Genomic DNA, 56308 nt, shown 5'->3' on the forward strand with positions numbered 1-56308 from the left:
ATTTTGATGCCGCCCGCCGTCCCGGCGCTGCCGCCTCCGATGAACATCAGGATGTTGGTGATCAACAGGGTCTCCGGTGCGGCGTCCCCGTAGTTGATGGTGTTGAAGCCGGCGGTCCGGGGGAAGACGCCACCGGCAATCGACGCCAGGATGCGGCCGCCGGTCGAGAGGGACCCCAGGGTTTCCGGACGGTCCCATTCAAACCAGGCAAAGAGTCCCGTTCCGACCGCGAGGAGGATCAGGGTGCCATATACGGTGAGCCGGACGTGGACGGTCCAGCTTTTGCGGGTCGGGTTCCCCCGCAACAATTCGATGAGCACGGGGAATCCTAGGCCGCCAAAGATGACGGCGACGCAGATCGGAAGGATGATCCAGGGGTCGGTGCCGAAAGGGATCAGGTTGTCGCTGAAGAGGGAGAATCCCGCGTTGTTGAAGGCTGAGATGGAGTGGAAGATGCCGTGCCAGGCGGCAGTGGGTAGGTCGTCCTCGTAGGCAATCCAGAACCTCGCGGTCAGCAGGATGGCGGTGATCGCCTCGAAGGCGAGCATGATGGTCGCCACCCGGATGAGTACCCCCTTCACATCACCGAGGTTCAGGGTGCGGCTTTCCGACTTCGCGACGAGTTGGGAGCGCAGCCCAAGGTTTTTGCGCACCAGGAGGGTCAGGAGCGTTGCGAAGGTCATGATGCCGAACCCGCCGATCTGGATGAGCGCCAGGATGACTGTCTGTCCAAAGGGGGTCCAGAAGGTGGAGGTGTCGACGTTTATCAGTCCTGTGACGCAAACCGCGGAGACGGCAGTGAAGAGCGCCGGCATGAAGACTTCATCGCTCCCCGGAGTCCGTGAGAGCGGGAGCATCAGCAAACCGGCCCCACCGAGAATCGCGGCCAGGAAGGCGAGCGGCACCAATCGGACGGGGCTGATCGCTGTCAGTTCCATCCGTCGTTTGAGCTTTGTTGTGGCCAACGACAGACAACCCCATCACCTCGACGCCCGCATCTATCGCGGCTTCCGTGGACAGGCTATTGCCCAGAGGAGGAGGAACCGCCGGGTCTTGATGGATCCTTTACGCCCCAGTTTCGCCGGGGTGGCGTCGTCGTCGGCGGTTCTGGTGAGCAACCTGGACATCGGATAGCGGAATCTCTCTCACCGATGTCCAGATTGATGCGTTCGGTCCGGGTTGCTCACCAAAATCGGAGCTATCAGTGGTTACTTCGCCGCGTTCGTCTTGGCCGGGACGCCCGACGGCGACTCGTCGCCTGCCCAACCGGTCCGGCGCTGCGGCCGGGCGAAGAACAGCGCTGCGCCGAGGCCGATGAGGATGGCCGTAGCCGGAAGGAAGAGGGACTGTCCCATCGCTGCGGCGTACCCCGCCTGCAGGGTCTCCGGGAGTTGTTGTCCGGGAACGGCTTCGGCTCCGCCGTCGCCAATGTTGGCGGTCAGGCGGGAGAGCATCATCGCGGCGATCGCCGAGCTGCCCAGCACTGCACCGACCTGTCGGGTGGTGTTGTAGACCCCCGATCCGGCGCCCGCCGAGGCGCGGGGCAGGTTCCGGGTAGCCGTCAGTGAGACGGGCGCCCAGATCCCGGCGCTCGCCAGACCCAACAGGGAGATCGGCAGGAGGAGCGCCCACACCGGTACGTCGGGGGTCAGGATTGCCCCCAGCCAGAACAGGGACACGGACATGGCCGAGAAACCGAAGATCGCCATGTACTTGGGGTTGCCGCGCTGGACCAACTTGCCCACCAACGGCGCCAGGGACCCGGAGATGATCGCCATCGGGGTGAGCAACAGTGCGCCCTCGGTGGGCGAGAAGCCGCGCACGTTCTGCGCGTACAGCATCAGCGGGATGGCGACGGTGGTGATTGCGAACCCCATCGCGAAGATCGAGGTGTTACCCAGGGAGAAGTTGCGGTCCTTGAAGAGGCCCAGCGGCACCAGAGGTTCCTTGCGGTTGTACCGCTGCCAGAGGATGAAGGCGGCCAGCAGGACCACGCCGGTGATGATCAGGGACCACACGGAGATGGGGCCGGCGATGGTTCCCCAGTTGTAGGTTTCGCCCTCCTGGATACCGAACACCAGGCAGAACATGCCACCGGCGCTCAGCACGACGCCCAGATAGTCGAAGCTGTGACTGTTGGTGGGGAGTTGCGGGACGAGCCGGTACGCGAGGATGAGCCCGACGACGCCGACCGGTGCGTTCACGAAGAAGATCCACTCCCAGCCAAGCGAGTCAACCAGGAGGCCGCCGAGCACCGGGCCGACGAGGGTCGCGACGCCGGCCACCGAGCCCCACAATCCCATGGCTGCCCCACGGCGTTCCGGCGGGAAGATCCGGGTGATGACCGCCATGGTCTGGGGTGTCATCATCGCAGCGCCGAGGCCCTGCAGGACCCGGGCAAGGATGAGCATTTCCACCGATCCGGCCAAGCCGCACAACACGCTGGCCAGGGTGAACACGGTCAGGCCAATCAGGTAGATGCGGCGCGGGCCGAACCGATCCCCGAGCCGGCCGGTGATCAGGAGTGGTACTGCGAATGCGAGAAGGTAGGCGCTGTTGACCCACACCACGCTGTCCAGGTCCGCGTTCAACCCGTTCATGATCGCCGGGATGGCGACTGAGACAATTGTGGAATCCACCAGGATCATGAAGAAGCCGATGACCAGCGCCCAGAGGGCTGGCCAGGCATTGATCTCGGTCTGCTCCTCAGCGGAGCGTTGTGTGGTCATTCTCTGAGGTTACTCCGGGTCTGGGCCGCGATTTGCTACAGTACTTTCTGCGGGGCTTTAGCTCAGTTGGTAGAGCGTTTCGTTCGCAATGAAAAGGTCAGGGGTTCGATTCCCCTAAGCTCCACTTGTCCCGCGGATGTGGGCTTCATTCAAGGAGCGCATGACGCATTGAACCGGTTTCTTTGGTGGCACCGGTGAAGACCGCTCCGCAGCTCACGCCGAGCGAACAAGTCCTTCCACCTGCACCGACCAGTCGGATGGGAATCCGGGCGCGGGTCCAACCGGCCCGTCATCCCATCCTCCGGCCATCAGAGCAACGGCAGCCAACAGGCCCCCGTTGCCCGGAAGATACAGTGGAAGCGAGTCTGTCTGACGATTGTGGCCGTTGGGAAGAAACGTGTTCTTGCCGGCTTCGAGCAAAAGGGATTCCACAGCGGTCTCTGGGAGGCCCAGCCGGGCCGCAGTCATTGCGAGAACCGGGTAATCCCAGCCCCATGTGCTGTCCCAGTCCCAATCTGCCAGAACATCGGACAGAGTGGCGCGCATGATCTCTGGGTTGATTAGATCCGTCTGAGGGACAAATCCGAGTGCGCACAGCATCGAGGGATGGTCCGACCGGAGGGTGAACGGCTCAACATCGATCGCGCTGTACACGCCGTCCGCCACATGCGGTGCGACCATGCCGGTGGCGACCTCATCCCATTCCGGCATCGGGTCGAGGCCTAGGCACTCGCGCCAGGCGGAGGCGGTCCGAAGTGCCCACTGCCAGTATGCGAGTTCAAACGTGGGATTCGACGTTCGGCTGCGCGTTGAGCCGTAGCTTTCCTGCGCGGGCACAAGGGGCGGACCGAGCTCAAAGCCTTTATCCGTTCGATGCGCAAAGCTCACCATGAATTGAGCCGTTTCGTAGATGATGTCTGAGAATTCCTCAAGGATTTCGCGCGACGGGGCGGCTCGGTAAATCAGTTCAGCAAGGTAAATGGGATGCGGCTGCTGCCAGATCAGGAACGTCCCGATAGTGCTTGGCGTTTCCCGCCCGTCGGGACCGACCTGTTTTGGCCAGCGGGCGCCGTCGTACCCCTGCCACTTTGCGGTCCCGCGAGCATCTTCGAGAATCCCGTGGTACCAGCGAAGACTCCGCAGCAGCAGTTCCGGGCGCCCCCACAGCGCAAAATGCGCGCTGTGCCACCAGTGCATCTCCAAATGGAACTTGCCACGCCACGAGTTACACACCAGTCCCGTTTCCTGCGATGGCATGGAACCGGCGCAGTTGACGGCAGTCAGGTACTGGGACAGGACGATGCGGCGCTCAAGCTCGTGGGCCCGCCGGTCGCGGGTGCGGTTGAGCTGAACGGCGCCTCCGGATTTCCAGAACCGCGGCCAGTGGTCAGCGGAGGCAAGGACGACGTCGGCAGCAGTGCTTGTTCCAAGGTCATCTTTCTGTGCGTCCGGCTCCGTGATGCCGCGTGTTGTGCACTCGCCTGCTCCGGTGCTGAGGAAGTGGACGGTCACGTCCATAGCCGTGTCCTTGGTGGTCAGCCACAGTTCATGGGGTCCGAGCTGTTCGATCTCAAGCTGCGCACCCGTAATCTGCACCTCGTACGCGGACCCATCGAGCGATCGGCGAACCCGCCAGCCGTCGTCGTTCTGTTCCACAGTGGTGTGATGAGCTTGGGGCGAGTTCCAGTCTGCGCCGTTGTGCCATGCGTTCGAGCCGTAGGGGAACGAGAGCGAGAGTCCAAGGCCTTCGGCCAGCGCTGCCGAGGCGACCTGAATTCCCAGCTGATCCCGATGAGGATGGCAGGACGTGGCTACCTGAACGGGGTTTCGGCCGAGGGCGAAGGCACTGGTGACGACCCCGGTCCAGAGGTCGAGGGTTTGCGTCGGATTCAAGATGTCAGTGCTGTGCAAGGGGCGAATACCCGAGGAGTCCGCTACAGCGAAGCCCAACCGCCCAAGGTCCAGCCGGTGTGGGTTGGAGCGCAACCACAGCTCGCGCTCCGGAACGCTGTCCTCGGCGTCGCCGGAGATCGACCCACTCATGTCGATGTACGGCACGGGTCCGCGAGGTGATTCGTAGGTAACGGCCGAATCCAGCAGACTGTGCTCTTCGGGTGTGGGGGTGGCGTGCCAACCCCACTGAGCCTGTGTACCCAACAGGGTGCCGCTGGGGAGGGCGGAGCGCGCTCCAACTGGGTACTCATCCGGAAAGCTTTGTAGCCCGGTGAGGTCCACGGTGAACGCAAATTCACCGTTTCCCACCGACACGGGACTCCGGGGGTCCACGGAAGTCTGCACCACGTTGTGGCGGCGGACCAGTTCCTGACGGTCGATCATGATGCAGCCTCCAAGGAGAGGCCATCGCCGTTCACGGCGAGCGGGCGAAGGACAGCGCGTTCATCCGGAGTGTGGTTTGGCTGGTGAAGCGCAAGGTACAGGTGGCCATCGAATGACCGAAAGATCATCCCGTGTCCGCCATCATGCCCCCAGATAGGATCCTCGTCCTGCGTCCACGGACCCAAGACGGTTCCCGATTCAGAGCGGGCTATTCCCATCGCGTAGCCGTTCGTGCCGATGCTTGACCACAGCATCAGGAGTGTTCCGGCCCTGGTGCGATGCAGGAACGGGCCGTCGGTGACAAATACCGGGAACTTCAACGGTTCGTTCCGCTTCAGTTGCCTCGCCCAGGGCGCCTCCGAGGCGTTGAAGAGAAAGATGGGGCGGCCAGCCGCTGAACGCAGATCCGGTGTCAGCTTCCTGGCATAGATTGCGCCGTCGTGGATTTGCGTCCACTCCTGACAGAACACGACCCACGCGGAACCCTCGCCGTCAATGTGGAGCGTTCCGTCGAGGCACTGCCAGTTGGAAGGAGTCACTGGTCCCTCCGACCAGGGTTCATAGGGGCCCTCCGGCTTGTCCGCTGCAAGGATCTGTGTTCCTCGAAATGTGCCTTCGCCGTGGAAGGTTGCAAACATGAAATACCTGCCGTCATGCTCGTGGACTTCGGGTGCCCAAAATTCTGTAGTGCCCCAAAACCCGTTGGAAGGACGGAAAGCTGGCAAAGGACCTTCCCAGGACTCGAGGTCGTTGCTTGTGTAGCAGTCGAATCCGGTTCCCGGCCCGGACCAGATATTGGCGTCAGTGCTGCCAAAGAGGTAGTACTTCCCTTCCCCGGGGACGGGAAGGACGTAGGGATCGCGGATCTGAATTTCATGTAGCTGCGGCATTTTTCCTTCCAAAGCGGCGCCCCGTCGCTTCGACGGGCCGCCGGGTCGATGTGCTGCTACTGGGTGATCGCGGCGTTTACTTGCTCGACAAACTGACTGGCGGCCTCGGAGGGACTGAGCCTGTTGAACAACACCTCTGAATTCAATCGGTCCAGGGTGAGGGGAGTCTCGGTGGAGCCAAGCGGCCCGACCACCAGGGGATCTCCGGCCACTTCACTCATTCGGCCCACAAACTGTGTCTCCACTTGCTGGGTTTCGCTGAGTTCAGGCTGAATTGCTTCCAGGACATCAGGGTTGGCAGGAACCCCGCGGTCCGTTTTGACGATTTCTGCCGCCCCCGGATCATTGACAAGGAAGTCCACCAGCTTCGCGGCTTCGACCGGGTGATCGGACCGGGCGCTGATTGAATAAATCTGTGAAGCCTGCAGCCACATTCCCGGGTTCTGCTGGGATTCGCCCGGAGCGCGCAGGAGCTCCAGCGGCTCACCGGCGGCCGTCTGATACGCGGCGTACTGATTGCTCCAGGCGAACTGCAGGCCTGCCAGGCCCCGACCCATCAGGCTTTGTTCCGGAGCGGCCTGACCGGCAAGTTCGGTAGTTATCGACGCTTCGGGAGCAGCGCCGGACTCGCTCAGGCTGGCGGTCATCTCCCACCATGATTCCAACGTATCTGTGCTGATGTTCAGCTCTCCCTCTTCGGTGTAGAGGGATTCACCCAATTGGCGCGAGTGCAAGTCCAGCGTGTCTGCCGCGGTCGGATCGGCGGTACCGTAGACGCCTTCCTCGCTGTTCTCCCCGATGGCCTCGGCGAGTTCGACGTAGTCCTCCCAGCTCCAGGTTTCGTCATCAGGCATCTCGACGCCCGCTTCTTCGAATACTCGAGGGTTCGCCAGAATTGCGTAGGTGTTGACCCCGGTGGGTACACCATATTGGGTCCCGCTGAATTCGCCGCTGCCGAGTGCCGAGTCGGGAAACGGGCTGAGGTCGAGGGTGTCAGAGACTTCATCGAGGTCAAGAAGCGCGCCCCTATCTCCGTACTCCCGCGGATATGCCCCGCCGAGAGTGATGACGTCCGGCGCATCCCCTCCAGCAACGGTTGTAGCCAGCCTGTCGAAGTACGCATCGAAGTCCGTGTACTCGGGCTGCACGGTGATTCCGGGGTTCTGCTCTTCGAAGAGGTCAATGGCCTGTTGCGTGATTTCCGCACGCTCAGTACTTCCCCACCATGAAAACCTGAGTTCGACGTCCCCGCCTTCCTCCCCTCCTGAGCTACCGCCGCAGGCCGAGACGCCTAGCATCAGGGCTGCGGTTGCGCTGGCAAGAGTCAGATAACGGCGGGTTGGCTTCTTCATGGCGATCTCCTCATTGAGCCGGTCTGCGTAGTTGTATCGTTTCATTTATTCAGAAAACGCTTTCTTCGTCAAGAGTCGTACGGGCGGCCGCACCGAAACCAAGGGGTCGAATGTAGATTTCGTCGTAGCCGGATGGTTCAGCAGCCCCTGCACCCGCGAGGTCCATACACCACCTCGAGATTGCGTGATCCTGTTCTAAAGAACGCCCAGACCGGTAAGAATGTGGGCCAGTGAACATGCCGAACAACCCGGTCCAAGTAGTCCCGATAGCGATATTCGCGGTACCGAGCTGGGCAGCGCGCTGCACCGGCTGGAACTAGTTTTCGTTTGGGTCTGGCCAGCCTGTCTGTGTTGCGCTGAGCTTCCCGTCTGGTGGCGTGGCCAGCACCGTGGACTCAGAAACTCTGGCTTCCCCGCCTAGCCCTCCGCGAGCTGGAGGGCCTTCTCCGTAAAGTAGGTCACTTCGCCGTCGGCATCCTCAACCCCGATAACGAACTTGCCGGAGGGGGTCGCCCTGACATCGATGACTGAGCCGCGTCCACGCGGGGTGACGACGGCGGCTCCGGGGGTCAAGACAGTTCTCTTCATACCCACACCCTACGGGCGTTAGGCAACGGTCCACCTCCCCCACGAGGTGGATCTTGCGACACCAGTACGCTGGGTTATCCAGCACGATCCAAAGGAGACCCATGGCAGCGAAGCCTCCCGCAATGTCACCGTCCGACCAGCCAGTCGCGGAAGTACTCGACCGGGCCACGGGACCCCGCCGCGCCGAGGCCGATGAACTGCTCGCCATCCTTGGTGAGATCAGCTGCGAGCAACCGATCGTCTGGGCTGGACGGATCATTGGGTTCGGCGAGTACGAATACCGCTACGAGAGCGGTCACGGGGGCCGGGCTCCTCTGCTGGCCTTCGCTCCGGGGTCCACCAAGCACACGATCTACCTCGTCAACGATTTTTCGGATCGCTGGCCCGATCTCATGGAACGCCTCGGGAAGCACCGGGCGAGCAAGGCATGCCTCTATCTCACACGGTTGACCGGGGTGGATCGCAGCGCACTCCGCGCGCTGCTGGAGCGCTCACTCGCCGAGACGCAGGCTCCCGCGCGCTGAACCGCACCTGGCCGCGGGATCAGACTTCTGGAGGACACAGATTTCTGAACTTTCTTCTTGCGACCTCCCATGTACGGGTTGAAAATGGTGCGGTGACGAAGAATACTGGCGCGGCTGAAGCAGACGCCCCGACTGGGCTGAAGCGGGCCGTTGGTGCGCCGTTGCTGTTTGCGTTCATCGTGGGAGACACGCTCGGAGCAGGCATCTATACACTCGTCGGCACCATGGCGACCGACGTCGGGGGCGTCATCTGGTTGCCTCTGCTGATCGCCCTCGTCGTTGCTCTCCTCACTGCTGGGACCTATGCCGAGCTCATCACCAAGTACCCTCATGCGGGAGGTGCAGCACGGTACGTTGACCGGGCCTTTGGCATCCCGTATCTCTCCTTTCTCATCGGTTTCCTGATGATGGCGTCGGGCATCACCACCGCCGCGGCCCTGGCTAACGCGTTTGCCGGCGATTATCTGGCAGCTCTGATCGACGTGCCAACCGCTCCGGCGGCAGTAGTGTTCATCGTTCTGTTGACCCTGATCAATCTCCGAGGCGTGAGGGAATCCCTTACCGCGAACCTCATTGCCTCGGTGATAGAGGTAACTGGCCTGGTGATCGTGATCTTCGTTGCCGCCGTCGTCCTGGGCAGCGGCAATGGGGAACCCACCCGGCTCCTTGAGTTTGCCCCGGATGTGCCCCCACTCCAAGGTGCATTCGCAGCATCGGTCATCGCCTTCTTCTCATTCCTCGGGTTCGAAGCGGCCGCCAACATGGCCGAGGAGGTACGTAACCCCTCCAAGGCTTACCCACGTGCCCTGTTCGGAGCGATTGCCACGGCGGCAGTCGTCTACCTTCTGATCGCTATCGGAGCGGTGATTGTCCTACCCCCAGCCGACCTCGCGGAGTCCACCGGCCCGCTACTCGACGTCGTCTTTGCGAGTGGTGTGGGAATACCTCCGTGGCTATTCAGCCTGATCGCGCTTGTCGCCATCGCCAACGGTGCGTTGCTCTTCATGGTGATGGCCAGCCGCGTCGGGTACGGGCTCGCAGAGGCAACGCTGCTTCCCCGTGTGTTCGCCAGGGTGCTGCCGAATCGGCGAACGCCCTGGGTGTCGATTGTCGTCGTCGCCGGCCTGACGGTAGCCCTGACTCTCATCGGTGATGTCTCCTCGCTTGCCGAGACCACTGTGCTGCTCCTGTTGCTGGTGTTCCTCTCGGCGAACGTCAGCGTTCTTGTGCTCAAGAAGGACAAGGTCGACCATCAGCATTTCTCGGTGCCCCGGTTTGTTCCGGTAGTTGGGATCATCGCCTGCATCGCGCTGCTGGCTCAACAAACGGGCATCATCTGGCTTGGTGCAATCGCCTATGTGGTGGTCGGCTCGGTCCTGTATCTTGCTGCTCGCGCTGGCCGCAAACGTGAGGATCGCCTCGCACGCTAGCTCCTGCCTGAGCGCAGTTGGCCAGCCGGACCCTATCTTTAGTGATGAAAGAACAGGCTCCTCCGTTTCTGGGCGGCGGTTAAGCAGAAATCCCCGTTGCCCCTGCCAGCAATCGACGGGAGCAACGGGGATTTAGGCGCTTATCTAGGCGTCGACGACGATCGCTGTCACCACTGGCGTCCGGTTGTAGAACCGGCGCATCCAGGACGCGGTAGCCCGCTCGATGACCTCTTCGGGATCGTTGTTGCCGCCGCCGCGGCGACCGCCCGGGTTAGCCAGCGACTTCTCGATCGCGTCCGACGCCTTATCCAGGTCCTCCTGGGTGCACTCGAAGCCCTTCGTGAAGAACTCGAGTGGCTCGGCCATTTCGCCGGTCTTCGCATCGATGATGGCGAGCACAGTGATCGCGCCCTCCTCGGCGAGCTGGCGCCGTTCCTCAAGGGTGTCCTCGGTGGTGTGGCCCACGCTGTCGCCGTCGACGAAGACCAGCCCGGCAGCGATCTTGCCCGAGATGGTTGCCTTGCCGTTGATCAGGTCAATGGTGGTGCCGTCTTCGGCCAGAATCACATTCTTGGGGTCGACGCCGGTAGCGACGGCGATGGCCTCGTTGGCCTTAAGGTGGCGCCATTCTCCGTGCACCGGCATCACGTTGCGTGGCTTGACGATGTTGTAGCAGTAAGCCAGCTCGCCGGCACTCGCGTGACCCGAGACGTGCACCTTCGCGTTGCCCTTGTGGACCACGTTGGCGCCCAGCTGGGTGAGGGAGTTGATGACACCGTAGATGGCGTTCTCGTTGCCCGGGATCAGTGAGCTGGCCAGCAGAACCGTGTCGCCCTCGCCGATGCGGATGGCGTGGTCGCCACCTGCCATGCGGGACAGTGCGGCCAGGGGCTCACCCTGCGAGCCGGTGCAGATGAGGACCACTTTGTGGTCGTCTGCCTGCTGCAGTTTCTTGAAGTCCACGAGGATGCCGCGGGGAATGGTCAGATAGCCCAGTTCCCGGGCAATGGTCATATTGCGGACCATCGAACGGCCTACGAAGGCCACCTTGCGGTGGTGGCGGTGCGCCGTATCGATGACCTGCTGGATCCGGTGGATGTGGCTGGCGAAGCTGGACACGATGATCCGGCGCGGGGCGGTACGGAAAACCGTATCGATAGCCGGCAACAGGTCCTTCTCCGAGGTGGTGAAGCCGGGGACGTCGGCGTTGGTGGAGTCGGTGAGGAACAGGTCTACGCCCTCGGTGCCCAGCCGGGCGAACCCCACCAGGTCAGTAATACGGCGGTCAAGGGGGAACTGGTCCATCTTGAAGTCGCCCGTGTGCAGCACCATTCCGGCGCTGGTCCGGATTGCGACGGCGAGGCTATCGGGGATGGAGTGGTTGACGGCGAGGAACTCCAGGTCAAAGGGGCCCATCGGTTTCCGGGCGCCTTCCTCAACCTGGATGGTCTTCGGAGTGATGCGGTGTTCCTTGAGCTTCGCCTTGATGAAGGCGAGCGTGAGGCGGGAACCGATCAGGGGGATGTCGGCCCGTTCCTTCAGGAGGTAGGGAATACCGCCAATGTGGTCCTCGTGGCCGTGGGTCAGCACGACGCCGACGATGTCCTGCAGGCGGTCCCGGATAGCCGAGAAGTCGGGGAGGATCAGGTTCACGCCCGGGTGGACCTCTTCGGGGAAGAGGACGCCGCAGTCGACGATGAGAAGTTTCCCGTTGAACTCGAACACGGTCATGTTGCGACCGATCTCACCAAGCCCGCCGAGGGCGACAATGCGCATCGCGCCCCGCGCGAGGGTAGGAGGGGTTTTCAGGGTGGTCTTGTTATTCACTGTATTAACTCGTTTTCAATGGGGTGTGCGAGCTGCGGGTTGCCGCAGGGTGGCCGTGACCGGCCGAAATCTGTCGTCTCTCATGGGCGCCGGCAACCAAGCCGCTTGCCCGGTAGCGGGAGACTGCCGCTAGATCGGAAGTGGTGGTTCGCTCGGATGACTGCAGCGTCGGCTGCGGGGTCATCGGGCAGGAATAGACGCGTCCTGCCGATAGGTCGAGGGAGAAGTCCACCTATTTACCTTACTGGAAGGTACGCTACCACGCCGTATTCCGGGCGGCCGGTGACCTGCACTGTTCCACCAGGATGCCTGGAAGCGTTAAACCCGCAAGGGCGGCAGGAGACCCTGCCGCCCTTGCGGAGTACTTCGATTCAACGTGTCAGAGCTTGCAGCCGCCCAGCTGCTTCTGCACACCGTCGACGCGGTACACGAATGCGGCCATTGCTTCGCGGGTGATGCCTTCCAGGGGGCGGAAGGTTTTGTCACCGTATCCGGTGGACACCCCGGAATGCTTCATCCAGGAGATCTCCTTGTAGAACTCAGCGCCGCGGGGCACATCCCTGAAAGGCGAGGTAGTGGGGGCAGTGAATCCGGCCGCTCCGCCCAGGTTGCAGGCGTCAGCGGTGTACCGGTACAAGAATGCGGCCATGGCGTCGCGGTTGATGGAGGTCAACGGCCGGTAGGTGCCGTCATCCCATCCGGTCGCGAGTCCCACGGACTCCATCCAGGCGATCTCCTTGTAGTACTGGCTGTTGGTCGGTACGTCCTTGAACGGGCTGCGTGTTGGGGGAGTGTAGCGGGGGCTACCGGCGTGCCGGTAGATGAACGCCGCCATCGCGTCGCGGTTCATGGTGGCCAGCGGGCGGTAGGTGCCATCGGTGTAGCCCGTGGTCAGTCCCTTGGAATAGAGCCACTCGATCTCACCGCGGAAGCCGGACGTTCCGATGTCCCAGAAGGGCCCACCCACCTCAACGGTCACGGTGGCGGCCGTGGTGGACACGGAGTTGATGGTCACCCGGGTGCCGGCGGCGGTGACGAAGGTGCTGCCCGCCTTCCAGGAGTGGTTGGCCGCGTAGTACCCGGCGAACGGCTTGGTGGAGGGCATCAGGATGAGCGAGGCGTTCGCTGCGGAGCCGCCGAGCTGGGTGATCTTGACCCCGAAGTTGCCGTTGACGGCCAGCGCCTTGTCGTAGCCGACCGGGGCCCGGTGTTCGAGGTAGTACACCTCGCGGCTCTTCGGGTCGGTGAACTTGATTGCCCGGTTGGCGGCTGTTCCCGCCCAGGGCCTCAGCGTGTAGGTTTTGCGTCCGGAGGCGACACCCGTGTTGCGGATCTCGTCCCCGCGACCGAACTTTCCGTAGTCCCAGAAGCTGGCGCTGATGACCGGGGTCTGGAACCACTGGGCCGAGCCCATCAGGTCCATCGTGTCGCCGTATTCGCGGATATAGCAGGTGGGGTCAGTGAACCGGCCGTTGGTGACGCCGGTGTCGGAGGCGCCGCTGCCGCACTGCAGCGCGTCAGCGTGCATGAGGCCGAGGACGTGCCCAAATTCGTGGGTCACCACGTTGGTGGTGAAGTTGCTCATCTGCGGCATCAGGATGCGGCCGCTGGTGCCGTTGCTGCTCCAGCCGTACCCGAGGATGCCGCCGGGGAGGGCTGACGGGATGAAGACCACGAGGGCCGAGTAAGGGCTGTAAGTCCAGCGCAGCTCGCTGGTGACCTGGTTCATGATCTCGTTATAGGACCAGGTGGAGCGCGCCTTCGTCTTGTGTCCCGCGACCTGGGAGGTGACCGACATCGAGAGCCGGTTGTTGGACATCGACTTCCAGTAACTGCTGGAAACGTTCACCGCGTTCACGGCGTTGGCCATGGAGATCTGGCTGGAGTTGTCAGCAAGCTGAACCGTCACCAGCTTCACCTTGATGGCGCCCTGGCGCTGCATCGGTTCGAGGCTGGCCGGAACGTCCTGGGGTTGGGCCCCACCCTCACCCAGTACTTCCTGGCCGAGCTTTTCCTCTGGGTGCCCACCGGTTTCGAAGTCGTAGCCGGGCTCGTACGTGTGAATGGAGCGCGGTGTACCGTCGGCCGGTTCAACAATCGCTTTGTCTTCTGGGGAGACCGGTGCCGCGACCGCTGGTGCGGCCGTCATGGTGGTAAAACTCGATGCCAGCAGAATCAGGCCGGTGAGGGCCGCCGCGGATCGCGTGAAGACGCGCATATGTTTATTCCCTTACTCAACCGGGGCGAGAGACTCGACCGCTTTGCGGCAGATCCCGGGAGGTCCTACACAAAACAAGGTTCGGCACCGATGGGTACCGAACCTCTAAAGGTCACCTCAAAAGCATAGATTTGTGTGTCTGGCGGGCACCGCCTAATTTCTCATAGCCTTTCCGAAATACCCGAAGGATTCCCGCAGGTTTTCCCTCGGTCAGGACGCTTTGTCTGAAATCCAGGATCCGGACTGGGGAGAGGGTGGCAGCGATGAGGTCCGTTTGGTGCGCAGGGAGGTGACGACGCCGGTGGTCCGGCGTGGGCGGTTAAGCAGCATCCGGGTGGCGGCGAGCAGGAAAATCGGGAAGGAGACAAGGATCGCAACGGCCAGCGCGTACAGGGCCAGGAGGGCGTAAACGGGCGACCCGAACAGGCTGGTGATGAAATAGCCGCTACCGAGCCAGGCCCATAGCCAGAACACGAGGACCGCGTAGACCAGCGCGCGGGCACGGCGGTACTGCAACGGATAATGCATCCGCCTGCTCCATTCGGTTGTCCCCAAGCGTGATTGAAATCCGCTTCAAAGGACGGATTCAAGATTGATACTAGACCCAAATCGGGCGTCCGCAAGTTTTGTGGTTGACAATAGAACGTGGCCAGAAATAAAGCGAAAAGAATTCGCGTCGATCGTGTGTATAGCGGGAATCTTTGGACCCGGGTTAGCTCTGTCGGCAACCGCGGGGACCGCCCGTTCGTCCTGGTCTGCGGCATCGGGGTGTCTTCCCACTATTTTGAGCAGCTCGCGCCCCATCTGGAGCAGTATGGGCCCGTGTATGCGCTGGATCTGCCGGGGTTCGGCGGCGTGCCCCACAACGGGAGCGGCCTATCGATGAGTGAGTATGCCGATCTTCTCGGCGACGTCATCGACTCACTCGATGCTCCGGATCCGATAGTGGTCGGCCACTCGATGGGAACCCAGGTGGTCGCTGATCTCGCTTCCCGGCGACCCGAACTAAGCACCATCGTCCTGATCAGCCCGGTGGTCGATGCCCAGCACCGGACCCTGCTGGCCCAGGCCTGGCGTTTCGCCACGTCCAGTTGGCGTGAACCGTTCCGCGTGAAAGTGCTGGCGGTGACCGCCTACCTGTTCTGCGGCTTCAACTGGTTCTTCCGGGTGCTGCCCAACATGTTGACCTACCGGATCGAGGATGCGGCGGCCAAGATTCAGGCCGACACGCTCCTGATCCGCGGGCAGCACGACGACGTCTGCCCGCCGGAGTGGATCGAGGCCCTCTCCGCCCGGCTCCCGACGTCGAGCGCGTTCGAGGTGGAGGGTGCAGCGCACTCAGTCATGCATGCCCACGCCCGGGAAGTGGCGCGTCTCTGCGTCGATCACGCCAGCCGTGGGTCAGCGTCCGACGACGGCCGCATCGCCCGGATCGCTGAACTCCCGGAAGAGGGGACGGAAGTCGATCCGAAAGAAGTCCTGGAGATCGTCACAGAGGAGATCAAGGGTGCGGCCACCGAGGTGAGCGGCAATGCGAGGGACAGCGACGCCCTGGTGGAAGAGGGGAAGAATAGGCAGGCCGAGGCCCGCCGCGCACTACGGGGAGACTGATGAGGCCGTGCTGCTAGAGCAGCCGGACGTGGTCAGGGTTCAGGTCCTCCACCCGGTTCACGCCCAGGAGCTGCATGGTCCGGGCGGTCTCCTTGCTGAGAATCTCGATGGTCCGGTCCACGCCGGCCCGCCCGCCGGCCATCAGCCCATACAGGTAGGCCCGTCCAATCAGGGTGAAATCTGCGCCGAGAGCCAGGGCCGCCACGATGTCGCCTCCGCTCATGATCCCGGTGTCCAGCATGATGGTGGTCTTGCCCTTCAACGCCGCAGCAACATCAGGAACCAGGTGCAGGGGAATCGGGGCGCGGTCGAGTTGCCGGCCGCCATGGTTGGACAGCACCAGCCCGTCCACCCCGTGGTCGACGGCCTTCTTGGCATCGTCGACCGTCTGGATGCCCTTCACCACTAAGTTGCCCTTCCAGACATCCCGGAGCCAATCAAGGTCCTCGTAGGTCAGGGTGGGGTCGAACATGGAATTGATCAGGTCGGCCACCGTGCCGGAGTACCGGGACAGCGAGGCGAAGGCCAGCGGCTCGTGCGTCAGGAAGTTGAACCACCAGGCCGGACGGTAGGACGCGTCCAGGACGGTTTTAGCGGTCAGCGCTGGCGGGATGGTGAGGCCGTTGCGTACATCCCGCAGCCGCGACCCGGCGACGGCGGTGTCGACAGTGACCATCAGGGTATCGTTGCCCGCCTTGGCCGCCCGGTCGATGAGCTCCATCGACCGGTCCCGGTCGGTCCAGAGATAGAGCTGGAACCAGTTCCGCCCGTTGGGGGCGGCCGCCGCGACATCTTCGATCGACGCGGTGCCCATCGTGGACAGCGTGTAGGGAATCCCCGCCGCCTCGGCCGCCTGTGACCCGGCGTACTCGCCCTCCGACTGCATCATCCGGGTGAACCCGGTGGGGGCAATCCCGAACGGCTGGGAGGATTGCTGGCCCAGCACCGACACGGAGGAGTCGACGGTCTCGACGTTGCGGAGGATTCCCGGACGGAACTCCAGGTCCAGGAAGGCGCCGCGGGCCCGGCGCAGCGTGATCTCGGCTTCGGCTGCGCCATCCGTGTAGTCGAAAGGTGCGGTGGGGGTGCGCCGCTTCGCCTGATCGCGCAGGTCCCAGATGGTGCTGGCCCGCCTCAGCCGCGCGGCGGAGCCCAGTTCCGGCTTCCTGAATTGCATGAGGGGCGCCAGGTCACCGACCTTCGGGATACGTCGCTTGAGTGCTGGAGGAATCTGGGACGGCATGCTGACCTCGCTTCGTTCCGGTGTGGTAGGACCACAGGGCGTGAGGTTGACCCTACCGTCCTCGGGATTGGCCGCGCAACCCTTGAACCCGTGTTTCCGATCCCTCCACGTGTGTGGTCGGACCACTGGCTACGATGGGGGGATGCGGAACCATGAGCTGGTCCTATCGTGGATCGAAGCGGAGCTGGCCGCCGGCCGCCTGGCCGTGGGTCAGCGCCTCCCCGGCGAGCGGGCCGTGGCCGAGCAGTTGAATGTCTCCCGCGCCTCGGCGAGGGAAGGTATCCGCGTCCTTGAGGCGATGGGGGTGGTCCGCGCGGGGGTGGGGTCCGGTCCGGGCGCGGGCACGGTGATCACCGCGAATCCTGCCGTGGCCCTCGGCTCGGCCCTGCGCTTCCACGTCGCCAGCTCGCATCTCCCGGTCGAGGACATTGTCCAGACCCGGCTCTTGCTTGAGACGTGGGCCGCTGGCCACGCCAGCGCCACAGCCCCGTCAATGGAAACCGCTGCGGCGCTGCTTGATGACATGGACGCTCCGGGCCTGGCGACCGCCGAGTTCCTGCGCCTCGACGCGCTCTTCCACGTGGCGCTCGCCGAGGCTGCCGGTAACGTGCTGATCGGCGCGATGATGTCCTCGCTTCGCGGGTCGATCGAGACCTACACTCAGCAACTCACCAGCCGACTCCCGGACTGGAATACCACTGCCGAGCGTCTCCGTGCCGAACACCGGGCCATCCACCGGGCGATCGGCGGCGACGGCGGCGACCCGGCCGTCCTGATCGCCGCTCACATCGAAGGCTTCTACCGCGAGGCTGGCTTATAGTCTGGATCGACCCGGACAACACACACAAAGGAGGCAGGAACCATGAGTTCAATCGAGATCCTCGAGGAGGCGTTCGGAAGGATGCCGGATGCCATCCGCCGAGCAGTCAGCGGTCTGGATACTGACCAGTTAGTGGTCCGTCCCACCGCCACCGGCAGCGGCAAGGGAAACTCGGTCGCCTGGCTGATCTGGCACCTTACCCGGGTCCAGGACAACCACATCGCCGACGCCGCCCACCTCCCGGAACTGTGGCTGGATCAGGGGTGGGAGGAGCGGTTCGGACTGGACCTGGATCCCACTGACACCGGGTACGGGCATACCTCGGCGCAGGTGGAGAAAGTCAGACCCGTCTCGGCTGACCTCCTGGTGGAGTACTACGACGCCGTCCACTCCCGGACCCTGGAGTTCATCGCTGGTCTTGGTGAGGTGGATCTGGACCGCATTGTCGATGCGTCCTGGGACCCGCCCGTCACCCTGCGGGTGCGACTGGTGAGCGTGGTGGAGGACTGCATGCAGCATGCGGGGCAGGCAGCGTACGTCCGGGGACTGCTGATCTAGGACGTCCGGGACATCATTTTCCGGGTTACGTTAGGCCGGTTTCGCGCAGGGTCAGGTTCAGCCGGCCCTTGAGCCCGAGCGCGGGATCCGACGTGCCGGGATAGGTCTTAAGTACGCCGTGGTAGGCGAAGCGTGAGGGCCCGCCGAACACAAACAGGTCACCGGACTCGAGGGTGAGGTCGGTCCACGGCTTGTTCCGGGTCTCGGTGTTCCCGAAACGGAAGACGCAGGAGTCCCCGATACTCAGGGAGACCACCGGTGCGGCCGCCACCTCATCCTTGTCCTGGTGCATCCCCATGGCGGCGCCGTCGTCGTAGAAATTGATCAGGGCGGCATCCGGGGCGTACTCGGCGGGGTCGCCGTAGGCGGCGGCTACCGCGTCACGCCCCAACTGGGCCAGCCAATCGGGGAACTCGGCGACCTGGCCACCTCCGGCGTCGTCGGCGGTCTTGGTATATCGGTAGGGCTGCCAGTGCCAGCCCAGACACACGGTCTTGACCGACATCATCGAGCCATTGGGCATTCGTGCGGCACGCATGGGCACGGGGCCCGCGGCCCACCCGCGGCAGGCGTCGATCAGTTCCCGCTGCTGTTCCAGGCTGAGCCATCCGGGCAGGTGAACGGCGCCCGGCGAGGGTTCGGTCCGTTCCCGCGGCAATAAGGAATCCATTCTCTTATTCTGGCCGAAATCTGTTCCCGACGGGGTGGGAAGTGCCTAGGTGGTCCAGAAGGTGAAGTCGTCCTGGCTGAGTGCCAACCGCGAGTCCACAGCTTCGTCGCGCATCCAGACGGTGCCGAGTCCGGGTGCGGTTTCCTCGACCAGCCCGCGGTAGAGCACATCTGCCTGCATCCGGGCCTCGATCCGGTCTCCCCGTTTAAGGGCGCGCAGGCTGCGGATTCGGCTGCCAGTGCCGGGAGTGGGGTCGGTGCGGCAAGGTTCGGTGTTGATGCAAGCGGTGGGCATGCTGGCCTCCAGGGGTTTGTTGAGCCGATGGTGCCAGCTCGTGCCAGCTATCTAGTTATGTCAACCGAACGCCGATCCGATCTATTCCCGTGGGCCGCCACGCAACAGTCCGATGACTTCTTCGTCGGGGACCGGCTCAAAGTGCCGGTACGCCTGCCCCACCGACCCGAGCGACGACGCATTCCACAGCCAGAAGGTCCGGTCAGCCACTGTCTGGATGTCGGCCAGGGATTGGCCCAGGAACACCGGCGCGGCCACCATTAGCTCCTTGGGACGGAGCTGCCGAACGGCCCCGACGGCCGCACGCAGGGTCGCCCCGGTGGCGACGCCGTCGTCGACCAGCACCACCTTCTGGCCCTCCACCGCGGGGGGAAGCCGTCCCTCCCGGTACAGCAGGTCGCGGCGCGCCACCTCGATCCATTCGCGGGCTGCGGCCGCCTCGAAGATGGCCGTCCCGTCACCAGTCAAACCGGCCAGTACCCGCTCGTTCCGGACGGTGCTGCGGTTGCCGCCAGTGACCGCCACGGCGCCCATCGCGAGTTCAGCGAATCCGGGCACCCCCACCTTGCGGACCAGAACGACGTCGAGCGGGCACCGCAACACCCGGCAGATTTCCGCGGCGACGGGCACCCCGCCGCGCGGGAGGCCCAGCACCAGGAGGTCCGGGATTCCGCCCAGTGTGTGCAGCTCACGGGCGAGCTGGCGGCCGGCGTCCTGCCTGTCGTCGAACCTGTGCGGAGCTGTCGATTTGATTCGCATCTTATGGGTCTGTTCATCAGGGTCGAAGAGTGGTAGACCGAATGCAACCCTACATTTCCGGGCCGACGAAAGTCGATCACCTCAAGGAACCAGGAGGCCCGCCATGAATGAGCGGGACACCGCAGGAGAACGAGCCAAGGCGCTGCGGCGCCGTTGTTGCGGGTGTCGGACGGTGGGGGAGATGACATGAGTAGCGCACTGCACTCGCATGCCGGCCTGTATAAGCGGCCGGGACCGTGGGTCACCGTCTATACCGATGCCAGCACGGGTGCTGGAGATTCATTGCATGCCGACGACGCCCGCCCCGAACTGATCGCGGGCGCGCTGTACCGGGCGGGTGCGGACAAGACGGACCTGAAGGCGGTACGGGTGGCCCTGACTCGGTCGGCGAAGGGATTGCCGGACCCGGTTGCGCGGTTCCTTCTGGTCAATGACGGTGAGGTTGAGTTTGACGAGTTCCTCCCCGGGCGGCTGGTGATGCCGCAGGTGATCGACGTCGGCCCGGTCCCCAATCTGGTGCCACTGGTGCATCACCGTCCGGAGGCATTCGCCTACGTGGTGGCGGAGGCGGGGCGCGACGGCGGAGTCATCCACCTGCATCACGCCCACATGGGGGACGATGTGAGCACCGAGGTGGAAGGTTCCACGGAGAACCTGAAGAAAATTCCGGGTGGCGGGGCATCGCAGGGCGGCTACCTTCACCGGACAGAGAACATCTGGCGGGCGAACGCTGCGGAACTGGCGGGGGAAATTGACCGGGTGGTCCGCAGTTGTCGGGCCAGGCTGTTGATCATCGCCGGGGATATCCGAGCACGGAATCTGGTCGCCGACCAACTGTCAGAGGCCAGCAAGGCCATCCTGTCGGTCATCGAAAGTCACACCCGCACGGACGGGGCGGACCGTGACGCGTTTGCGCGGCAGGTCGCCGAACGCGTGGCGGCCAGCATCGAGGCTGAGCAGCAGCGGCTGCTGGAGAAGCTGGAGAGCCAGCTGGGCCGTGACCATCCGGAGTCCGCGGTGGGCCTCGGCGCGGTGGTGCACGCCCTGCAGCGCGCCCAGGTGGAAACGCTGTTGTTGGAGCGGGCGGCATGGGACGAGCAGCGCCTGCTGGCGCTTGCGGCCGAACCGTGGCTTTCAGCGTCGACGAACGAGACCGCGGGTGCCCGTCTGATCGGGACGATCACCGCACCCTCCGCCCTGCTTCGGGCGGCGGCGCTTACCGATGCCAATGTGGTCCTGTTTCCGCCGGGGGCGCTGGACCCGCACCGGATTGCGGCGCTGCTGCGCTGGCCGAACGGATCCTCGGTTTAGTACCCACGCGGACCCCTCTTCCCGGTCCCGGTTGTGTCGGGGCTCTGTGTAATGCTGTGGACATGGACGATGTGGACATGAATGAGGGATCGGTTGCCAGGAAGTTCGCGATGAGTAGCGAACCGGGGTTCAACAGGATCAGGTGGGCTCCGGGGGTAACCATGACCGGCAGCGATGTGCGCGAGACCATTGGGGCTGTTGACGCGGTTTCCGGTGCCGGGAAACGGCCCCTCCTGGTTCACATCGGCTCAGTTGAACGGATCACTCGCGAAGCCCGGGAGCTGCTGATCGACGACACGTGTTCGTCGAAGACAGCGGTGCTGGGGATGGATCGGGTGAGCATGGTCATGACCGCTTTCGCTTACACCTCGGCAACTCCCACCCGGTTTTTCACCGACGAGGCAGAAGCCATCGCCTGGCTTCTGGAGCCAAGCTGTTAGAACCGGCCATCAAACACCCGGTCGAACCTACCGATCGGGGACCGTGTTCCTGATGCCGGTTGGAAGGACAGGTTGGGGTGGGTTAGGATTTTTATATCAAGGGGAGTACTCCCGTCTGTGATCGGCCCGTCAATACGGATGCACTGAAGCATCTCGGGTCATTGGTTCCGGCAACGTCCGGGGCGGAGGAGACCTTGGCGTAGCTGTCCAACGCCTACCCTTTGGAGTACCCTCATGCAGATCTCACCCATGATCTGGCTCATCACGATTGCCGTGACGATCCTGTTCTTTGTCTATGAGTTCTTTGCCCACGTACGCAAACCCCACGAGCCGACTATCGGCGAATCAGCGCGCTGGTCAGCGTTCTACATCGGCCTCGCACTGCTGTTCGGCGTGGGAATCGGCACGGTGTCGGGATGGACATTCGGTGGCGAGTACTTCGCCGGCTACCTCACCGAGAAGGCACTGTCGATCGACAACCTGTTCGTCTTCCTCATCGTGATGACCGGCTTCGCGGTCCCGAAGAAGTACCAGCAAAAAGTGCTGATGATCGGCATTATCATCGCCCTGATCCTGCGCGGCGGGTTCATCGCCATCGGTGCCGCCCTGATCGAGAACTTCTCCTGGGTCTTCTACATCTTCGGCGCCCTGCTGCTCGTCCTGGCCTACCGGCAGGCGTTTGGTAGCCACGAATCCAACCCGGCAAACGGCAAGTTCATGACACTGGTACGCCGGATCCTGCCCGTCACCGATGAGTACCATCAGGACAAGCTCACCGTGAAAAAGGGTGGGAAGCGCTACATCACGCCCATGCTGTTGACCATCATCGCGATCGGCTTCGTGGACCTGATCTTCGCCGTCGACTCGATTCCCGCGATCTACGGTCTCACCAACGAGGCCTACATCGTCTTCACCGCCAACGCGTTCGCGTTGATGGGTCTGCGTCAGCTGTTCTTCCTCATCGGGGGGCTGCTGGAGCGCTTGGTGTACCTCGCGCAGGGTCTAGCCGTCATCCTCGGCTTCATCGGGGTGAAACTGGTCTTCCACGCACTGCACGTCAACGAACTTCCCTTCATCAACGGTGGAGAGCCGCTGCTCTGGGTGCCTGAGATCCCCATCTGGTTCTCGTTGCTCTTCATTGGCGCCACCATCTTTGTAGCAACCGTCGCTAGTCTCCTCAAGACCCGCGGCGACGACAGCAAGGACGACCGCTCAGTGGTCGACGGCGAACCGGTCATCACCGCCCACCCGCAGGACCGGGATGACGACCCTGAGGTGGATGGTGTGCCGGCATCTTCCGCGGACCGGTCCCGCTAGATTTTCGCTGCGGTCCAGGTCAGGGCACCTCTGGCGATTGTTCACACCATCCACCCTGCTGCCGTTCTGTTCGCATTCAGGAAAGGTCAGTAACGTCAGTGGGGTCTTGTTGAAGACGTGAGTGATACGGGAGTTTGCGAGTGCTCCCTGCGTTGGTGCCCTGGTCCTGCCTCCTCCGGCTGTCCAGGGCACCGCCGCGTTAAAGCTGCGGGGCGGCTCGTCGGGGGGCAGGGCGCGATGAGCATATCGACGCCGACGGCTTGAACTACCGTCGCGTCATTCATGGGGCGGCTGCTTACCGAGGTAATTCGAGGATGACGCGGACGCCGCGGTGAATTTGTAACCTTTGTGGTGAGGGTCCGGTTGCGGCTGTTTGAGCTGCACCATCGAGGAGCCAGGACACCCATGTGGCGAGCTCGTGTGCTTGAAAATCTTGGCGGATGTGTCCGCAGTGTTGGCCCTCTTCGATGTTCCTGATGAGGAAATCGCTGACGAGGTCGGTTTCCACGCTCAGGGCCGTCGCGACCGACGCCTCTGACTCGACACCAGCGAGTCCGGCGACGAAGATCGGGTAGGACGTCTCGCCGATTTCCGTTTCAAGCATGCTTGTGTAGCTCATCACCGCCTCCAGTCCGCCTGAATCATGCTCGAGCTGGGCTAGGCGGTCTTGAAGATCCTTGAAACCTGAGTTGAGGACCGCGACGAGTGCATCGAGCTTGCTCGGGAAGTAATGGAAGAACGTTCCCGAGGAGACACCGGCCGCACGACAGATCCCAGCAGTGGTCGAGCGCTGATACCCAAGCGTTGCGAACTGCTTCGAGGCTGCACGGACGATCGCTGAGCGTTTCGCTTCGTACTTCTCACGATCGACGGGACGAGACATGCCTTCAAGATTACCGCTTCAGTAGAGTATCCACTCTAGATCAGCTGCTCTAGAGTGGTTACTCTAGGAATGTGAACATGGAATCCGCTGGCCCTGTCCCCCAATCTCTGGATGCCGGTAAACGGCGATCCTCGTTGCTGTGGGTGATCGTCCCGGTGGGCCTGGCAATCTCGTACTCGCCGATGTGGTTACCGAGGGTGCGCGAAGCTATCGGGGTCGACATCGGGCTGACAGGTCCTATGGCATCAATCCTCTGGAACGCCCTCGCTGTTCTCGTGCTCGTCGCCTACATGGTCTTCATCGAACGCCGCCGCCCATGGGCCTCCGTTGGTCTGCTAAAGCCTTCGCAGAAGCATGTCGAGTGGGCGTTGTACCTGTTTGGGATTTATATGGGATGGCAGTGGATCGTCCTCACCTTCTTCCCGCCGCCGGCAGACTCGGGGACCGCGGCCATCACTTCCATGTCCATCGCAGCTGTCCTCGCGCTCATCGTCTCAGCAGCGGTATTCGAGGAAGTCCTCTATCGGGGCTACCCGATCGAGCGTCTGACTGAGCTGACTGGGCACCGATGGATCGCACTCCTCATCACCGTCCCACTGTTCATGGCACCCCACGTCGCCTTCTTCGGCCCGCAGTGGCTATGGACCCAAGGCATCGGAGCGATCGCGCTCTTTGTCCTTTATGCAAAGACTCGAAATCTACTTGTTTGTATGCTCCTGCACCTCTGCATCAACTTGCCGATCCTCATTCCCACGATCGCCCAGCACATCGGAGCATGAGCTCCGAAAAGTCGTCGAGTTTGGCCAGAAAGTCCCTACGTTTTCGGGTTATGACAGGATGTTTCCAGGGGGAAACATGAAGACTTTTGTTATTGCATCAATGATTGCGGTTACAGCCTTAGCCACTATCGCGTGGACCATGACCTGGATAACTCTCGTAGAAGCCGCTGGCGCGGTAGCAGTAGGACTGCTAGTCGTCCTGGTGACGGCACGCCTCCGGGAGAGCGCGGTCAAAGTACCTTCGGACGATGAGGGGCAGCGTCATCATCGTGGCCGGGGTGGTGGCGGGTTGATGTAAAAGCATCGCTGGCAGGCGGAGGATCCCCATCTGCGGTGAGGGGGGCTCTGTGGCTATGTTCCGTGCCAGCTGGACGGCGGCGATCCCGGATTTCCCGATGTCAAGGGTGCTGGTGCAAGACTGTAGAAGGCTTTACTCCACCACGCGAAGGGACCAACACACATGAGGACACCGGACTGGGTGGAGCACGTGGTGTGGTGGCAGGTCTATCCGCTGGGCTTTACCGGCGCCGAAAAATCGGCCCGGCAGACACCGGACAATGCCAATGATCGTCATGAAGACGGGGACTCGGCTCCCGCGCGGCGCGGTCTGACGCACCTGGTGGCCTGGCTCGATTACATCGTCGAAATGGGTGCTTCCGGCCTAGCCCTGGGGCCGGTGTTCGCTTCGGAAACCCACGGCTACGACACCACTGACTACTACCGCATCGATCCCCGGCTTGGCAGCGATGCCGACTTCGACGAACTGGTAGCGCAGGCCCACGCACGCGGAATCCGGGTCCTCCTGGATGGCGTGTTCAACCATACCGGCCGCTCCTTCGCTCCCTTCCAGAAGGCGCTCGAACAAGGACCGGGCGCGACGACGGCGGCCTGGTTCAGCTTCTCCTGGCCGGACACCTGGGAGCCGGGCACCGAACCCGGGTATGAAGACTTTGAAGGCCATCACCACCTTGCGGCTCTGAACCATGAGGAGCCGGCCGTGGCGGATTTCGTGGCCGATGTGATGAAGCACTGGCTGCGCCGCGGTGCGGACGGGTGGCGGCTCGACGCCGCCTACGCGGTGCCGACGTCGTTCTGGGCTGGCGTCCTTGACGAGGTCCGCTCGGAGTTCCCGGAGGCGTATTTCGTGGGGGAGTATATCCACGGCGACTATCCGGCGGATGTCCGCGCCGGGCACCTGGATTCGGTCACCCAGTATGAGTTGTGGAAGGCGATCTGGAGTTCACTTGGCGAGGCGAACTTCTATGAGCTGACCGCAGCGTTGGAACGCCACAACGTCTTTCTGGACACCTTTGTGCCACTGACCTTTATCGGCAACCATGACGTCACACGCATTGCGAGCAGGCTGGCGCCGTCGGGCCGGCTGGCTCATGCACTGGTGCTGCTCTTCACTCTGCCGGGTACGCCTGTGATCTACTACGGGGATGAGCAGGGCTACCGGGGCATCAAGGAGGAAAGGGCCGGGGGCGACGACGACGTCCGACCCTCCTTCCCCGCTTCCCCTGCCGACCTTTCGGACGTCGGGGAAGCGCTGTACACCCTGCACCAGGAACTGATCGGGCTGCGGCGCCGGAACCACTGGGTGCACGCATCCCGGACCCGGGTGCACACGCTCAGCAACGAACACCTGGTCTACGAGGTGTACGACGCCGGTCATGCCCTGTTCGTTGCAATGAATCTTGAGGAAAACTCGGTGACGCTGGAGATTCCCGCGTCGGCGTGCGAAGTTCTGGCCGGTGCGGGCGGACTGGACGTCCCTGGCGGTTGGCTGACCCTACCGCCGAAGGGGTGGGCCATTTTGGGCCTGGCTGACGCTCAGAACATGTAGTCTTTCGGAAGCCGAACGAGAGTCCTCGGCTCGCTGTGCCGGTGCTTTAGAGATTTCCCCCAGCTCTCTAGGGCACCGGCACCCTTGAGTTAGAGATCAGAACTTTGGTGAGTCACCGCGAAGACGTACTCAACGTCGCCGGTAGCGGAGGGGTCCCCGCTGAGCGTCACGTAGTAGCCACTTTCTGGGACTGAGATGTCGAATGAACCCGGCTCGCCGCACGCCAAATGTGACATCCCCTCCTGGCGGGCTTCGGATGAATAGGCGAAAGTCAGTCCGTCGGCTCCAACGCATTGAACATGAACTGTGTAGTCGCCGGGCTGGAGGGCGGTGTCCGGCCAGCCGATTGTGTTCAGGGTACTAAAGTCGCCGTCGCCCGCCTGAATGATGCTCGCTGAGTCCAGCTGCAGATCGAGGGGCTGTGCTGTAGGTTCGGTGGGATCACCAACAACCTCAGGGTCGGCCGTCGCTGCCTCTGTGGCGGTCACCGTCTCACTTGCCGCCTCCGGAGCTTGCTCGCTTACCCCGCAGCCGCTCATCATAAGGAGAGACAAAGCGCTCAGCGCCCCAACTATCGTTGCTCGGTTGCGCGTCTGTACCTCGGATGTCCCCATCGGACGAGCATAACTGCCACTGCTGCTCAGGGGACCCTCTCGCTGAGGAATCTTCTGACGAGGTGTGCTCCCCGGCAACGACCTATCTGTCCCTCCGCCGGTCGGCGAGGGTGAGCCACAACCGGTGCGTGGTGATCACCACCGCCAGCCAACCGAGCCCCAGCGTCGCGGCGACCAACACATCGGTCACCCAGTGATGACCTAGATAGACACGGGTGGCGGCCATCAAAAAAGTGAACAGCAGCGCGCCAGCAACAATGAGGACCCGGGTCCGCTTGCGGTGTTCACTCAGGACCAGCAGGTAGGCGATGATCCCGGTGATCACCATTGCATTCAGCGTGTGACCGCTGGGAAACGACGGCGACGATTCGTACGGGGGAACAGCGAATTCCAGGGGTGGCCGCAACCGACCAATCGCGTTCTTCCCCAGGACTGTCATCAGCAGGGATCCGGCGGCGGCGACAGCCACGAGGATGAGCGGGGTGACTGACCGTCGCCGGAAGCAGAGCGCGGCAATTGCTGCGGCGGCAAGAACCGGCATCGCGATGGGACCACCCAGGAAAGTAAACCCGTTGGCCAGTGCCACCACCACCGGATTGCGCAGCTCCACCGACGCGTCTAGGGCGGGCTGGTCCAGGATGGCAACGCCGTCCGTCTCGGCGACCGCCTCATACACCTCGGCGGACGCGACGGCGAGCGACACCGCGAGCCCGCCACCGATCACCAGGATCAGCAGCATCGCCCAGTGCGGCCCGATCCAACCCGCCAGGACTCGGACCCACCGGACCAGGAAACGCCCCATGGGGGTGGTCCAGCGGGTGTAATCCTTACCGCCGGTGAAACTGTCCTTCTCGGGTGTCATTTCTCGACTTTAGCGCGACGTCGGGGCCTAGGCTGGTGCCATGAGTGAACACCAATCGATGCGTGACCTCCTCCGCGGGGTCCCCGCGTTCCCCGACACCCTTCCAGCTTTCGACCCTGCCGCTGCACCTGAGTCACCGACCGACCTGTTCCTTGAGTGGCTGGCCGCAGCGGTCGAGGACGGCGTGGCGGCGCCGCACGCCCTCACCCTCGCGACGGTGGACCGGGATGGGATGCCGGATGCCCGGGTGGTGATCCTGAAAGACGTCGACGATTTCGGCTTTTCCTTTGCTTCCAGCAGTGACAGCCCCAAGGGCCGCCAGCTGGAAAACGCTCCGGCCGCGGCGTTGAACCTGTTCTGGCCGACGGTGGGCAGGCAGATCCGAATCCGCGGTGCCGTTCGCCCGGCGGGTACTGAGGAGAACGACGCCGACTTCCGCCGTCGCCATCCTGTCGCCCGCGCCCTGGTGCTTGCCGGCGAGCAGAGCAGCGTCCTGCGCTCCCGGGAAGAACTGGACGACGCCGTCGCCACCCAGGTACAGCGCCTGGAAGGGGATGGTCCGACACCCGGATCGGTCACCTGGACCGTGTACACACTGTCCCCGGACAGTGTCGAGTTCTGGCAGGCCGACCCGGAACGCCGCCACCTGAGGCTCCGGTATGCCCGGGACGGTGCTGGGTGGTCCCGCACGCTGCTCTGGCCCTAGGCCGTCTGGACCCGACACGGGCCGGGCCGGGCACGGACTGGGCGCCGGCGACGGGCTGGCGGAGACCCAGTCTCCTGCTGTTCACTGACGCTTCCACCGCCAGCCATCTGATCGTCACCGGCTCCCCACCTGGGGCTGTCACCGTCGTGGTGTGAGGATCGTGATTGTTGCCGAAACATTCCTGCCCGCCGTCAACGGGGTCACCCATTCTGTCCAGAAGATGCTCGAGCACTTCGCGGCACGCGGTGACGAGGTGCTGGTGATCGCCCCCTCCGGTGCGGGTGCCACCGACGAGAAGGTGGGTGGCCGAACGGTGCGCGTCCACCGCCTTCCAGCAGTTCCACTGGCGGGGTACAACAGTGTCCGGGTCGCCCTGGGCGGAGTCGCCAGGGTAAGGAGCATCCTCGCCGACTTTGAACCCGACATCATTCACCTGGCGTCGCCGTTCGAACTGGGGTGGCGTGCCATCCGGGCAGCCGAACAGCTCGGCATTCCGGTGGTTGCGGTCTACCAGACCGATGTGCCCGGGTACGCGGCGCGATACGGCGTGCCGTTCCTGACCAACTGGGCGTGGCAGCGGGTGGAAAACATCCACGAGGGTGCGTCCCGCACCCTTGCACCTTCCACCGCGGCCGTGAACCAGCTGCGGGGACACGGCATCCCCCGGGTTCAGCTGTGGCGTCGGGGCGTCGACACGGGACGGTTCCACCCGGACCGGCGCGATGAGAAACTCCGGACCCGGCTCGCCCCCGGCGGCGAGCGGCTGATCGGCTACGTGGGCCGGCTCGCGGCGGAGAAACAGGTCGAGGACCTGAGGGTCCTGGCCGACATCGAGAACACCCGGCTGGTGATCATCGGCGACGGCCCGCTGCGCGGGACCCTCGAACAGGCCCTTCCGAACGCCATCTTCACCGGGTTCCTGGGCGGCGGGGAATTGGCGACGGCGGTGGCCAGCCTTGACCTGTTCGTCCACCCTGGTGAGCTGGAGACGTTCTGTCAGACCATCCAGGAGGCAATGGCTTCGGGTGTACCGGTGGTGGCCACCGGCAAAGGCGGACCAGTGGATCTGGTGGATGCCTCCCGCACCGGGTGGCTCTACCGGCCGGGTGACCTGGACCAGTTGCGCCGCCAGGTGGTGGACCTGATCGGCGACGACGCCAAACGTCTAGCCTTCGCCGAAGCCGCGTTCGCGAGCGTGCAGGGCCGCACCTGGCCGGTGCTGTGCGAACTGCTCGTCCAGCACTACGAGGAGGTTCTGGTTGAACACGCCCTGCTGCGTCTCTGACCCCGGAACTCTCGCCGTTGACCTCACCGCCGGGCCGCCCACCTGTCATGAGCGAGCATAGGCTGCGGTACGTCGCTCTGGGCGACTCCTTCACCGAGGGAGTGGGGGATCCCAACAAGCACCTGCCCAACGGGGTCCGCGGCTGGGCAGACCGGGTGGCCGAGAAGCTGGCCAAGGACCAGCCGGGCTGGGAGTACGCGAACCTTGCTGTGCGCAGCAAACGCCTGCGCCACATCGCCGCCGAACAGCTGGAGCGGGCCGTCGACCTGCGCCCCACCCTGATCACCCTGTACGCCGGGGGCAACGACATTCTCGACGCCGGCACGTCAGTCCCACAGTTGCTGGCCGACTACGAGGAACTGGTGGCGCCCCTGGCCGCCACCGGCGCCCGGGTGCTGCTCTTCACCGGGTACGACGTCAACGTGACACCCGCCCTCCGGCTGCTCCGCAAGAGGCACCAGCTCTACAACGACGGCGTCCGGCGGATCGCCGACGCCTATGGCGCGGTTCTGGTGGACTACTGGGCCTTCAGCGCCTACCAGGACCGGCGGATGTGGGGACCCGACCGGCTCCACATGTCCAAGGCCGGCCACAAATACATGGCCTCCCAGGTGCTGGACCTGCTGGGGGTGCCGCATTCCGTGAAGCTGAAGGACTGGGATCCGCCGGTCCCAAAGACCTTCAGGGAGTGGGAGCGCGAGCAGCGCCGCTGGATCCACGACTGGGTGCTCCCGCTGGCTGGCCGCAAGATCCGGAGGGTCACCCTGGGCGACAACCTTCCCCCGCGGTGGCCGATCCCTGTGGTGGTGCCGCCGAAGGGCGGCCTCCGCCGGCTGGTCAGGGACGAGGGACTCCCGACGGCGACGCCGGGACCGTAGCGTCCCTTTCCCGTCCCGGGTATCCGCGCTATCCTGCGAGCCCTGCTCCGACGATCAGCAGGATCGCCGCGAACACCACACCCGAGACGATCAGGGTCACCATCGTGTACCCCAGAATGTCCCGCATTTTCAGCCCGGCGATAGCCAGCAGCGGCAGCGCCCAGAACGGCTGGATCATGTTGGTCCACTGGTCACCGTAGGACACTGCCATGATCGCGATCGCGGGGTCCACGCCCAGGCGTTCGGCGGCGTCGAGCATGATCGGCGCCTGGACCGCGAACTGGCCACCACCGGAGGGCACGAAGAAGTTCACCAGACCGGCGGACAGCAGCGCGAACAGGCCGAATGTCGTTGGGTTCGCAATGTTCACGAACGCGTCGGAGACCACGTTGATGAGGCCCGTCGTCGTCATCATCCCCATGATCCCCGCGTACAGGGGGAACTGGAGGAGGATCTCGCCGACATTCGACGCTGCGTTCTTGGTCAGCGCGATCAGTTCGAACGGGCTACGGACCAGCAGTAACAGCAGGGCCAGGAAGGTCCAGTTCACGATGTCCAGGGTGGCGGTGCCGCCCTGCACGTAGTGGACCACCAGGTAGGCAACGAGGGCCAGGCCCACCACTGTGGTGAGGATTCGGCTGGCGTCGATCCGGTCGGCGGGGGTGACGACGTCGTCGTCGATTGCCACATCGTCGGAGCGGCGGGCATCCACCTCCAGCTCGGTGATCCTGTCACCGGCACGCGGCGAAACCAGGGCCAGCGCGGCCGCGACCAGGACGATCGTGGCCACAGCGGCGGTGATGTTCCACCAGGAGAAGGTGGTCTCCGTAATGGGAATGGTGCGGCCCAGCTGCTCGGCGATGAAGGAGCCCTCGGTGGCGGCGGTCAGCGGTCCTGACCCCGAGTACCCCATGTGCCACACCACGAAGCCGGAGAACCCGGCGGCGACGAGCATCGGGAAGTGCAGCGCCATGCCGCGCTCGCGGGCCTGGGCAGCGACCTCCTTGGCCAGCAGACCGCCGACGACGAGGCCGAGTCCCCACGTGATCAGGGACGCCGTGGCGGCGACCACGAACACGAAGACGTACGCCTGCATGGGGCTCCGGGGGATCCCGCCGAGGCGGGCCAGGAGTTTCCGGACGGGGCCGGTGTGGGCCAGCGCATGCCCCAGCAGCAGGATCAGCGCCATCTGGGTCATGAACGCGAGCAACCCGGCCAACCCGTCACCCCACCCGTTGAGTACGTCCACGGGGCCAGCATCGGTGAAGACCAGTGCGGCGACAGCAACCACCAGGCTGAGGACCACTGCGAACACCAAGGCGCTCGGCAGGAAGCGTTCAACCACCGAGTTGATCGGCCGCATGGCCGCCGACACCACTGAGGTCTGCTGTTTGGGTGGGGGACCAGAGGGTGCCATGGGTGTGTTCTCCTGTGAGGTGACGTCATTGTCGGTTCGGTGGGGGCGCCGATCCGGCATCAACGTTACTTCACCGGGAACCACCGCGGACCAATCTGTACGACAATGGTGTCCACAGCATGATCCCCACCAACTGCCGTGAAAGGTAAGTCGTTGATCAAAGAGATCGCCGTTTTCAGTGGACAAGCAAGCGGGGGATTCGCGGCGGAGATCTGCGGGCACCTGGGCGTGCCGCTCCTTCCCTCCCGGTTGCAGCGTTTCGCCAACGACTGCCTGGAGGTGCAGCTGTTGGAGAACTGCCGGGAACGGGACGTGTTCATCATCCAGCCTCTGGTCAAGCCGGTCCAGGAGAACCTGATGGAGCTGCTGATGATGATCGATGCGGCCCGCGGTGCCTCCGCCGGTCGGATTACCGCGGTGATGCCCCACTATTCCTACGCCCGGTCCGACAAGAAGGACGCCCCGCGGATCTCGATCGGCGGCAAGCTGGTGGCCGACCTGTTGACCACGGCGGGTGCCTCACGGGTGCTCACCATGACCCTGCACTCCCCGCAGGTGCAGGCCTTCTTCGGGGTGCCCGTCGATCAGCTGCACGCCCTCCGGGAACTCGCGGCGCACTTCCAGGACCTGGATCTGAGCAACACCATCGTGGTCTCCCCGGATCTGGGTAACGCGAAGGCCGCGACGGCGTTCTCGCGTCTCCTGGGCACCCCCGTGGCGGCCGGCGCGAAGGAACGGTTCGAGAACGATCGCGTGCAGATCACCTCGATCATCGGCGATGTCCGGGACAAGGACATTGTGGTGCTCGACGACGAGATCGCTAATGGGAGCACCGTCCTGGAGCTCCTGGACCACCTGGCCAAAATGGGTGCACGGAAGGCGCGGGTGGTGTGCACCCACGGGATCTTTTCCAACGGGGCGGTGGAACGCATCGCCGAGCGCGACGACGTCATCGAGGTGCTCTGCACCAACACGGTCCCGATCGGTGCGGATAAGACCCACCCGAAGCTGAAGGTGATCTCGGTGGCCAACGCCTTCGCCGAGGCGATCCGTCGGATCCACACCGGCGAGTCGGTGAGCGCGCTCTTCCAGGCGGAGGGCATCAACGTTTAGGGCTGACGCCTCTGACAACTGAAGCTTCAGAGAACCGATGCCTCTAACAGTTGCGGTCTAGGTGGCTGTTGCCAGCCGGTGGCGCAGCTCGTTTGCAGCGTCGCTGGGGTGGGCGCCCTCGGGAAACGGCCCACGTCCCCAGAGCCAGAGCAGCATTTCAGTTGGTTTTCCACTGACCTGGGCGTCCGCCCGATCACTGACCTGCCGCTCCAGTGTCACCACGGCTGAATTGATTGTCACCGTCCAGGCGAGCCCGGCGCTCCGCAGCGTGACGGTGGACCCGGTGGCGGCGTCGTCGGGCTTGCTGCGGACCAGCATGACAGTGAGTACCTCATCGATCCCGTCAACGGCGAGGTCCGGGTCGATCGGCTCCGCGATGCCCAGTGCCGATTCGAGGTCGTAACGGTGGATGGAAGTTTCGTGGGCGAGCCGGCGGATCCAGAAACCAACACTCTGGTCGTCCTTCATCCAGGTGAACGCCGGGTCCTCCGGTGCGTGGGTGTCGAACTGGTCCATCAGCCGGGCGTAGCACTGCTGCAGCGCGTGAACCGGCTCCAGCTGGGCCAGCTCGGCGGGCGGCCAGGTGCCGGCTGGCTTGGCGGCGGTCCTGATGGACTCGGCCTTATGCAGGTAAACCATCGCGGTGTGCCGGATGAGATCCTCGCCGGTCCAGCCCGGGCAGGCCGGGATCTGTGCGGTGAGCGCGGAGGGCGCCAACTCGACCATCCGGGAGTGATCACGGTCCAGCAGCGCGCGGTACAGGTCGAAGGACAGGGCGTACGGGTACTGTGCGGTCATTACCCGAGTCTAGGCACATAGCCGCGGTGTGCCCTTCAGGCGGCGCCCCGCCGTTCACCCCGGGCTACCTTCCTGCATGTTACTGGCCGGTAATGTAGGGGTATGCATCTTCTGTTTCGGACCCTGCTGACCCTGTTCATTTCCCGACGACGCCCACGCCTCAGCATCTGGGGGGAGTCGTCACTGCCCCTGCGGGTGCTGCCCACCGACATTGACATTGCGATGCATGTCAACAACGGCATGTATTTCTCACTGATGGACCTCGGGCGGTTTGACCTGATGATCCGCAGTGGCACCTGGTCCCAGATGCGCCGACGGGGCTGGAGCCCGGTAGCCAACGGCGAGACCATCAGCTTCCGCAAGTCCCTGACACTGGGACAGCGCTACTCGATCGAGACCCGGATCATTGGCTTCGATGAGCGGGCCATCTACTTCGAGCAGCGCATGGTCAGCGCCGGCGAGATCTATGCGAAGGCGATCATCGCCACCCGGCTGGTCTCCAGGAGCGGTCCTGTCAGCAACGAGGACATCTTCGCCGCCCTCGGCGAGCCGCCAGCAGATCTGGTGCTCCCCGAGTGGATCCACGAGTGGCGGCTCAACAACTCGCTCCCCAGTACCCGCCGTCCCGCGCCGCACAGCTGGGTCCGCTAGCTCCTTCCACCCTTCTCGACGCTGGGGACCGTGTCCGGGAGGAGCTGCAGCAGCCGTGCCGCGACGCTGATCGCAATTACGGCGGGCGCCTTGCCGGAGATGTCAGGGAGCCCGATGGGGCAGCTGATCCGTTCGATCACCGTCCCCGTATGACCCTCCGCCTGCAACCGGGATCGGAAACGCGACCATTTGGCGCTGGACCCGATCAGACCGACCGAGCCCAGGTCGCCGCGTCGCAGCGCGGCGTCGCACAGCAGGAAGTCTTCGGCGTGGTCGTGGGTCATGATGAGCACGTGCGCCCCGGCGGGCAAAGTGCCCAGCACCGAATCCGGGACGGGGGTGTGCACGGGGTGGACGTCGGCCACCCCGCCCAGTACGTCGGCGAGCCGGCTGGGGTCCACCTGGTCCGCCCTGCTGTCCACCAGGTGCAGGTGGACGGGGAGACGGGACAGGATCCGCGCCAGTTCATGGCCCACATGGCCCACACCGAACACCGCCACGGTGGGTCGGGGCAGGAACGGTTCGAGGAGGACCTCGACGACGCCGCCGCAACACTGTTTCCCATGCTGGGTGGGAGCGCGCTCGTTGAGCGTGAAGGTGAGGCTCTCGGGGACTGTGCTGCCGCCGTCGAGCATGACGCGGGCACGGTCGATCACTGTGGCCTCCAGGTTGCCGCCGCCGATGCTGTCCCACGACTCGCTCGCCGCGATCAGCATCTTCGCCCCCGCCTCCCGTGGTGCATGACCGCGCACCCCGGTGACCGTGGCGAGCACCCCGGGCTGATCCGTCGAGCGCAGACGCTGCAGCGCTTCCAACCAGTCCATGTCAGTCAATGTAGCTCAGTCAGTCCGTCCCCGTGATTCCACTCTAGATTCCACCCTGGTGGGCTGGTTCGGGGGTGGGCAGCGACGCATGACCGGCCTGCGTGCTGGCGGTCCGGCGGTCCCGCGCCGTCTGCGCCTCCCGGGCCTCCGTGAGCGCCCAGAAGACCGCTTCCGGGGTGGCTGGGCTGGCCAGTTGGACTTCCCGGTCGCCCGGCCCGAACGCTGCCGCCGCGAGGCGGAGCGCCTCCCGGACACTGAAGGCGAGCATCAACGGGGGTTCGCCCACCGCCTTGGACCCGTAGACCACGCCGTCCTCGGTGGCCCTTTCGAAGAGGTGCACGGTGAACTCTTCGGGCATTTCGGAGAAGCTGGGCAGCTTGTAGGTACTCGCCGATTGGGTGGCCAGCCGTCCCCGCTGCGGGCCGTCGGACGTATCCCAGCGCAGGTCCTCGAGGGTTAGCCAACCAGCGCCCTGCACAAACCCACCCTCGATCTGCCCGACGTCGATGAGCGGTGACAGGCTGTCGCCGACGTCATGCACAATGTCGGTGCGCACCTGGCGGTAGGCCCCGGTGAACCCGTCGACCTCAACCTCGGAGGCCGCAGCCCCATAACTGAAGTACTTGAACGGTTCGCCCTGCATGCGGGAGATGTCCCAGTGCAGACCCTCCGTCCGGTAGTACCCGGCGGCGGAGAGGGAAACCCGTTGGAAGTACGCGTCGCGGGCCAGCTCCGCAAACCCGATCTCCCTGTCGGTGAACCCGATGCCGGTGACCACCCCGTTCACAAAGCGGACGTCGTCGGGGTGGATGTTCAGTTTCCGCGCGGCCACCTCGGCGAGGCGGTCTCGGATCTGCTCGCAGGCGTCCTTTACCGCCCCGCCGTTCAAGTCGGCACCCGAACTGGCGGCGGTCGCCGATGTGTTGGGGACCTTGTCGGTGCGGGTGGGTGCCAGCCGGACCAGTCCCAGCGGCACGCCGAGCGCCGTGGCCGCCACCTGGCGCATTTTCGTGTGCAAACCTTGCCCCATCTCGGTGCCGCCGTGGTTGATCAGGATAGAGCCGTCCTTGTACACGTGGACCAGTGCCCCGGCCTGGTTGAAGGCGGTGAGGTTGAAGGAGATGCCGAACTTGACGGGCGTGACCGCCAGGGCACGCCGCAGGTGTGGGTGGGTCGCGTTGAATTCCCGGATCCCTTCCTGCCGGCGGACGACGTCGGCGCTGTCGTGGAGCTGCTGCCAGATGGCCTGGAGCCGTTCGGCGTGCCGGACCGGTTGGCCGTACGGGGTGGTCTGCCCGGGAACGTAGAGGTTTCGCCGACGGAGCTCGCCGGGGTCGACGCCTAGGAGCGGGGCGCAGCGGCCCAGGATGTCCTCGATGACGAACATTCCCTGCGGACCGCCAAAGCCGCGGAACGCCGTTTGGGAGGTCTTGTTGGTCTTGGCCACCCGGCCATGAACCTCTACGTTGGGTATCCAGTAGGCATTGTCGATGTGGCACAGGGCCCGGGCGAGGACCGGCTCCGACAGGTCGAGGCTCCACCCGCCGTCGCTGGTCAGCGTGGCTTTGAGGGCCTGGATCCGGCCTTCCTCATCGAAGCCAACCTCCCAGCGGGCGTGGAACGGGTGCCGCTTACCGGAGAGGGTGATGTCCTGGGTCCGGTTGAGCCGCAGCCTCACCGGACGGCCGGTCAGGGTGGCACCCAGGGCGGCAATAGCCGCGTAACCGTGGGGCTGCATTTCCTTTCCACCGAATCCGCCGCCCATCCGCAGGCACTGCACCGTCACCTCGTGGCTCTGCAAGCCGAGCACGTGGGCGACGATTTCCTGCGTCTCGGAGGGATGCTGGGTGCTGCAGTGGACAAAGACCTGACCACCCTCATCTACGTAGACGAAGGACGCATGGGTCTCAAGGTAGAAGTGTTCTTGCCCGCCGAACTCGATGTCGCCGCTGAACCGGTGCGCGGCGGCGTCCAGCGCAGCATCCGCCTCGCCCCTGCTCAACGTGGGCTGGTTGCCCTGGAAACTCTCGGCCTCGATGGCTTCGGTCAGGGTCAGCAGGGACGGCAGCGGCCGGTAGTGCACCTGCACGGCCTCGGCTCCGAGCCGAGCCGCCTCTAGGGTTTCCCCCAACACCCAGCACACCGCGTGGCCATGGAACATGACCTCGGTGGGGAAGAGGGGTTCGTCGTGCTTGATGCCGGCGTCGTTGATTCCGGGGACGTCCGCTGCGGTGAGGACCCGGACCACCCCCGGCACCGTCAGCGCCGCATCGGTGCCCAGCGACTCGACCAGAGCGTGGGCGTGCGGCGCCTGCACGGGCCAGGCATGTAGCACGTTCGCGCTGCGGACCACCAGGTCATCGGTGTAGAGCGCTTCCCCGGTGACGTGCTGGTCGGCGCTTTCGTGGGAGACCGGCTGGCCCACCACGGGGTTGATGGGGCGGTTTGCGAGGGATTTCACCGGGCCACCTCCACGGTGGAGCGCTGCGTGTGCGCAAAGAACCTGAGCAGTGACTGCTCAAGCATTGCCGAACGGTACCGGGCGCTGGCCCGCAGGTCATCGATCGGGGTGCCCTCGGTGGCCAGGATGGAGGCGGCGGCAGTGACATTCGCCGACGTCCACGGGTGCCCCTGGAGCGCCTCCTCGGTCCGGCGGGCACGAAGGGGGGTGGCCGCGATTCCGCCGACCCCAATCCGGATTGAGGACACGACTCCCTCGTCGAGTTGTGCCGCGAAGCCGACGGCGACGCTTGAGATGTCGTCGAAGCGGCGTTTGGAAATCTTGTAGAAGGCGCTCTGTTCGGCGAGGGGGAGCGGGATCCGCACTGAACGCACCAGTTCACCGGGCTTCCTGACACTCTGCCGGTATCCGGTGTAGTACTCGCTGAGCGGCACCTCCCGGTCGCCGTCCGTCGACGCCAGGACTATGACGGCGTCCAGTGCCAGCAGCACCGGCGCCGAGTCGCCGATCGGGGAACCGGTCGCCAGGTTGCCACCGAAGGTCGCCGCGTTGCGGATGAGCCGGGAGGCGAACCGGGGGAACAGCTCATCCAGCAGGGGGACCCGCCCGTGAAGGCCACGTTCCACCTCGGAAAGGGTCAGGGCGGCGCCGATTTCGATCCTGTCGGCGTCGACGGTGAGGGTTCGCAGGGGCTCAAGCCGGTCAATCGCCACCACGAGGGCGGGCCGGGAGTGCCGCAGGTTGATCTCCACGCCCAGATCGGTGCTGCCGGACACCAGCTTGGCATCGGGGTCCCTCTCCAGGAGCCGGAACAGCTCAGCCATGGTGTGAGGCCGTACGAACTCTGCGCCGTCGACGGCCCTGTGGGTGGGACGGGCCGCCGGCGCCGGGTTGTCCTGGCGAAGCAGCAGCGGATCTGATGCATCAGGGGTGCTGAGGGCAAACGCGGCGTCGCGGATGGGCCGGTAGCCGGTGCAGCGGCAGAGGTTTCCGCTCAGCGCATGCAGATCGAACCCGTTGGGGCCCTTCTCGTGGTCGGTGGTGTGTTCCTCGCCGACGGCGGAGGTTCCGGTGTGGGACTTCTCCTGCGGGTCCGGTGGGTCAGGGATCAGGTCACCGGATTCGTCGGCGGTGCTGGCTGAGCGTTCAGGACGGTAGTACTCAGCCGCCATGGAGCAGACAAACCCAGGGGTGCAGTAGCCGCACTGGGATCCACCCCGTTCCGCCATCTCCTGCTGGACCGGGTGCAGTTGCTTCCCGGTGCAGGCTCCGGCTGCGCGGCCGAGTCCCTCGGCCGTCACAATCTCCTGGCCGTCAAAGGCCAGCGCGGGCGGCAGGCAGGCGTTAACTGAGGTCCAGCGGCTGCCGTCGGGGCCGTCGGGGCGGGAAACCATTACCGCGCAGGCACCGCATTCACCCTCCGCGCAGCCTTCCTTGGAACCGGTAAGCCCAGCATCGCGCAGCCAGTCGAGCAGGTTGGTGTGCGGGCTGACGCCGTCGCACCCCCGAACCTGGCCGTTGACCGTAACCTCTATCCGTACCATCGCGCTCCTCAACACTCCCCTGATGTACTTCGTGAAATCGTCCGGCCCTGCAGGGCCGGTGGAGGGACCGGTCGGTCCCTTCCGTGCCTAAGACTTCTCCTACCTGTTCCGTCCCTCCGCCCCTGGGCCGTCCGGTGTGCCATTTGCTGATCCAGTGGAGTCGCAGATCCGGCGGATATCGTCAGAATCAGTGATCTCACCCTTCTTCATCTTTTCCTGGACCAGGACGAACTGCGCGGCGTTGACCACCGGCACTTCGGCGCCGTGGGCGTCCATGAGCTTGCCGCCATCGTAGTGGTCACCGTCGCGGAACGCCTGGAGCTCCTCGGCCCTGACCATTCGCGGCGGGCTGGCGACAAACACCGACTGCTGGCTGGAGTTTCCCGCCTTCAGGTGGTTGAACAGCAGGTTCAGCAGGACTGCCATGATGGCGGCGGAGCTGATTCCGGAGTGGAAGATGATTCCGAACCAGGTGGGGAAAGCGTCGTAGAACGAGGGCGAGACCACCGGGATCATTCCGAAGCCCAGCGACACTGCGACGATGATCAGGTTCATGTTGTCCTGATAATCGACCTTGGCGAGGGTGCGGATCCCGCTCGCAGCGACGGTTCCGAACAAGACCACGCCTGCACCGCCGAGCACAGGTGTGGGTACCGCCGCCACGATCCGTGCCAGCAGGGGCAACAGTCCCAGCACGAGCATGATGACGCCTCCTGCCGTGACCACGAAACGGCTCCGGACTCCGGTGATCGCCACCAGACCCACGTTCTGGGCGAAAGCGGTCTGCGTGAAGGAGTTGAAGATGGGGGCAACCGCGCTGGAGAGCATATCGGCGCGCAGGCCATCGGCAATCCGGCGCGAATCGACCTTGGTCTTCGCGATCTCGCCAACCGCCAGAATGTCGGCGGTGGTCTCGGTCATGGTCACGAGGACCACGATGACCATCGAGATAATGGCGGCGAGCTGGAACGTCGGCCAGCCGAACGCGATTGGCTGGGGGAAGGCCACGATGTCACCGTCCATCACCCCGGAGAAATCCGCGACGCCGAAGATCGCTGCGATAACTGCACCGCCGACGATCGCCAGGAGGATTGAGAGGCGGGAGATGCTCGCGTTGCCGAGCTTGCTCAGCAGGAGAACCAGCGCCAGGGTGAACGCGGCCAGCCCGATGTTCGTCAGGGACCCATAGTCCTCCGCTTCGGAGTTGCCTCCCATGGCCCAGTTGGCGGCGACCGGCAGCAGCGTCAGCCCGATGGTGGTGATGACGATCCCGGTGACCACCGGCGGGAAGAAGTGGATGATCCGTGCAAAGAAGGGAGCAATGAGGAGGCCGATGACGGAGGCCACGAGGACGGCACCGAACACCGCCTGAATGCCGCCACCTCCCTCAAGGATGGCGATCATTGTCGCCACCCCAGCGAAGGACACCCCCTGGACCAGCGGCAGTTGCGAGCCGAAAAAGGGGAGCCCGTAGCTTTGCAGGATCGTCGCGATCCCGCCAATGAAGAGACAGGACGCAATCAGGAGGGCGATCTCATCCTGGGTCATTCCCGCGGCGGACCCCACGATCAACGGCACGGCAATGATTCCCCCATACATAGTGAGGACGTGCTGCAACCCGTAGGTGAACGACCGGCCGAGCGGCAGCCGCTCATCTTCGGGTCGTTGCGGAACGGTGTTCCCTTTTCTGGTCTTCAGTCGTTTCATAGCTGACTTCCCTTGTCTGCTGGGTCACTACGCTGCTGGTTCCTTGGTGTGTCATTCCCGGTTTCGGGAGGGGGCGTTGGGCGGGTCTGGTGTCGCCTGGGCGGCGTGAGGTGTGGCTGGCTAACAGAATCCGGGGGTGTCGGCCCAGACTGCTGACTCGCTGGCCGCACCTTCGCGCTCAATCGTCGCCTCGATCAGGCCGTAGGGGCGGTCGGCGGCAAAGAAGACCTCGTTCGGATTCTCCAGTCCGAACGGTGCCAGATCCACCAGGAAATGGTGCTTGTTCGGCAGGGACAGCCTCACCTCCTGGATTCCCGGGTGCGCCTCAAGAACTTTCTTGCCCATCTGGAACATGGTCTGTTGCAGGGCTAGCGAGTGTGTCTGGGCGAAGGTCTCGAGGAGGATCCCGCGCACACTGTCGTAGGCGGCGTCGAAATCAAGGTCGACGGTGTTCTCGGTGTTATACCTCCACTTGGCGGTGACATCGGTGGCGAGGATACGGTCAGTCGTCTCGGCCAGCGTGGTGTAACGGTCACGGGGGAACCCGTGGAATTCGGACCCGGTGGACTTCAGGACCGTCAGGCCCTGGATTCCCGCCACGATGTGCCGATGCTGCCCGTCGACCAGCAGGAGGGCGGTCCTGGTCTCTGACTTGTTGCGGGAAAAAGCGTGATCGTGGTCGTTGATGCGGTCCCAGCTGTACTGCTCCGCTGACCACCGACCGCCGGTCACCCAGTCGAAACTCGTGGTGAAGTGGGCGCCGAGGCGCAGGAGGAAGGCCTCGGGGGAGCCCACGCCGTCCTTCGCGAAGGCATACACCGTGTTCTTTTGGGTGTCGGTCGCGACGACGTGCGAGTTGTCGCCGTCGGTGTGAGCGGCTGCGAAATCGCCGTGCAACTGCGAGGTGACGTTGAGGTCCTCGATGGTGTGCCGGTTGGCATACCGGGTGATCCGGACCAGCCGCACCTCCGCCTTCCCGTACTGGTTGCGCCCCAGGACGATGCGTCCGGTGTCGGCGGAACCCGTGCCGGGTGTCTGATCGGTGTCCTGGTGGCTCGTTGTAGTCATGGTTAGCTCCCTCGATACGTTGAATAGGCGAATGGGCTCAGGAGTAGCGGTACGTGGTAGTGCTCGGTGCTGGTGACGCTGAAGGTCAGGGTCACCTCGGGGAAGAACGTCTCGGTGCCGGTGCCGCCGAAATAGTCGCCGGTGGCGAAGGTGATCCGGTAGGTCCCAGGGTTCACCTGCTCCGGGCCCAGAGACCGGATCCGGCCGTCGGCGTCGGTGGTTCCCTCCGCTACCGGGTCCCACCCGGAGGCGGATCGTGCTGACAGCTGTGCGGTGATGCCCTGCGCTGGACGGCCGGTGCCCGTATCGAGGACGTGAGTGGTGATGTGGCTCATGATGTGAAGAGGCCTTCCAGACGGATGAGGGCGATTTCCCTGAGCTGTTCGGCAACCACGGGCAGCTCTTGCTCGGGCGTATTATTCAGCCGGGATTGCAGGTGAGTGAGGATCTCCTCAGCGTTGCGGCCGGCAGCCCGGATCAGAAACACGCGGCCAAACTTCGCTTCGTACTCCCGGTTGCCGGTGAGCAACTGTCCAGCGGCGTCGGCTGAGGTGTCCACGCCGGATTGCTCGCGGCGGGACATCTCATTTTCTGTGGAGGCGCCCTGGGCGCGTTCTCCGATGCGGGGATGGTGCTGCAGGGCCCGGTCCAGTTCAGTTTCGGTCCAAGCGGGCGCTGCGGTGGTGGCATGGGCCAGGAGATCGGCAGGCGAGGCGAAGGGCCTGGCCTCGACGATGGCGGTGATCCAGCGGGGAACATCCGCGCAGGGGCAGAGGAACGCAGCGGCTGCGGTGGGAGGGGCTGAATTAAAGTCGTTCAGGCGCATGGGTGTCAGCTTTCGTCGTTGTCCACTGCAGCGCTGAACACCCTTGACCATCGACGAATCGACTTGATTCGATGTTTCTGCAGTGCGGAATATCTATTTCACGAAAGTGTAATCCCAGTCACACCGGAAGTGTCAAGCATTTCACCGGAAAAACCTTCGTCAGCTGGACACTACTGATTCAAAGGACGATCTGACGGTTGACATCCTTGTACAGCAGGTAGCGGAAGTTGGTGGGTCCGCCGGCGTAGCAGGCCTGTGGGCAGAAGGCCCGCAGGGACATGTAATCCCCTTCCTGAACCTCCACCCAGTCCCCGTTCAGCCGGTACACGGCCTTGCCCTCCAGGACGTACAGCCCGTGCTCCATGACGTGTGTTTCAGCGAACGGGATGGACGCACCCGGCTCGAAGGTGACCACGTTGATGTGCATGTCGTAGGCGAGGTCCTGAACATCGAGCATGCGGGTGGTGCGCCACTTGTTGTCGGTGTCCGGCATGGCGCCCGGTTCGACGTCGCGCTCATTGCCGACGACGGCCCGGGCCGTGTGACCGGCGAGGGGCTCATAGCGCTTCCTGATCCACTGGAACTTAGCCAGGTCTTCTGCACGGTTCTCCGCCTGCCAGTCCGACCCGGCGGGCAAGTAGGCGAACCCTCCGGGGGTGAGGGTATGTGCGGTGCCGTCGATCGTGACGTCGAGCTCCCCGGAGAGGAGAAAGACAAACGACTCGACCTCCCGCTGCGGCTCGGGTGCACCCGATCCGCCGCCGGGGGCGACCTCCATCAGGTATTGGGCGAACGTCGTCGCCCCTCCTGCCACCGGCCGGTTGAGGATCCACGCTCGGGTACCCGTCCATTCGGGGAGGACGCTGGTGACAATGTCCCGCAGGACTCCGCGGGGGATGACGGTGTACGCCTCGGTCACGATGGCGCGGTCCGTGAGCAGCGCCGACTGGGGTGGCAGCCCGGTCTGCGGGGCGTAGTAGCTGGGATCAGTCATTATTCTCCTCAACGGTAGGCATCAACCCGGTCTGGGCCAGCGCTGCGAGCTGGTGCGCTGAAATACGGACCTCATCTTCGATGTCCTGCGGATCAACGGCACCGCAGAGTAGCCCCCGCTGCAGAAACCGGGCCAGGGCACGCGCGGTGGCAGGTTCATCAAGAACTGTGCTCTCCAGCCGGTGCGCGTAGTTCCGCAGGCGTGCGGCGGCAGCGCCGAAACCCTGCCGGTAGAACAGGTAGGTCGCGGCGAAGCGGCTGGGAAGCTGGGCCGGGTGAAGGTCCCACCCCTGGTAATACCCCCGCTCGAGGGACCGCTGCACCAGCGTCGAATGCAGTTTCCAGGCACTGCGGATGTTCTCGTCCGAGCCCAACGGCAGGATGTTCGTGGAGCCGTCCGATAGCCGCACGCCGGTGCCCGCGACGGCCACCTGCATCACCTGCTTGGCAAAGTCGGCAGCGGGATGATCCATGGCCTGGTGGGCTGCGGCGATCTCCAGTGACGCACTGTAGTCGTAGGTGCCATAGTGCAGAGCCGATACGCGTCCGTTGCCCACGTGCAGGAGCTTCGCCACGGGCACTGTGCCGTCCGCGGCGAGGATCAGTTGAGGGGTTTCCACCTGCACTTCAAAGCGCAGCCGGCCGGCGGGGAGGGCGTGAGACTGTTCGAGCTTTTCGCAGGCATAGACCATCGCTTCGACCTGGGCAGCCGTGCTGACCTTGGGCAGGGTGAGGACCAAACCCTCGGGCAGGCCGCCACGCTCCATCATCCGGGCGATGAAGAGGTCGAGGGTCCTCAGCCCCCTGGCCCTCGTGGATTCCTCAAAGCTCTTGAACCTGATGCCGATGAACGGTGGACTGGTGCCATCCTTTGCAGTGGCGGCCACCAGGTCGGCGACGCGCAGCGTATCGCTGTCCTCCTCGGCGTCCGGGCGGAGCCCGTACCCGTCCTCGAAGTCCAGCCGGAGGTCTTCGATCGGTTCGCTGTGGAGCTTGGCCGTGACCCGGCCACTGACCTGGTCGATCAACGGGGCCGGCAGCCCCATCGCGGTGCACAGCGCCTCTATGCCGCCCTGCGCGCCGAGGGCGGCGAGCGCCTCAGCGCCCCAGTCCGCAACCAGGGTTTCGGTGAACCGGTCGGCGGGCACATAGACCGTGTGGACGGGCTGGCGGGTGCCATCATCCCCCGGATAGTTCTCGGACAGGAGCCGGTCGGTTGACTGGAGTACGGTGTCGATTGCCGTATGGTCGGCAGCGCTCAGCGTGGGGCTGGTCATCGGCTCATCCACTTCCCACCAGGAAAGCCTTGGGAAATATTCACCGGATCTCCTCGCATCGATTTCGCCTGATGGATGCCACTCTCTGCTGAGTGGAAGTATATGTCTAGGCGAATGTAGCAGCACCGGGTACGTTGATGGGTCAGACGGACGTCAGGAGACAGCATGCCCCACGCCACCGAAAACCGCTCACCGGAGGGAACCCGGCCGCACTATGACCTGGTGATCCGGGGCGAGCGGATCATGACGCCCACCGGTGAGCTGGCCCGCGAGGTCGGAATCGTTGACGGTCGGATCAGTGCGGTTGAACCCCTCGGCAGTGGCCTGTCAGGCAGCGAGATCATCGATCTGACCAGCGGCGAAGTGCTGCTGCCGGGGGTCGTGGACACCCACGTGCACGTCAACGAGCCGGGCCGGACGGAGTGGGAGGGATTCGCCTCTGCCACCCGGGCCGCAGCCGCCGGTGGGGTCACCACCATCATCGACATGCCGCTGAACTCCATTCCACCAACCACCACCCCCGGGGCCCTGCACACCAAAAAGGAGGTCGCGAAGGACCAGGCGTTCGTCGACGTCGGCTTCTGGGGAGGGGCAGTCCCCGGGAACACCGGCCAGCTGCGGCCCCTGCACGACGAGGGGGTTTTCGGGTTCAAGTGCTTCCTGCTGCACTCGGGGGTCGATGAGTTCCCCGCCCTCGATCCCGCGGAAATGGAGCGGGACATGGCGGTCCTGGCGGACTTCGACTCGGTCATGATCGTGCACGCGGAGGACGCGGGAGCGATCGAACGGGCACCTTCGGCGGCGGGAGCGGTCTACGGGGACTTCCTGGCCTCCCGGCCGCGCGGCGCCGAGAACGTGGCGATCGCCGAGGTCATTGACCGTGCCCGTCGCACGGGTGTACGCGCCCACATCCTGCACCTGTCATCCTCGGATGCCCTGCCGTTGATTGCCGCGGCGAAGCAGGATGGCGTCCGGCTGACGGTGGAAACCTGCCCCCACTACCTGACCCTGACGGCCGAAGAGATCCCCGATGGCGCCACCGCCTACAAGTGTTGCCCCCCGATCCGGGAGGCGGGCAACCGCGAGTTGCTGTGGAATGGCCTGCGGGACGGCACCATCGACTGCATCGTCTCCGATCACTCGCCGAGCACCCTGGATCTGAAGGACCTGGAGAACGGTGACTTCGCGGTGGCGTGGGGAGGGGTCTCCTCGCTGCAGTTGGGCCTTCCCCTGATCTGGACGGAGGCGCGGCAAAGAGGGATCGAGCTTCGCCAGGTCAGCGAGTGGATGTCCGCCCGGCCGGCGCAGCTGGCCCGGCTTGCCTCGAAGGGCGCTCTTGCGGTCGGCTTTGACGCGGACCTGGCAATTTTTGCGCCCGACGACGTGTTCGTCGTCGACCCGGGGAAGCTGCACCACAAGAATCCCATCACCCCGTACGCCGGGAAGCAGCTCGCGGGGGTGGTGCGCCGGACCTTCCTTCGCGGCCGGCTCATCGACTTCTCGGTTCCGTCCGGGCGGCTCCTCCGCCACGGCTCGGCGTAGCGTCCCGACCTCGCGGCCCGGCCAGCGGCGCGCGCGGCGGTGTCAGCGGTATTTCCGGTGCAGGTTGGGCCGGGTTGAGGGACCCTCCGGCCGGGGTGCGATCCACGGCCCGGTGCCCTCGGACTGGTCAATGATCCCCTCCTCCAGCCAGGTGTAGGTGCCGTCGAGGATCTGCCGGGACAACCGGCGGTCGGAGGAGTCGGTGTTGCTCCATAGGTCGGTGAAGAGCTGTCCGATCCGCCCCCGGGATTGCAGGCAGAACGCGTCGGCCAGCTGATAGGCGGCGCGGCCCTCGTCCGGGTCCTCTGAGCGGAGCAACTCGGCGCGCGTGCAGACTGCCGCCATCGCGAAGAGTTCAGCGCCGATGTCAACGATCCTGCCGAGGAACACCTGCTTGTGCTCCAGCCCGGCCTGCCATCGTCCCATTCCGAGGAAGGTGTTGCGTGCCAGACGCCGGGAGGACCGTTCCACAAACCGCAGGTGTTTGGCGAGGCTCCCGAAGTCGCCATAAGCCGCAGGATTAAGTCCCTGGCCTGCCACCAGCCTGGGTAGCCAGCGGGCGTAGAACCCGCTCGCCCCGACCGCCGCCCTGGCTTTCGCGGCCAGGTCAGCGTCCGACGACGCCAGGTCGCCGGCCGCCGACAGGTGGGCGTCTACTGCCTCCCTGGCGATCAGCAGGTGCATGATTTCGGTGGATCCCTCGAAGATCCGGTTGATCCGCAGGTCCCGGAGCAGCTGCTCGGCGGCCACCGCGCGCTCCCCGCGGGCACGCAACGAGTCGGCGGTCTCATAGCCCCGACCGCCACGGATCTGCACCAGTTCGTCGGCCACCCGGCACGCCATCTCACTCGACCACAGCTTCGCCAGGGCTGCCTCAATCCGGACGTCCACCTGGTTGCTGTCGGCCAGCGCCGCGGAGAGTTCGAACACCGCCTCGAGGGCAAAGGCTGTTGCCCCGATAAATGCGATCTTCTGGCCCACGGCCTCGTGCTGACCCACCGGGTGCCCCCATTGCACCCGGGCGTTGGACCATTCGCGGGCAATCTTCAGCGACCATTTGCCCGACGCGGTGCAGATGGCCGGGATCGAGAGCCTGCCGGTGTTCAGCGTGGTCAGGGCGATTTTCAGTCCCTGACCCTCCCGTCCCAGCCGGTTGGCGACCGGCACCCTGACATTATCGAACCGGGTGACCCCGTTTTCGATGCCTTTCAGCCCCATGAAGGTGTTCCGGTTTTCGACGGTGATGCCGGGGGAGTCGGCTTCCACCACGAAGGCGGAGATGCCGCCTTTGCCGCCGTCGTGCGGCGGGACCTTCGCCATCACCACCACCAGTTCGGCGATGACGCCGTTGGTGGTCCAGAGTTTGCTGCCGTTAAGGACGTAGGCGTCGCCGTCGAGCGTCGCGGTGACACCCATCCGCGCGGGGTCGGAGCCTACGTCGGCCTCGGTGAGGAGAAACGCCGTCACCGCACCGGCGGCGCAGCGCGGCAGATACTGCTGCTTTTGCTCGGGGGTACCGAAGACCTTCACCGGCTCGGGGACCCCGATCGACTGATGCGCCGAGATGAGCGCCCCGACGCTGGGGTGGACCGAGCTCAGCAGCATCAGCGCCCGCCCGTAGTAGGTCAGGGACAGCCCGAGACCGCCATATTCCTGGGGGATTTTCATGCCGAAGACGCCGAGCGCCGCGAACCCGCTGAGGTACTCGTCCGGAATCTGGGCGTCGCGTTCAATGCGACCGCCATCGAGGGTGGCGGCGTAAGCCGTCAGGTCCCGCAAGAACGCTTCGCCGTGTTCCCGGTCGGCGGTGGTGGACACCCGGTGCGGGTGGATCAGCCCCAGGTCGAAGCTTCCCAGGTACAGACCCTTCGCGAAGCTGGGCCGGGTCCACACGGTTTCACGGGCCGCTTCGGCCACCTCGCGCGCCCTGCGCTGGGTGACCGGCGGACCGCCAGCGTCCGGCGCAACCGGCGGGGTCGCATCGGGGAGTACCTGATCGGACTGTGGCTGAGTTTCGGCGCTCATGGCTGACCCCTTTGCTCAGGTGGGTCGCCGCGGGTCGGTGACCCAGTGGAGCTGTGCCCTTATGCTACTCCCGGGTAGCTTTATTCGGTCCGGAAATCGGCGAATTCCCCGGTCGGCACGCTGTACGTTTCGATGACGTTGTCCACCCTGCCGGGGGCGCCAGCGGAGTTGAGCCACTCCACCAGCGAGCGGATGGCGGTCTCCGGCCCTTCGGCGACAATCAGCACCGTCCCATCCGTCCGGTTTGAAGCTACGCCGGTCAGGGCCAGCTGGCGCGCCTTTTCACGGGTGTAGTAACGGAATCCGACCGCCTGGACGGTTCCGCTGATGGAGGCGGTGAGCCGGGTCCGCTGCTGGTCGTCCATCACCCCAGCGTAGCGAACCACCCTCCGACCCCCTAGGTTTGAAGGTATGCCTGCAACAGAAGCACCCCCTTCGTCCACCCCGCCCGAGCCTGACCTGCTGCACCGTCTCGCCGAAGCTCACCACGTGGGCACCGCATTCCGCGGCTGGGACGGCACCGAGAAGAGCGTCAGCCCGCAGACCCTCACCAAAGTGCTCACCGCGCTCGGCGTGGCCTGCGAGACCGGGGACGAGGCCACGCGGTCACTGACCGAGTCCGAGAGGGCGCCGTGGCGCCGGACGCTTCCACCCGTCGTCGTCGGCAGGGAAGCCGTGGCACAGAACGTTCCGGTCACCGTTCCCGCCGGGACCACGCCCACCCTCCGCGTGGTGCTTGAGGACGGCGGGCACCGGGACCTGGCGCTCGCCGACGTGCCCGCGGAGCATGCGGAGGTCGACGGCGAAGCCCGGGAGCGAGTGCACTTCGCGCTCCCGGCAGATCTGCCCCTGGGCTGGCACACCCTGCACGCCGGACCAGTGGATGACGACGACGCCGCTCAGTGCACACTGGTCATCACCCCGCAGCGGCTGGACACCACCGCGCGCCTGACCCGAACCTGGGGGTTGATGGCGCAGCTGTACTCGGTGCGGTCCGCGGATTCTTGGGGTATCGGGGATATCGCCGACCTGCGGGAGCTCGCCGCGTTCTCGGCCAGCCGTGGCGCCGGTTTTGTGCTGATCAACCCGCTGCACGCCGCGGAGCCCGCGCCGCCGGTCGAACCCTCCCCGTACCTGCCCTCCACCCGGCGGTTCTTCAACCCGCTCTACCTGCGGGTCGAAGAGGTGCCGGAGTTCGCCGCGCTCACCACAGAGCAGCGCCACGCCATCGAACAGCAGGCAGTCGCCCTGAAACAAGCCAACCAGAACGCTGAGATCCTCGACCGGGACAGCAGCTACGCGGCGAAGCTGAGCGCCCTGGAAGCCATCCACCAGTTACCGCTCACCGCCGAGCGTCAGCGCAGCTTCGAGGAGTTCCTCAGCCAGGAAGGGCCGGGGCTGGACAGCTTCGCCCTGTGGTGCGCACTCGCCGAAACCCTCGCCCCGGGGGCCGCCGAGTGGGATGACCCCGACTACATTGAGGCGCAGCGCGCTGAACTGGCCGACCGGATTCGATTCCACCTGTGGCTGCAGTGGCTTTGCGACGAGCAGTTGGCGGCCGCGCAGCGGGGCGCCCTCGACGCGGGGATGACCATTGGGATCATCCACGACCTGGCCGTCGGAGTGCACGCCCACGGCTCCGATGCCTGGTCGCTGCGCGGCGTCCTGGCCGACGGGATTAGCGTCGGCGCACCACCTGACATGTTCAACCAGCAGGGCCAGGACTGGAGCCAGCCACCCTGGCACCCCGGCCGGCTCGCCGAGTCCGGGTACGCGCCGTACCGGGACATGCTCCGCACCGTCCTCAAACACGCGGGCGGCATTCGCGTTGACCACATCCTCGGGCTGTTTCGCCTCTGGTGGATCCCAGCGGGCGGCTCTTCCGGTGACGGGACCTACGTGTACTACGACCACGAGGCCCTCATCGGCATCCTCGCCCTCGAGGCGCAGCGGGCGGGCGCCGTCGTCATTGGTGAGGATCTCGGCGTGTTTGAGCCGGGGGTGCAGGACTACCTGGCCGAGCGCGGGATCCTCGGCACCTCGATCCTGTGGTTCGAGCACGACGACGGCGGCCCCCGCCGGCCCGAAAACTACCGTCAGGCGTGCCTCACGTCCGTGACCACCCACGATCTGCCGCCCACCGCCGGGTACCTGGCCGGTGAGCATGTTGACCTGCGCGAGTCGCTGGGCCTGCTCAACCGTCCGGTCGAGGAAGAGCGGGCCGCCGACCAGGTCGCCCAGGAGTCGGTGCTGTCCCTGGTGCGGTCGGTGACCGGGCCGACCGCCGAAGGATCGGCAGGCACCGTGGAGGAAACCGTCGAGGCCTTGCACCGGTTCATCGTGCGGACCCCGTCGGTCCTGTTGGGTGTCGCGTTGACCGATGCGGTCGGGGAGCGGCGCACCCAGAACCAGCCCGGCACCAAGGATGAGTACCCCAACTGGCGGATCCCGCTCGCCGGTCCGGACGGCAAATCGGTGCTGATCGACGACCTCCCCGGCAGTGAGCGGTTCGCCGCGCTCGCCCGGGTAATGGCCGGCTGATTCACACGACGCTCTTTAGTACCTGACGGGCGTCGTGGAGATCTATGCTATATCCATGGTCTTAGCTCCACCGGTGCGTGCCCCGCGCGTGCCAGCCCGATGGGAACATCCGGCGATCCGTCGTGGCTGAGTCCCTCCCGGACGGGATTGAAGGGATTGACGCGACCCTTACGCTGGGAACCGACAGCATCCTGCGGCTGCGCTGGGCGAGGGGAATCTCGATCGCCGAGGAAGATGCCCGCCGCGCGATGGACCGGGTAAACGAGTTGTGCGCTGGCGCGCGCCATCCGATGCTGGTCGACATGGCGACCACCAAGGCCGTGAGCCGTGGTGCTCGGGAAGTGTTTGGGTTGCCGTGTGCGGCGTCCAGGATCGCGCTGCTGGGGTCCTCCCAGGTGGACAAGGTGATCGCCAATTTTATCCTGGGGGTCAGCACCCTCCCCTGTCCCACCAGGTTCTTCACCTCCGAGACCGATGCGACCGCCTGGTTGAGGCAGGAATAGCCAGTGGAAGATCTCCCCGACCAGCGGCTCGACGCCCTTGTCGAGGGAATCGTCCGGCTATCCTCGGGAGATCTGTCGGCGCGGCTTGAGGTGTCACCCGCCCGGGATTCAGTAGACGCGGTAATCAGTGGGGTGAACCTGCTCGCCGAGGAACTGGAGTTCCTATACAAGGAGCTGGAACAGCGGGTGCAGGACCGGACAGCCAGCTTGCACGCAGCCCAGGTCGAACTGGAGCGGCTGGCAATGTACGACAGCCTGACGGGGCTGCCCAACCGCTATATGCTGCGGCGTCGGATCGATGCCGAGATGGTCGCCGCCGCGCAAGGGATGGACCCGGCCGCGCTGATCCTGCTGGACCTCGACGCGTTCAAGGCCGTCAACGATAGCCTCGGCCACTCGGCGGGAGATGAGGTCCTGATCGAGGTGGGGCGGCGCCTGACCTCGGCGGTGCGGGACACCGACACTGTTGCCCGGCTTGGAGGCGACGAATTCGCGGTACTGCTGCCGCAAACCTCCGACCGGATGGCCCTGGAGATCGCGGGCCGCGCCCTGGAAGCCCTGAGCCCGGAGATGATGGTGTCGGGAATCAGTATCCGCACCTTCGCAAGCATCGGCGTGCGGTGTGGTGAAACCGGCCAGACCGGTGAGGACCTGATGCGGGACGCGGATACCGCGATGTATGTGGCCAAGAAGCGGGGCCGGGGCAACGTCCAGGTGTTCGACCCAGCCATGTTGAAGGCCACGCACGAGCGGTTCAACACCCTCGAGGAGTTACGCCGGGGAATTCCGGTCGGCGAGTTGAGGGTGCACTACCAGCCAGTAGTGTCGCTGACCACCTCCGCAGTGGTGGGGGCCGAGGCGCTGGTCCGCTGGCAGCATCCCCGCCGTGGGCTCCTCCATCCGGAGGACTTCATCGGGATCGCCGAGGAGAGCGGGCTGGTCCTGGACGTTGACGAATGGGTGATCAGGGAAGTCACGTCCCAGTTGGGCGACTGGGAGCGCCTGCTCACCGGCCGCAACTTCGCGGTGCGGGTTAACCTTTCGGCCGCCACGAGCAGCACTCCGGGACTGCTCGGACTCATCAAACGGAGACTGGTCGATCACGCGGTTCCGTCCGGACGGCTCATCGTCGAGATCACCGAAACGTCGCTGATGACCGACCCGGGTGCCAGCACCGCGAACCTCCGGGCGCTGCGCGCGCTGGGGGTCGGCGTCGAAATTGACGACTTCGGTACCGGGTACTCCTCCATCAGCTACCTGCGGAAGCTCCCGGCACAGGCCGTGAAGATGGACAGCTCGCTCATCGAGGACATTGCGAAAGATCCGCGGCAGCAGAAGTTCATTGCAGCCGTCCTGCAACTCATCGAAGCGGCCGGGCTCACCTCCATCGCGGAGGGAATCGAAACCGCTGACCAGGCCCGGATCCTCGCCGACATGGGGTGCTGCCTGGGCCAGGGCTACTTCTTCGCCAGACCGATGAAGGCCGCAAACATGGCGGGGGTCATTACGGGCGGACTGGGCGGTGCCGCTGACCGCGACGCCCCGGCCAGGAATCGGACCAACGACGAACCCAGGGCATAGGCTAGGCGGGTGTCACCCCTGAAGAAGTACCTCCTGCTGCCCTCCATCATCAGGCTGTCCTCACGGGTGCCCAGGAACCGGAACACGGCCTGGGAGGGCTATTGGGGGCGGATCCAGAGAACCGGTGCCGACGGGGATGTGCTGTGGGACGCCGGCACTGACCATGAGTTCGCCAGTTTTTTGCCCGCACTGCAGCGGACCCTGAACCCGGTCCTGCCCGTGGTGGATGTGGGGTGCGGCCACGGCAGCTTCACCCGCCTCCTGGCGAGCCACTTCCCACAGGCCATCGGCGTTGACGTCGCGCCCGGCGCGGTTGCCCGAGCCCGGGAGCAAACCACCGACCTGCCTAACGTCGATTTTCGTGCCCTCGATTGCACGGCCGCGGGTGCTGGAGACCTATTGTCTGCCGAGTTGGGCGACTGCAACGTATTTGTCCGCGGGGTCCTCCACATCCTCGATCCCGCGGCACGGTCTGCCCTGGCCGCGAATCTGCTGCCCCTGGTGGGCCAGCAGGGGCGGGTCTTCCTTGTCGAAACGAACTTTCGGGGCAACGCTCTGGACTACATTGCCCGTCTGGGTGCCTCGCCGCGTCGGATTCCCCGGCCGCTTAAACTGGCGATCGCCGGCCTGCCGAAACCCGGCCACTTCGGGCCCGCCGAACGGCTGGCGGCGTTTGACGACTGCGACTGGACAGTCCTCGAGGACGGGTCGGTCACGATTGACGCGGTGGCCATGAGGACGAAGGGCCAGCCGGAGCAAATCCCCGGCTATTACGCCGCGCTCGCGCCGCGGGCCTGATCCCCGGGGATTTCGGGCACTCAACGGCTGTTCAACAGACGGTGTGATCTTCGTCTACCCTTAGGAAGTTGAACATTGAACATTTGAACGTAGCGTCCGTGGCTGCCGTCCAGGCTGCACCCCCACGCTCTCCGTGACGAAGGAGTACTTGATGAGCTGGCTTGCCCGTGAACACACCATCGCCCCGCCCGGGTTTAACCGTTGGCTGATTCCCCCCGCAGCGCTGGCGGTGCACCTGTGTATCGGCCAGGCCTACGCCACCAGCGTGTACAAGACCGCACTGGTTGAGCACTTCGACGCGAGCCTGACCCAGATCGGTGTGATCTTCTCGATCGCCATCGTGATGCTGGGCCTCTCCGCCGCAGTGATGGGCACCTGGGTGGACAAGAACGGCCCCCGCATGGCCATGTTCACCTCAGCCCTGTTCTGGACCAGCGGTTTCCTCATCGGCTCGCTCGGTATCTTCACCAACCAGCTGTGGCTCGTCTACGTGGGCTACGGGTTCATCGGCGGCATTGGCCTGGGCATCGGTTACATCTCGCCTGTCTCCACCCTGATCAAGTGGTTCCCGGACAGGCCAGGACTGGCCACCGGCATGGCCATCATGGGCTTCGGTGGCGGCGCGCTGATCGCCAGCCCTCTGTCCACCCAGCTGCTGCGGATGTACGACCCGAACTCGGACGCCGAGGGCTGGGTTGCCAGCGGCGAAGCGGTCGGCTTCCTCTTCCTCACCCTTGCTGCCGTCTACCTCGTGTACATGATGTTCGGCGCGTTCACCATCAAGGTGCCCGCAGCTGACTGGAAGCCGGAAGGCTTCGACCCGTCAACGCTGAAGTCCAAGCCTCTTGTCACCACCGACAACGTCTCAGCCAAGAACGCCATCAAGACCAAGCAGTTCTGGCTGGTCTGGATCGTGCTCTTCTGCAACGTCACAGCCGGTATCGGCATCCTCGAGCAGGCGTCCCCGATGATCCAGGACTTCTTCCGCCAACCGGACGGCACCACGGCAATCACCGTCGCCGTTGCTGGCGGCTTCGTGGGTCTGCTCTCGATCGCTAACATGGGTGGCCGGTTCGTCTGGTCCTCCACCTCCGACATTGTCGGCCGCAAGCGGATCTACATGGTCTACCTGGGTGCTGGCGCGGTACTGTACGCAGTGCTTTCACTGTTCGGTTCAAGCACCACCCTGTTGTTCGTGGTGCTGGCCTTCGTGATCCTGTCCTTCTACGGTGGTGGATTCGCTACCGTTCCCGCGTACCTGCGTGACCTCTTCGGCACCTACCAGGTGGGCGCCATCCACGGCCGACTGCTGACCGCCTGGTCCGCAGCCGGTATCGCCGGCCCCCTGATCATCAACGGCTTCCTCGACGCCCAGGGCACCCCGGGCGAGCTCACCGCTGCTGCCTACCAGCCAGCGTTGCTCACCATGGTCGGCCTGTTGATCATCGGCTTCATCGCCAACCTGATGATCAAGCCCGTCGACTCGAAGTTCCACGAACCCAAGGCGGCACCCGAGACCGGGACCGGCGCTAAAGAACCTGCAATGGAGGTATGAGATGAAGGCAGCAAGCACCATTTTCGTATGGGCCCTGGTGGCACTGCCCCTGGCCTACGGGGTCTTCCAGACCATGACCCGCGTGTCGGCACTGTTCGGCGCCTGACGCCGGGCATCTACTAAACAGCACCGCATACGACGGCGGCCCCCACCCTCGCAGGGTGGGGGCCGCCGTCGTATGCGGTGCTAGCCGGAGGCCGAGAAACTACCAGCGGGGATGGATGGCTTCGCGGAAGTGCCGGTCGTAGATCTTGGCGACACCCTTGTTGAGCTCAGCGCCGAGAGCGCCGGTGTCGGCAGCCGCGGCGTTGGC

General features: G+C 64.7%; 51 protein-coding genes and 1 tRNA gene (2 of these 52 cut by a window edge). 22 read left to right on the forward strand and 30 right to left on the reverse strand.

Annotation, left to right across the window (positions count from 1 at the left end; translation table 11 throughout):
• Both HMI57_RS02715 and HMI57_RS02720 read right to left on the reverse strand, forming a co-directional pair.
• Positions 1 to 965, reverse strand: the 5' portion of a protein-coding gene (locus HMI57_RS02715; protein ID WP_228720897.1) for a potassium transporter TrkG. Its footprint begins 394 nt before the window's first position; the window shows 965 of its 1359 coding nt (coding positions 1-965); the start codon lies at positions 963 to 965; the stop codon falls past the left edge of the window.
• A gap of 243 nt (positions 966 to 1208) precedes the next feature.
• On the reverse strand, positions 1209 to 2729 hold the full coding sequence (locus HMI57_RS02720) for a DHA2 family efflux MFS transporter permease subunit (RefSeq protein WP_171584375.1): 1521 nt from the start codon (positions 2727 to 2729) through the stop codon (positions 1209 to 1211).
• Between the two features lie 51 nt (positions 2730 to 2780).
• On the opposite strand from HMI57_RS02720, the gene HMI57_RS02725 reads away from it, so the two are divergent.
• Positions 2781 to 2853: transfer RNA gene (locus HMI57_RS02725), tRNA-Ala, on the forward strand.
• Positions 2854 to 2942: 89 nt separating this feature from the next.
• Here HMI57_RS02725 and HMI57_RS02730 read toward each other — a convergent pair.
• The 4 genes from HMI57_RS02730 to HMI57_RS02745 all read right to left on the reverse strand — a co-directional run bounded on the left by HMI57_RS02730 (position 2943) and on the right by HMI57_RS02745 (position 7896).
• The gene (locus HMI57_RS02730) at positions 2943 to 5066 is read right to left on the reverse strand and encodes a hypothetical protein (RefSeq protein WP_171584376.1); all 2124 of its coding nucleotides are present in this window, start codon (positions 5064 to 5066) and stop codon (positions 2943 to 2945) included.
• Positions 5063 to 5956 (reverse strand): glycoside hydrolase family 43 protein, encoded by an 894-nt coding sequence (locus HMI57_RS02735; protein ID WP_171584377.1) that lies wholly within the window; start codon positions 5954 to 5956, stop codon positions 5063 to 5065. The genes HMI57_RS02730 and HMI57_RS02735 overlap by 4 nt, the downstream gene beginning before the upstream one ends.
• A gap of 56 nt (positions 5957 to 6012) precedes the next feature.
• The gene (locus HMI57_RS02740; RefSeq protein ID WP_228720898.1) at positions 6013 to 7353 is read right to left on the reverse strand and encodes an extracellular solute-binding protein; all 1341 of its coding nucleotides are present in this window, start codon (positions 7351 to 7353) and stop codon (positions 6013 to 6015) included.
• A gap of 372 nt (positions 7354 to 7725) precedes the next feature.
• Positions 7726 to 7896 carry a hypothetical protein gene (locus HMI57_RS02745; protein ID WP_171584378.1) on the reverse strand — a complete coding sequence of 57 codons (171 nt, stop codon included), beginning with the start codon at positions 7894 to 7896 and terminating at the stop codon, positions 7726 to 7728.
• A gap of 101 nt (positions 7897 to 7997) precedes the next feature.
• Between HMI57_RS02745 and HMI57_RS02750 the strand changes: the two genes are divergently transcribed.
• Positions 7998 to 8420: a DUF1801 domain-containing protein gene (locus HMI57_RS02750; protein ID WP_171584379.1), complete on the forward strand. Its 423-nt coding sequence runs from the start codon at positions 7998 to 8000 to the stop codon at positions 8418 to 8420.
• Between the two features lie 92 nt (positions 8421 to 8512).
• Positions 8513 to 9850 (forward strand): amino acid permease, encoded by a 1338-nt coding sequence (locus HMI57_RS02755; protein WP_171584380.1) that lies wholly within the window; start codon positions 8513 to 8515, stop codon positions 9848 to 9850.
• Between the two features lie 144 nt (positions 9851 to 9994).
• Here HMI57_RS02755 and HMI57_RS02760 read toward each other — a convergent pair whose 3' ends face one another.
• The 3 genes from HMI57_RS02760 to HMI57_RS02770 form a co-directional block, all read right to left on the reverse strand.
• Positions 9995 to 11626, reverse strand: a complete 1632-nt coding sequence (locus HMI57_RS02760; RefSeq protein ID WP_171584673.1) for a ribonuclease J — start codon at positions 11624 to 11626, stop codon at positions 9995 to 9997.
• A 430-nt stretch (positions 11627 to 12056) separates the two neighbouring features.
• Positions 12057 to 13895: an S-layer homology domain-containing protein gene (locus HMI57_RS02765; protein WP_171584381.1), complete on the reverse strand. Its 1839-nt coding sequence runs from the start codon at positions 13893 to 13895 to the stop codon at positions 12057 to 12059.
• A gap of 210 nt (positions 13896 to 14105) precedes the next feature.
• Positions 14106 to 14423: a hypothetical protein gene (locus tag HMI57_RS02770; protein ID WP_171584382.1), complete on the reverse strand. Its 318-nt coding sequence runs from the start codon at positions 14421 to 14423 to the stop codon at positions 14106 to 14108.
• Positions 14424 to 14579: 156 nt separating this feature from the next.
• On the opposite strand from HMI57_RS02770, the gene HMI57_RS02775 reads away from it, so the two are divergent.
• A complete protein-coding gene (locus tag HMI57_RS02775; protein WP_171584383.1) occupies positions 14580 to 15506 on the forward strand; it encodes an alpha/beta hydrolase in 927 nt (308 codons plus the stop codon).
• Between the two features lie 13 nt (positions 15507 to 15519).
• Here the strand turns inward: HMI57_RS02775 and HMI57_RS02780 are convergent, their stop codons facing one another.
• Entirely contained in the window at positions 15520 to 16749 is a 1230-nt protein-coding gene (locus HMI57_RS02780) for an alpha-hydroxy acid oxidase (protein ID WP_171584384.1), read from the reverse strand.
• Between the two features lie 142 nt (positions 16750 to 16891).
• Between HMI57_RS02780 and HMI57_RS02785 the strand changes: the two genes are divergently transcribed.
• On the forward strand, positions 16892 to 17569 hold the full coding sequence (locus tag HMI57_RS02785) for an FCD domain-containing protein (RefSeq protein ID WP_171584385.1): 678 nt from the start codon (positions 16892 to 16894) through the stop codon (positions 17567 to 17569).
• Positions 17570 to 17611: 42 nt separating this feature from the next.
• The gene (locus tag HMI57_RS02790; RefSeq protein ID WP_171584386.1) at positions 17612 to 18127 is read left to right on the forward strand and encodes a DUF664 domain-containing protein; all 516 of its coding nucleotides are present in this window, start codon (positions 17612 to 17614) and stop codon (positions 18125 to 18127) included.
• Between the two features lie 25 nt (positions 18128 to 18152).
• Here the strand turns inward: HMI57_RS02790 and HMI57_RS02795 are convergent, their stop codons facing one another.
• The 3 genes from HMI57_RS02795 to HMI57_RS02805 form a co-directional block, all read right to left on the reverse strand.
• On the reverse strand, positions 18153 to 18797 hold the full coding sequence (locus tag HMI57_RS02795) for an alpha-ketoglutarate-dependent dioxygenase AlkB (protein WP_171584387.1): 645 nt from the start codon (positions 18795 to 18797) through the stop codon (positions 18153 to 18155).
• Positions 18798 to 18842: 45 nt separating this feature from the next.
• Positions 18843 to 19091: a hypothetical protein gene (locus HMI57_RS02800; RefSeq protein WP_171584388.1), complete on the reverse strand. Its 249-nt coding sequence runs from the start codon at positions 19089 to 19091 to the stop codon at positions 18843 to 18845.
• Between the two features lie 81 nt (positions 19092 to 19172).
• Positions 19173 to 19850, reverse strand: a complete 678-nt coding sequence (locus HMI57_RS02805) for a phosphoribosyltransferase family protein (protein ID WP_171584389.1) — start codon at positions 19848 to 19850, stop codon at positions 19173 to 19175.
• 186 nt (positions 19851 to 20036) lie between these two features.
• On the opposite strand from HMI57_RS02805, the gene HMI57_RS02810 reads away from it, so the two are divergent.
• From HMI57_RS02810 to HMI57_RS02820, 3 genes are all read left to right on the forward strand, one after another.
• Complete coding sequence (locus HMI57_RS02810) at positions 20037 to 21161, forward strand: Vms1/Ankzf1 family peptidyl-tRNA hydrolase (RefSeq protein WP_171584390.1); 1125 nt, start codon at positions 20037 to 20039, stop codon at positions 21159 to 21161.
• A gap of 110 nt (positions 21162 to 21271) precedes the next feature.
• Entirely contained in the window at positions 21272 to 21601 is a 330-nt protein-coding gene (locus HMI57_RS02815) for a hypothetical protein (protein ID WP_171584391.1), read from the forward strand.
• A gap of 234 nt (positions 21602 to 21835) precedes the next feature.
• Positions 21836 to 22918 (forward strand): TerC family protein, encoded by a 1083-nt coding sequence (locus tag HMI57_RS02820; protein WP_171584392.1) that lies wholly within the window; start codon positions 21836 to 21838, stop codon positions 22916 to 22918.
• Between the two features lie 295 nt (positions 22919 to 23213).
• On the opposite strand, the gene HMI57_RS02825 is transcribed toward HMI57_RS02820, so the two are convergent.
• The gene (locus tag HMI57_RS02825) at positions 23214 to 23801 is read right to left on the reverse strand and encodes a TetR/AcrR family transcriptional regulator (protein ID WP_171584393.1); all 588 of its coding nucleotides are present in this window, start codon (positions 23799 to 23801) and stop codon (positions 23214 to 23216) included.
• Between the two features lie 77 nt (positions 23802 to 23878).
• On the opposite strand from HMI57_RS02825, the gene HMI57_RS02830 reads away from it, so the two are divergent.
• Together HMI57_RS02830 and HMI57_RS02835 are read left to right on the forward strand one after the other, a co-directional pair.
• Positions 23879 to 24580 (forward strand): CPBP family intramembrane glutamic endopeptidase, encoded by a 702-nt coding sequence (locus HMI57_RS02830; protein ID WP_171584394.1) that lies wholly within the window; start codon positions 23879 to 23881, stop codon positions 24578 to 24580.
• 460 nt (positions 24581 to 25040) lie between these two features.
• Positions 25041 to 26426 (forward strand): alpha-amylase family protein, encoded by a 1386-nt coding sequence (locus tag HMI57_RS02835; RefSeq protein WP_171584395.1) that lies wholly within the window; start codon positions 25041 to 25043, stop codon positions 26424 to 26426.
• Between the two features lie 89 nt (positions 26427 to 26515).
• Here the strand turns inward: HMI57_RS02835 and HMI57_RS02840 are convergent, their stop codons facing one another.
• Both HMI57_RS02840 and HMI57_RS02845 read right to left on the reverse strand, forming a co-directional pair.
• Complete coding sequence (locus HMI57_RS02840) at positions 26516 to 26914, reverse strand: hypothetical protein (RefSeq protein WP_171584396.1); 399 nt, start codon at positions 26912 to 26914, stop codon at positions 26516 to 26518.
• A gap of 208 nt (positions 26915 to 27122) precedes the next feature.
• The gene (locus HMI57_RS02845) at positions 27123 to 27902 is read right to left on the reverse strand and encodes a phosphatase PAP2 family protein (RefSeq protein WP_171584397.1); all 780 of its coding nucleotides are present in this window, start codon (positions 27900 to 27902) and stop codon (positions 27123 to 27125) included.
• A 40-nt stretch (positions 27903 to 27942) separates the two neighbouring features.
• Between HMI57_RS02845 and HMI57_RS02850 the strand changes: the two genes are divergently transcribed.
• The 3 genes from HMI57_RS02850 to HMI57_RS02860 all read left to right on the forward strand — a co-directional run bounded on the left by HMI57_RS02850 (position 27943) and on the right by HMI57_RS02860 (position 30771).
• Positions 27943 to 28608 carry a pyridoxal 5'-phosphate synthase gene (locus HMI57_RS02850; protein WP_171584398.1) on the forward strand — a complete coding sequence of 222 codons (666 nt, stop codon included), beginning with the start codon at positions 27943 to 27945 and terminating at the stop codon, positions 28606 to 28608.
• Between the two features lie 151 nt (positions 28609 to 28759).
• Entirely contained in the window at positions 28760 to 29893 is a 1134-nt protein-coding gene (locus tag HMI57_RS02855; protein WP_171584399.1) for a glycosyltransferase family 1 protein, read from the forward strand.
• A 47-nt stretch (positions 29894 to 29940) separates the two neighbouring features.
• Positions 29941 to 30771 carry an SGNH/GDSL hydrolase family protein gene (locus tag HMI57_RS02860; protein ID WP_171584400.1) on the forward strand — a complete coding sequence of 277 codons (831 nt, stop codon included), beginning with the start codon at positions 29941 to 29943 and terminating at the stop codon, positions 30769 to 30771.
• A gap of 28 nt (positions 30772 to 30799) precedes the next feature.
• On the opposite strand, the gene HMI57_RS02865 is transcribed toward HMI57_RS02860, so the two are convergent.
• A complete protein-coding gene (locus HMI57_RS02865) occupies positions 30800 to 32188 on the reverse strand; it encodes a TIGR00366 family protein (RefSeq protein WP_171584401.1) in 1389 nt (462 codons plus the stop codon).
• A 156-nt stretch (positions 32189 to 32344) separates the two neighbouring features.
• Here HMI57_RS02865 and HMI57_RS02870 point away from each other — a divergent pair, with 156 nt between their 5' ends.
• Complete coding sequence (locus tag HMI57_RS02870; RefSeq protein WP_171584674.1) at positions 32345 to 33301, forward strand: ribose-phosphate pyrophosphokinase; 957 nt, start codon at positions 32345 to 32347, stop codon at positions 33299 to 33301.
• A 57-nt stretch (positions 33302 to 33358) separates the two neighbouring features.
• Here HMI57_RS02870 and HMI57_RS02875 read toward each other — a convergent pair whose 3' ends face one another.
• Positions 33359 to 34099, reverse strand: a complete 741-nt coding sequence (locus HMI57_RS02875) for a maleylpyruvate isomerase family mycothiol-dependent enzyme (RefSeq protein WP_171584402.1) — start codon at positions 34097 to 34099, stop codon at positions 33359 to 33361.
• A gap of 102 nt (positions 34100 to 34201) precedes the next feature.
• Here HMI57_RS02875 and HMI57_RS02880 point away from each other — a divergent pair, with 102 nt between their 5' ends.
• Positions 34202 to 34750: an acyl-CoA thioesterase gene (locus tag HMI57_RS02880; protein ID WP_171584403.1), complete on the forward strand. Its 549-nt coding sequence runs from the start codon at positions 34202 to 34204 to the stop codon at positions 34748 to 34750.
• Here the strand turns inward: HMI57_RS02880 and xdhC are convergent.
• The 9 genes from xdhC to HMI57_RS02925 form a co-directional block, all read right to left on the reverse strand.
• Complete coding sequence (gene xdhC, locus HMI57_RS02885; protein WP_171584404.1) at positions 34747 to 35574, reverse strand: xanthine dehydrogenase accessory protein XdhC; 828 nt, start codon at positions 35572 to 35574, stop codon at positions 34747 to 34749. The two genes, HMI57_RS02880 and xdhC, sit on opposite strands and share 4 nt — an antisense overlap.
• A gap of 43 nt (positions 35575 to 35617) precedes the next feature.
• A complete protein-coding gene (gene xdhB / locus HMI57_RS02890; RefSeq protein WP_171584405.1) occupies positions 35618 to 38035 on the reverse strand; it encodes a xanthine dehydrogenase molybdopterin binding subunit in 2418 nt (805 codons plus the stop codon).
• The gene (locus HMI57_RS02895) at positions 38032 to 39579 is read right to left on the reverse strand and encodes an FAD binding domain-containing protein (protein WP_171584406.1); all 1548 of its coding nucleotides are present in this window, start codon (positions 39577 to 39579) and stop codon (positions 38032 to 38034) included. Before HMI57_RS02895 ends, xdhB begins: the two co-directional genes overlap by 4 nt.
• Positions 39580 to 39678: 99 nt before the next feature.
• The gene (locus HMI57_RS02900) at positions 39679 to 41286 is read right to left on the reverse strand and encodes a nucleobase:cation symporter-2 family protein (RefSeq protein ID WP_171584407.1); all 1608 of its coding nucleotides are present in this window, start codon (positions 41284 to 41286) and stop codon (positions 39679 to 39681) included.
• Between the two features lie 120 nt (positions 41287 to 41406).
• Positions 41407 to 42354 (reverse strand): factor-independent urate hydroxylase, encoded by a 948-nt coding sequence (gene pucL, locus HMI57_RS02905; RefSeq protein WP_171584408.1) that lies wholly within the window; start codon positions 42352 to 42354, stop codon positions 41407 to 41409.
• Positions 42355 to 42356: 2 nt separating this feature from the next.
• Positions 42357 to 42689, reverse strand: a complete 333-nt coding sequence (uraH, locus tag HMI57_RS02910; protein ID WP_171584409.1) for a hydroxyisourate hydrolase — start codon at positions 42687 to 42689, stop codon at positions 42357 to 42359.
• Positions 42686 to 43180: a 2-oxo-4-hydroxy-4-carboxy-5-ureidoimidazoline decarboxylase gene (gene uraD / locus HMI57_RS02915; RefSeq protein WP_171584410.1), complete on the reverse strand. Its 495-nt coding sequence runs from the start codon at positions 43178 to 43180 to the stop codon at positions 42686 to 42688. Before uraD ends, uraH begins: the two co-directional genes overlap by 4 nt.
• A gap of 178 nt (positions 43181 to 43358) precedes the next feature.
• Positions 43359 to 44174 (reverse strand): bifunctional allantoicase/(S)-ureidoglycine aminohydrolase, encoded by an 816-nt coding sequence (locus HMI57_RS02920; protein ID WP_171584411.1) that lies wholly within the window; start codon positions 44172 to 44174, stop codon positions 43359 to 43361.
• On the reverse strand, positions 44167 to 45450 hold the full coding sequence (locus HMI57_RS02925) for an aldolase/citrate lyase family protein (protein WP_171584412.1): 1284 nt from the start codon (positions 45448 to 45450) through the stop codon (positions 44167 to 44169). Before HMI57_RS02925 ends, HMI57_RS02920 begins: the two co-directional genes overlap by 8 nt.
• A 165-nt stretch (positions 45451 to 45615) precedes the next feature.
• Between HMI57_RS02925 and allB the strand changes: the two genes are divergently transcribed.
• Complete coding sequence (allB, locus tag HMI57_RS02930) at positions 45616 to 46992, forward strand: allantoinase AllB (RefSeq protein ID WP_171584413.1); 1377 nt, start codon at positions 45616 to 45618, stop codon at positions 46990 to 46992.
• 42 nt (positions 46993 to 47034) lie between these two features.
• Here the strand turns inward: allB and HMI57_RS02935 are convergent, their stop codons facing one another.
• Together HMI57_RS02935 and HMI57_RS02940 are read right to left on the reverse strand one after the other, a co-directional pair.
• Entirely contained in the window at positions 47035 to 49017 is a 1983-nt protein-coding gene (locus HMI57_RS02935) for an acyl-CoA dehydrogenase family protein (protein ID WP_171584414.1), read from the reverse strand.
• 80 nt (positions 49018 to 49097) lie between these two features.
• On the reverse strand, positions 49098 to 49382 hold the full coding sequence (locus HMI57_RS02940; protein ID WP_171584415.1) for an acylphosphatase: 285 nt from the start codon (positions 49380 to 49382) through the stop codon (positions 49098 to 49100).
• 46 nt (positions 49383 to 49428) lie between these two features.
• Here HMI57_RS02940 and malQ point away from each other — a divergent pair, with 46 nt between their 5' ends.
• The 5 genes from malQ to HMI57_RS02965 all read left to right on the forward strand — a co-directional run bounded on the left by malQ (position 49429) and on the right by HMI57_RS02965 (position 55995).
• A complete protein-coding gene (gene malQ / locus HMI57_RS02945; RefSeq protein ID WP_171584416.1) occupies positions 49429 to 51558 on the forward strand; it encodes a 4-alpha-glucanotransferase in 2130 nt (709 codons plus the stop codon).
• 146 nt (positions 51559 to 51704) lie between these two features.
• Positions 51705 to 52061, forward strand: coding sequence for an STAS/SEC14 domain-containing protein (locus HMI57_RS02950; RefSeq protein WP_346655131.1), 357 nt, complete (start codon positions 51705 to 51707; stop codon positions 52059 to 52061).
• Positions 52062 to 52064: 3 nt separating this feature from the next.
• Positions 52065 to 53642 carry an EAL domain-containing protein gene (locus tag HMI57_RS02955; RefSeq protein WP_171584418.1) on the forward strand — a complete coding sequence of 526 codons (1578 nt, stop codon included), beginning with the start codon at positions 52065 to 52067 and terminating at the stop codon, positions 53640 to 53642.
• A 9-nt stretch (positions 53643 to 53651) separates the two neighbouring features.
• Entirely contained in the window at positions 53652 to 54440 is a 789-nt protein-coding gene (locus tag HMI57_RS02960) for a class I SAM-dependent methyltransferase (RefSeq protein ID WP_346655116.1), read from the forward strand.
• 151 nt (positions 54441 to 54591) lie between these two features.
• Positions 54592 to 55995: an OFA family MFS transporter gene (locus tag HMI57_RS02965; RefSeq protein WP_171584419.1), complete on the forward strand. Its 1404-nt coding sequence runs from the start codon at positions 54592 to 54594 to the stop codon at positions 55993 to 55995.
• 205 nt (positions 55996 to 56200) lie between these two features.
• Here HMI57_RS02965 and HMI57_RS02970 read toward each other — a convergent pair whose 3' ends face one another.
• Positions 56201 to 56308, reverse strand: partial view of an aldo/keto reductase gene (locus HMI57_RS02970; protein ID WP_171584420.1) — the end only. The gene runs 876 nt beyond the window's last position; the window shows 108 of its 984 coding nt (coding positions 877-984); its start codon lies beyond the right edge, outside the window — the gene reads right to left on this strand; the stop codon is at positions 56201 to 56203.

The sequence above is a fragment of the Arthrobacter sp. 260 genome, from assembly GCF_013116745.1.
GTDB lineage: Bacteria > Actinomycetota > Actinomycetes > Actinomycetales > Micrococcaceae > Arthrobacter_D.

What these genes read in the sequence shown, in the direction of transcription:
- uraD (WP_171584410.1), bottom strand. Translation starts at nt 43,180, where the DNA reads ATGCGCCTGAACGACTTTAATTCAGCCCCTCCCACCGCAGCCGCTGCG.
- HMI57_RS02925 (WP_171584412.1), bottom strand. Translation starts at nt 45,450, where the DNA reads ATGACCAGCCCCACGCTGAGCGCTGCCGACCATACGGCAATCGACACC.
- HMI57_RS02730 (WP_171584376.1), bottom strand. Translation starts at nt 5,066, where the DNA reads ATGATCGACCGTCAGGAACTGGTCCGCCGCCACAACGTGGTGCAGACT.
- HMI57_RS02750 (WP_171584379.1), top strand. Translation starts at nt 7,998, where the DNA reads ATGGCAGCGAAGCCTCCCGCAATGTCACCGTCCGACCAGCCAGTCGCG.
- HMI57_RS02880 (WP_171584403.1), top strand. Translation starts at nt 34,202, where the DNA reads ATGCATCTTCTGTTTCGGACCCTGCTGACCCTGTTCATTTCCCGACGA.
- HMI57_RS02795 (WP_171584387.1), bottom strand. Translation starts at nt 18,797, where the DNA reads ATGGATTCCTTATTGCCGCGGGAACGGACCGAACCCTCGCCGGGCGCC.
- HMI57_RS02965 (WP_171584419.1), top strand. Translation starts at nt 54,592, where the DNA reads ATGAGCTGGCTTGCCCGTGAACACACCATCGCCCCGCCCGGGTTTAAC.
- HMI57_RS02780 (WP_171584384.1), bottom strand. Translation starts at nt 16,749, where the DNA reads ATGCCGTCCCAGATTCCTCCAGCACTCAAGCGACGTATCCCGAAGGTC.
- HMI57_RS02720 (WP_171584375.1), bottom strand. Translation starts at nt 2,729, where the DNA reads ATGACCACACAACGCTCCGCTGAGGAGCAGACCGAGATCAATGCCTGG.
- HMI57_RS02740 (WP_228720898.1), bottom strand. Translation starts at nt 7,353, where the DNA reads ATGAAACGATACAACTACGCAGACCGGCTCAATGAGGAGATCGCCATG.
- HMI57_RS02760 (WP_171584673.1), bottom strand. Translation starts at nt 11,626, where the DNA reads ATGCGCATTGTCGCCCTCGGCGGGCTTGGTGAGATCGGTCGCAACATG.
- HMI57_RS02920 (WP_171584411.1), bottom strand. Translation starts at nt 44,174, where the DNA reads ATGACTGATCCCAGCTACTACGCCCCGCAGACCGGGCTGCCACCCCAG.
- HMI57_RS02805 (WP_171584389.1), bottom strand. Translation starts at nt 19,850, where the DNA reads ATGCGAATCAAATCGACAGCTCCGCACAGGTTCGACGACAGGCAGGAC.
- HMI57_RS02850 (WP_171584398.1), top strand. Translation starts at nt 27,943, where the DNA reads ATGAGTGAACACCAATCGATGCGTGACCTCCTCCGCGGGGTCCCCGCG.
- HMI57_RS02820 (WP_171584392.1), top strand. Translation starts at nt 21,836, where the DNA reads ATGCAGATCTCACCCATGATCTGGCTCATCACGATTGCCGTGACGATC.
- HMI57_RS02765 (WP_171584381.1), bottom strand. Translation starts at nt 13,895, where the DNA reads ATGCGCGTCTTCACGCGATCCGCGGCGGCCCTCACCGGCCTGATTCTG.
- HMI57_RS02845 (WP_171584397.1), bottom strand. Translation starts at nt 27,902, where the DNA reads ATGACACCCGAGAAGGACAGTTTCACCGGCGGTAAGGATTACACCCGC.
- HMI57_RS02810 (WP_171584390.1), top strand. Translation starts at nt 20,037, where the DNA reads ATGAGTAGCGCACTGCACTCGCATGCCGGCCTGTATAAGCGGCCGGGA.
- HMI57_RS02830 (WP_171584394.1), top strand. Translation starts at nt 23,879, where the DNA reads ATGGAATCCGCTGGCCCTGTCCCCCAATCTCTGGATGCCGGTAAACGG.
- allB (WP_171584413.1), top strand. Translation starts at nt 45,616, where the DNA reads ATGCCCCACGCCACCGAAAACCGCTCACCGGAGGGAACCCGGCCGCAC.
- uraH (WP_171584409.1), bottom strand. Translation starts at nt 42,689, where the DNA reads ATGAGCCACATCACCACTCACGTCCTCGATACGGGCACCGGCCGTCCA.
- xdhC (WP_171584404.1), bottom strand. Translation starts at nt 35,574, where the DNA reads ATGGACTGGTTGGAAGCGCTGCAGCGTCTGCGCTCGACGGATCAGCCC.
- HMI57_RS02770 (WP_171584382.1), bottom strand. Translation starts at nt 14,423, where the DNA reads ATGCATTATCCGTTGCAGTACCGCCGTGCCCGCGCGCTGGTCTACGCG.
- HMI57_RS02790 (WP_171584386.1), top strand. Translation starts at nt 17,612, where the DNA reads ATGAGTTCAATCGAGATCCTCGAGGAGGCGTTCGGAAGGATGCCGGAT.
- HMI57_RS02745 (WP_171584378.1), bottom strand. Translation starts at nt 7,896, where the DNA reads ATGAAGAGAACTGTCTTGACCCCCGGAGCCGCCGTCGTCACCCCGCGT.
- HMI57_RS02815 (WP_171584391.1), top strand. Translation starts at nt 21,272, where the DNA reads ATGAGTAGCGAACCGGGGTTCAACAGGATCAGGTGGGCTCCGGGGGTA.
- HMI57_RS02895 (WP_171584406.1), bottom strand. Translation starts at nt 39,579, where the DNA reads ATGGTACGGATAGAGGTTACGGTCAACGGCCAGGTTCGGGGGTGCGAC.
- HMI57_RS02800 (WP_171584388.1), bottom strand. Translation starts at nt 19,091, where the DNA reads ATGCCCACCGCTTGCATCAACACCGAACCTTGCCGCACCGACCCCACT.
- HMI57_RS02865 (WP_171584401.1), bottom strand. Translation starts at nt 32,188, where the DNA reads ATGGCACCCTCTGGTCCCCCACCCAAACAGCAGACCTCAGTGGTGTCG.
- HMI57_RS02825 (WP_171584393.1), bottom strand. Translation starts at nt 23,801, where the DNA reads ATGTCTCGTCCCGTCGATCGTGAGAAGTACGAAGCGAAACGCTCAGCG.
- HMI57_RS02785 (WP_171584385.1), top strand. Translation starts at nt 16,892, where the DNA reads ATGCGGAACCATGAGCTGGTCCTATCGTGGATCGAAGCGGAGCTGGCC.
- HMI57_RS02860 (WP_171584400.1), top strand. Translation starts at nt 29,941, where the DNA reads ATGAGCGAGCATAGGCTGCGGTACGTCGCTCTGGGCGACTCCTTCACC.
- HMI57_RS02940 (WP_171584415.1), bottom strand. Translation starts at nt 49,382, where the DNA reads ATGGACGACCAGCAGCGGACCCGGCTCACCGCCTCCATCAGCGGAACC.
- HMI57_RS02735 (WP_171584377.1), bottom strand. Translation starts at nt 5,956, where the DNA reads ATGCCGCAGCTACATGAAATTCAGATCCGCGATCCCTACGTCCTTCCC.
- pucL (WP_171584408.1), bottom strand. Translation starts at nt 42,354, where the DNA reads ATGACTACAACGAGCCACCAGGACACCGATCAGACACCCGGCACGGGT.
- HMI57_RS02935 (WP_171584414.1), bottom strand. Translation starts at nt 49,017, where the DNA reads ATGAGCGCCGAAACTCAGCCACAGTCCGATCAGGTACTCCCCGATGCG.
- malQ (WP_171584416.1), top strand. Translation starts at nt 49,429, where the DNA reads ATGCCTGCAACAGAAGCACCCCCTTCGTCCACCCCGCCCGAGCCTGAC.
- HMI57_RS02835 (WP_171584395.1), top strand. Translation starts at nt 25,041, where the DNA reads ATGAGGACACCGGACTGGGTGGAGCACGTGGTGTGGTGGCAGGTCTAT.
- HMI57_RS02875 (WP_171584402.1), bottom strand. Translation starts at nt 34,099, where the DNA reads ATGACCGCACAGTACCCGTACGCCCTGTCCTTCGACCTGTACCGCGCG.
- HMI57_RS02900 (WP_171584407.1), bottom strand. Translation starts at nt 41,286, where the DNA reads ATGAAACGACTGAAGACCAGAAAAGGGAACACCGTTCCGCAACGACCC.